56 protein-coding genes and 5 pseudogenes (1 of these 61 running past the window's edge) are annotated in these 57,671 nt (G+C 26.8%); 53 read left to right on the top strand and 8 right to left on the bottom strand.

Features of this window, described 5'->3' with window-relative positions; translation table 11 throughout:
- Positions 1-116: 116 nt before the first annotated feature.
- The 17 genes and pseudogenes from RYM86_RS09285 to spo0A form a co-directional block, all read left to right on the top strand.
- Positions 117-347, top strand: a pseudogene (locus RYM86_RS09285) (stage III sporulation protein AE); the annotation flags it as partial.
- Positions 348-350: 3 nt separating this feature from the next.
- The gene (gene spoIIIAF / locus RYM86_RS09290; RefSeq protein WP_315079873.1) at positions 351-938 is read left to right on the top strand and encodes a stage III sporulation protein AF; all 588 of its coding nucleotides are present in this window, start codon (positions 351-353) and stop codon (positions 936-938) included.
- An 11-nt stretch (positions 939-949) separates the two neighbouring features.
- Entirely contained in the window at positions 950-1,579 is a 630-nt protein-coding gene (spoIIIAG, locus tag RYM86_RS09295; RefSeq protein WP_315079874.1) for a stage III sporulation protein AG, read from the top strand.
- A 40-nt stretch (positions 1,580-1,619) separates the two neighbouring features.
- The gene (locus tag RYM86_RS09300; protein ID WP_315079875.1) at positions 1,620-2,165 is read left to right on the top strand and encodes a SpoIIIAH-like family protein; all 546 of its coding nucleotides are present in this window, start codon (positions 1,620-1,622) and stop codon (positions 2,163-2,165) included.
- 116 nt (positions 2,166-2,281) lie between these two features.
- Positions 2,282-2,662, top strand: coding sequence for an Asp23/Gls24 family envelope stress response protein (locus RYM86_RS09305; protein ID WP_315079877.1), 381 nt, complete (start codon positions 2,282-2,284; stop codon positions 2,660-2,662).
- A gap of 118 nt (positions 2,663-2,780) precedes the next feature.
- On the top strand, positions 2,781-3,182 hold the full coding sequence (gene nusB, locus RYM86_RS09310) for a transcription antitermination factor NusB (RefSeq protein WP_315079879.1): 402 nt from the start codon (positions 2,781-2,783) through the stop codon (positions 3,180-3,182).
- Positions 3,183-3,204: 22 nt separating this feature from the next.
- Positions 3,205-4,053 carry a bifunctional methylenetetrahydrofolate dehydrogenase/methenyltetrahydrofolate cyclohydrolase gene (locus RYM86_RS09315; RefSeq protein ID WP_315079881.1) on the top strand — a complete coding sequence of 283 codons (849 nt, stop codon included), beginning with the start codon at positions 3,205-3,207 and terminating at the stop codon, positions 4,051-4,053.
- Complete coding sequence (gene xseA / locus RYM86_RS09320; protein WP_315079884.1) at positions 4,043-5,242, top strand: exodeoxyribonuclease VII large subunit; 1,200 nt, start codon at positions 4,043-4,045, stop codon at positions 5,240-5,242. The genes RYM86_RS09315 and xseA overlap by 11 nt, the downstream gene beginning before the upstream one ends.
- A 12-nt stretch (positions 5,243-5,254) precedes the next feature.
- Positions 5,255-5,479 (top strand): exodeoxyribonuclease VII small subunit, encoded by a 225-nt coding sequence (xseB, locus tag RYM86_RS09325; RefSeq protein ID WP_315079885.1) that lies wholly within the window; start codon positions 5,255-5,257, stop codon positions 5,477-5,479.
- Positions 5,466-6,335 carry a farnesyl diphosphate synthase gene (locus tag RYM86_RS09330; RefSeq protein WP_315079886.1) on the top strand — a complete coding sequence of 290 codons (870 nt, stop codon included), beginning with the start codon at positions 5,466-5,468 and terminating at the stop codon, positions 6,333-6,335. The genes xseB and RYM86_RS09330 overlap by 14 nt, the downstream gene beginning before the upstream one ends.
- A gap of 17 nt (positions 6,336-6,352) precedes the next feature.
- Positions 6,353-8,212 carry a 1-deoxy-D-xylulose-5-phosphate synthase gene (gene dxs / locus RYM86_RS09335; protein ID WP_315079888.1) on the top strand — a complete coding sequence of 620 codons (1,860 nt, stop codon included), beginning with the start codon at positions 6,353-6,355 and terminating at the stop codon, positions 8,210-8,212.
- 16 nt (positions 8,213-8,228) lie between these two features.
- Entirely contained in the window at positions 8,229-9,038 is an 810-nt protein-coding gene (locus RYM86_RS09340; RefSeq protein WP_315079889.1) for a TlyA family RNA methyltransferase, read from the top strand.
- 17 nt (positions 9,039-9,055) lie between these two features.
- The gene (locus RYM86_RS09345) at positions 9,056-9,910 is read left to right on the top strand and encodes an NAD(+)/NADH kinase (RefSeq protein WP_315079891.1); all 855 of its coding nucleotides are present in this window, start codon (positions 9,056-9,058) and stop codon (positions 9,908-9,910) included.
- Positions 9,907-10,359, top strand: a complete 453-nt coding sequence (locus RYM86_RS09350; RefSeq protein ID WP_315079892.1) for an arginine repressor — start codon at positions 9,907-9,909, stop codon at positions 10,357-10,359. Before RYM86_RS09345 ends, RYM86_RS09350 begins: the two co-directional genes overlap by 4 nt.
- An 18-nt stretch (positions 10,360-10,377) precedes the next feature.
- Entirely contained in the window at positions 10,378-12,066 is a 1,689-nt protein-coding gene (recN, locus tag RYM86_RS09355; RefSeq protein WP_315079894.1) for a DNA repair protein RecN, read from the top strand.
- Between the two features lie 292 nt (positions 12,067-12,358).
- Complete coding sequence (gene spoIVB / locus RYM86_RS09360; RefSeq protein ID WP_315079895.1) at positions 12,359-13,549, top strand: SpoIVB peptidase; 1,191 nt, start codon at positions 12,359-12,361, stop codon at positions 13,547-13,549.
- Between the two features lie 387 nt (positions 13,550-13,936).
- Entirely contained in the window at positions 13,937-14,755 is an 819-nt protein-coding gene (spo0A, locus tag RYM86_RS09365; RefSeq protein WP_315079896.1) for a sporulation transcription factor Spo0A, read from the top strand.
- 278 nt (positions 14,756-15,033) lie between these two features.
- Here spo0A and RYM86_RS09370 read toward each other — a convergent pair whose 3' ends face one another.
- A complete protein-coding gene (locus tag RYM86_RS09370) occupies positions 15,034-15,174 on the bottom strand; it encodes a hypothetical protein (protein ID WP_315079899.1) in 141 nt (46 codons plus the stop codon).
- 364 nt (positions 15,175-15,538) lie between these two features.
- Here RYM86_RS09370 and RYM86_RS09375 point away from each other — a divergent pair, with 364 nt between their 5' ends.
- From RYM86_RS09375 to RYM86_RS09400, 6 genes and pseudogenes are all read left to right on the top strand, one after another.
- On the top strand, positions 15,539-15,715 hold the full coding sequence (locus RYM86_RS09375; protein WP_315079903.1) for a hypothetical protein: 177 nt from the start codon (positions 15,539-15,541) through the stop codon (positions 15,713-15,715).
- Positions 15,716-15,883: 168 nt separating this feature from the next.
- On the top strand, positions 15,884-16,030 hold the full coding sequence (locus RYM86_RS09380) for a hypothetical protein (protein ID WP_315079905.1): 147 nt from the start codon (positions 15,884-15,886) through the stop codon (positions 16,028-16,030).
- Between the two features lie 321 nt (positions 16,031-16,351).
- The gene (locus RYM86_RS09385) at positions 16,352-16,828 is read left to right on the top strand and encodes a hypothetical protein (RefSeq protein WP_315079907.1); all 477 of its coding nucleotides are present in this window, start codon (positions 16,352-16,354) and stop codon (positions 16,826-16,828) included.
- Between the two features lie 134 nt (positions 16,829-16,962).
- Positions 16,963-17,116, top strand: a pseudogene (locus tag RYM86_RS09390) (transposase); the annotation flags it as partial.
- A gap of 512 nt (positions 17,117-17,628) precedes the next feature.
- The gene (locus tag RYM86_RS09395) at positions 17,629-18,285 is read left to right on the top strand and encodes a hypothetical protein (RefSeq protein WP_315079909.1); all 657 of its coding nucleotides are present in this window, start codon (positions 17,629-17,631) and stop codon (positions 18,283-18,285) included.
- Positions 18,286-18,390: 105 nt separating this feature from the next.
- Positions 18,391-18,939 (top strand): hypothetical protein, encoded by a 549-nt coding sequence (locus RYM86_RS09400; RefSeq protein ID WP_315079911.1) that lies wholly within the window; start codon positions 18,391-18,393, stop codon positions 18,937-18,939.
- A gap of 80 nt (positions 18,940-19,019) precedes the next feature.
- Here RYM86_RS09400 and RYM86_RS09405 read toward each other — a convergent pair whose 3' ends face one another.
- Together RYM86_RS09405 and RYM86_RS09410 are read right to left on the bottom strand one after the other, a co-directional pair.
- On the bottom strand, positions 19,020-19,313 hold the full coding sequence (locus tag RYM86_RS09405; protein ID WP_315079914.1) for a hypothetical protein: 294 nt from the start codon (positions 19,311-19,313) through the stop codon (positions 19,020-19,022).
- 274 nt (positions 19,314-19,587) lie between these two features.
- Entirely contained in the window at positions 19,588-20,130 is a 543-nt protein-coding gene (locus RYM86_RS09410) for a hypothetical protein (protein ID WP_315079916.1), read from the bottom strand.
- Positions 20,131-20,412: 282 nt separating this feature from the next.
- Here RYM86_RS09410 and RYM86_RS09415 point away from each other — a divergent pair, with 282 nt between their 5' ends.
- The 4 genes from RYM86_RS09415 to RYM86_RS09430 all read left to right on the top strand — a co-directional run bounded on the left by RYM86_RS09415 (position 20,413) and on the right by RYM86_RS09430 (position 24,350).
- Positions 20,413-20,835 carry a hypothetical protein gene (locus RYM86_RS09415; protein ID WP_315079917.1) on the top strand — a complete coding sequence of 141 codons (423 nt, stop codon included), beginning with the start codon at positions 20,413-20,415 and terminating at the stop codon, positions 20,833-20,835.
- A gap of 109 nt (positions 20,836-20,944) precedes the next feature.
- Positions 20,945-22,519, top strand: coding sequence for an alpha-amylase (locus tag RYM86_RS09420; RefSeq protein WP_315079919.1), 1,575 nt, complete (start codon positions 20,945-20,947; stop codon positions 22,517-22,519).
- Between the two features lie 200 nt (positions 22,520-22,719).
- Positions 22,720-23,352, top strand: a complete 633-nt coding sequence (gene spoIIM, locus RYM86_RS09425) for a stage II sporulation protein M (protein ID WP_315079920.1) — start codon at positions 22,720-22,722, stop codon at positions 23,350-23,352.
- A 119-nt stretch (positions 23,353-23,471) separates the two neighbouring features.
- On the top strand, positions 23,472-24,350 hold the full coding sequence (locus RYM86_RS09430) for a tyrosine-type recombinase/integrase (protein WP_315079921.1): 879 nt from the start codon (positions 23,472-23,474) through the stop codon (positions 24,348-24,350).
- A gap of 118 nt (positions 24,351-24,468) precedes the next feature.
- Here RYM86_RS09430 and RYM86_RS09435 read toward each other — a convergent pair.
- A pseudogene (locus RYM86_RS09435) lies at positions 24,469-25,605 on the bottom strand (tyrosine-type recombinase/integrase).
- Between the two features lie 212 nt (positions 25,606-25,817).
- Between RYM86_RS09435 and RYM86_RS09440 the strand changes: the two are divergent.
- The 6 genes and pseudogenes from RYM86_RS09440 to RYM86_RS09465 all read left to right on the top strand — a co-directional run bounded on the left by RYM86_RS09440 (position 25,818) and on the right by RYM86_RS09465 (position 29,266).
- Positions 25,818-26,153: a hypothetical protein gene (locus RYM86_RS09440; protein ID WP_315079922.1), complete on the top strand. Its 336-nt coding sequence runs from the start codon at positions 25,818-25,820 to the stop codon at positions 26,151-26,153.
- Positions 26,153-26,524: a hypothetical protein gene (locus tag RYM86_RS09445; RefSeq protein ID WP_315079924.1), complete on the top strand. Its 372-nt coding sequence runs from the start codon at positions 26,153-26,155 to the stop codon at positions 26,522-26,524. Before RYM86_RS09440 ends, RYM86_RS09445 begins: the two co-directional genes overlap by 1 nt.
- Positions 26,525-27,101: 577 nt before the next feature.
- Entirely contained in the window at positions 27,102-27,296 is a 195-nt protein-coding gene (locus tag RYM86_RS09450) for an alpha/beta-type small acid-soluble spore protein (RefSeq protein ID WP_315079925.1), read from the top strand.
- Positions 27,297-27,547: 251 nt separating this feature from the next.
- The gene (locus RYM86_RS09455; RefSeq protein WP_315079928.1) at positions 27,548-27,919 is read left to right on the top strand and encodes a phage holin family protein; all 372 of its coding nucleotides are present in this window, start codon (positions 27,548-27,550) and stop codon (positions 27,917-27,919) included.
- A gap of 94 nt (positions 27,920-28,013) precedes the next feature.
- Positions 28,014-28,389: pseudogene (locus RYM86_RS09460) on the top strand (manganese catalase family protein).
- A 493-nt stretch (positions 28,390-28,882) separates the two neighbouring features.
- On the top strand, positions 28,883-29,266 hold the full coding sequence (locus RYM86_RS09465) for a YmaF family protein (RefSeq protein WP_315079931.1): 384 nt from the start codon (positions 28,883-28,885) through the stop codon (positions 29,264-29,266).
- Positions 29,267-29,295: 29 nt separating this feature from the next.
- Here RYM86_RS09465 and RYM86_RS18505 read toward each other — a convergent pair.
- Positions 29,296-29,385, bottom strand: a pseudogene (locus RYM86_RS18505) (IS3 family transposase); the annotation flags it as partial.
- A 323-nt stretch (positions 29,386-29,708) separates the two neighbouring features.
- On the opposite strand from RYM86_RS18505, the gene RYM86_RS09470 reads away from it, so the two are divergent.
- The 3 genes from RYM86_RS09470 to scpB all read left to right on the top strand — a co-directional run bounded on the left by RYM86_RS09470 (position 29,709) and on the right by scpB (position 32,473).
- Complete coding sequence (locus RYM86_RS09470) at positions 29,709-30,899, top strand: D-alanyl-D-alanine carboxypeptidase family protein (RefSeq protein WP_315079932.1); 1,191 nt, start codon at positions 29,709-29,711, stop codon at positions 30,897-30,899.
- 241 nt (positions 30,900-31,140) lie between these two features.
- Positions 31,141-31,896: a segregation/condensation protein A gene (locus tag RYM86_RS09475; RefSeq protein WP_315079933.1), complete on the top strand. Its 756-nt coding sequence runs from the start codon at positions 31,141-31,143 to the stop codon at positions 31,894-31,896.
- Positions 31,883-32,473 (top strand): SMC-Scp complex subunit ScpB, encoded by a 591-nt coding sequence (gene scpB, locus RYM86_RS09480; protein WP_399547555.1) that lies wholly within the window; start codon positions 31,883-31,885, stop codon positions 32,471-32,473. Before RYM86_RS09475 ends, scpB begins: the two co-directional genes overlap by 14 nt.
- A 196-nt stretch (positions 32,474-32,669) precedes the next feature.
- Here the strand turns inward: scpB and ytfJ are convergent, their stop codons facing one another.
- Together ytfJ and RYM86_RS09490 are read right to left on the bottom strand one after the other, a co-directional pair.
- Positions 32,670-33,152 carry a GerW family sporulation protein gene (ytfJ, locus tag RYM86_RS09485; protein ID WP_315079936.1) on the bottom strand — a complete coding sequence of 161 codons (483 nt, stop codon included), beginning with the start codon at positions 33,150-33,152 and terminating at the stop codon, positions 32,670-32,672.
- A complete protein-coding gene (locus RYM86_RS09490; RefSeq protein WP_315079937.1) occupies positions 33,142-33,708 on the bottom strand; it encodes a DUF2953 domain-containing protein in 567 nt (188 codons plus the stop codon). The genes ytfJ and RYM86_RS09490 overlap by 11 nt, the downstream gene beginning before the upstream one ends.
- A 163-nt stretch (positions 33,709-33,871) precedes the next feature.
- On the opposite strand from RYM86_RS09490, the gene RYM86_RS09495 reads away from it, so the two are divergent.
- On the top strand, positions 33,872-34,741 hold the full coding sequence (locus RYM86_RS09495) for a D-alanyl-D-alanine carboxypeptidase family protein (protein WP_315079938.1): 870 nt from the start codon (positions 33,872-33,874) through the stop codon (positions 34,739-34,741).
- Positions 34,742-34,851: 110 nt separating this feature from the next.
- Here the strand turns inward: RYM86_RS09495 and yaaA are convergent, their stop codons facing one another.
- The gene (gene yaaA / locus RYM86_RS09500; protein WP_315079940.1) at positions 34,852-35,625 is read right to left on the bottom strand and encodes a peroxide stress protein YaaA; all 774 of its coding nucleotides are present in this window, start codon (positions 35,623-35,625) and stop codon (positions 34,852-34,854) included.
- Positions 35,626-35,969: 344 nt separating this feature from the next.
- Here yaaA and RYM86_RS09505 point away from each other — a divergent pair, with 344 nt between their 5' ends.
- The 16 genes from RYM86_RS09505 to RYM86_RS09580 all read left to right on the top strand — a co-directional run.
- A complete protein-coding gene (locus RYM86_RS09505; protein WP_315079943.1) occupies positions 35,970-36,959 on the top strand; it encodes a sulfide/dihydroorotate dehydrogenase-like FAD/NAD-binding protein in 990 nt (329 codons plus the stop codon).
- Positions 36,956-38,233: an FAD-dependent oxidoreductase gene (locus tag RYM86_RS09510; protein ID WP_315079945.1), complete on the top strand. Its 1,278-nt coding sequence runs from the start codon at positions 36,956-36,958 to the stop codon at positions 38,231-38,233. Before RYM86_RS09505 ends, RYM86_RS09510 begins: the two co-directional genes overlap by 4 nt.
- Positions 38,234-38,527: 294 nt before the next feature.
- The gene (locus RYM86_RS09515) at positions 38,528-38,683 is read left to right on the top strand and encodes a zinc-ribbon domain-containing protein (protein ID WP_003372027.1); all 156 of its coding nucleotides are present in this window, start codon (positions 38,528-38,530) and stop codon (positions 38,681-38,683) included.
- Between the two features lie 386 nt (positions 38,684-39,069).
- On the top strand, positions 39,070-39,648 hold the full coding sequence (locus RYM86_RS09520; RefSeq protein ID WP_315079949.1) for a DUF4878 domain-containing protein: 579 nt from the start codon (positions 39,070-39,072) through the stop codon (positions 39,646-39,648).
- 360 nt (positions 39,649-40,008) lie between these two features.
- Complete coding sequence (locus RYM86_RS09525) at positions 40,009-41,073, top strand: sugar diacid recognition domain-containing protein (RefSeq protein ID WP_315079950.1); 1,065 nt, start codon at positions 40,009-40,011, stop codon at positions 41,071-41,073.
- A 165-nt stretch (positions 41,074-41,238) separates the two neighbouring features.
- Positions 41,239-42,495 (top strand): SLC13 family permease, encoded by a 1,257-nt coding sequence (locus RYM86_RS09530; protein ID WP_315079953.1) that lies wholly within the window; start codon positions 41,239-41,241, stop codon positions 42,493-42,495.
- A 65-nt stretch (positions 42,496-42,560) separates the two neighbouring features.
- A complete protein-coding gene (locus tag RYM86_RS09535; protein ID WP_315079955.1) occupies positions 42,561-43,691 on the top strand; it encodes a glycerate kinase in 1,131 nt (376 codons plus the stop codon).
- Positions 43,692-44,177: 486 nt separating this feature from the next.
- Complete coding sequence (gene nifJ, locus RYM86_RS09540; protein ID WP_315079957.1) at positions 44,178-47,693, top strand: pyruvate:ferredoxin (flavodoxin) oxidoreductase; 3,516 nt, start codon at positions 44,178-44,180, stop codon at positions 47,691-47,693.
- Between the two features lie 369 nt (positions 47,694-48,062).
- Positions 48,063-49,073: a CAP domain-containing protein gene (locus RYM86_RS09545; RefSeq protein ID WP_315079958.1), complete on the top strand. Its 1,011-nt coding sequence runs from the start codon at positions 48,063-48,065 to the stop codon at positions 49,071-49,073.
- A gap of 411 nt (positions 49,074-49,484) precedes the next feature.
- Entirely contained in the window at positions 49,485-49,652 is a 168-nt protein-coding gene (locus tag RYM86_RS09550; RefSeq protein WP_315079960.1) for a hypothetical protein, read from the top strand.
- 232 nt (positions 49,653-49,884) lie between these two features.
- Complete coding sequence (locus RYM86_RS09555) at positions 49,885-49,992, top strand: phage holin family protein (RefSeq protein ID WP_399547566.1); 108 nt, start codon at positions 49,885-49,887, stop codon at positions 49,990-49,992.
- 59 nt (positions 49,993-50,051) lie between these two features.
- The gene (locus RYM86_RS09560) at positions 50,052-50,318 is read left to right on the top strand and encodes a hypothetical protein (RefSeq protein WP_315079961.1); all 267 of its coding nucleotides are present in this window, start codon (positions 50,052-50,054) and stop codon (positions 50,316-50,318) included.
- Positions 50,319-50,375: 57 nt separating this feature from the next.
- Positions 50,376-51,173 carry a GH25 family lysozyme gene (locus RYM86_RS09565; RefSeq protein ID WP_315079963.1) on the top strand — a complete coding sequence of 266 codons (798 nt, stop codon included), beginning with the start codon at positions 50,376-50,378 and terminating at the stop codon, positions 51,171-51,173.
- 305 nt (positions 51,174-51,478) lie between these two features.
- On the top strand, positions 51,479-53,917 hold the full coding sequence (gene recQ / locus RYM86_RS09570) for a DNA helicase RecQ (RefSeq protein WP_315079966.1): 2,439 nt from the start codon (positions 51,479-51,481) through the stop codon (positions 53,915-53,917).
- Positions 53,918-54,109: 192 nt separating this feature from the next.
- Complete coding sequence (locus RYM86_RS09575; RefSeq protein ID WP_315079969.1) at positions 54,110-54,622, top strand: DnaJ domain-containing protein; 513 nt, start codon at positions 54,110-54,112, stop codon at positions 54,620-54,622.
- Between the two features lie 206 nt (positions 54,623-54,828).
- A protein-coding gene (locus tag RYM86_RS09580; RefSeq protein ID WP_315079970.1) for a DEAD/DEAH box helicase crosses the window boundary here: on the top strand, positions 54,829-57,671 show its 5' portion. The gene runs 310 nt beyond the window's last position; 2,843 of the gene's 3,153 nt are visible here — the first part of the coding sequence; its start codon is at positions 54,829-54,831; its stop codon lies beyond the right edge, outside the window.

A 57,671-nucleotide genomic window follows, 5' to 3' on the forward strand; every position in this document is an offset into this window, starting at 1 on the left:
ACGTCGCCCTATCAGTTTTATAGTCGATTAAATTTGCAATGATACGGCGTTGGGGCGCCCGTTAGGTATAAACGTTACCCCGTGGGGGCGGCCCCCGTTTGATTATTTTTTTTTTTATAATATTAATACTTTTATATCCAATAATAAAATTAGTACTTATGACAGTGATATATAAATTGGCAGCAGCGTTAATAGAACCTATAAGTGATCCTAGAATAACTAATTCAGTGGCAGCAGCAGGAGATTCAATGATATTAATTATATCCTGTGTTTTAAGTGTAAGTTTAATGTTTTTTATTTTAATAGCTCTTGTTGCATCCTCAGGGCTGTTTATAGTAGGAGGATAAGACATGAATTTGTTAAAGGAACTGGTAACAACTTTAGTTACTGCACTTATATTTATAACGGCAATAGAACTTATAAGTCCTAATAATAGTATGAAAAAATATTTAAAGTTTATATTAGGATTAGTTTTAACAACCATAATATTAAATCCAATAGTAAAAATTATTTCAAATGGAGAAAACAATATATATGATTCTATAAGTAATTATGAAGAAGTATTTTCTAATTATAAAAATGAAGTTAAAAGTAGTGAAGAGAGTGAATTAAAGGATGGAGATTTAAGAAAACAAGCTTTTGAGGAAAATTTTAATAAGAATTGTGAAAGCTTGCTTAAATCACAGTATCCAAATAAAAAATTTAAAAGTGATGTTGAATGTATAGTTAATTTTAATAATATGATTTTTGATATAAAAAAAATTAAAATAGGTATAAGTGAAAAGTCAGTAAGTAAAATTAAAAAAGTGATAATTAATAAAAGTGATAAATCTTATGAAGATAATCAAAATAGCCAATATAAAGAAATAGTGACATTTATAAGTGAACAGCTAGATATTCCTAAAGAGAAAATAGAAGTATATAAAATAGAGGAATAGGAGATGAGTTGATGGATAAAAAAAAGTTTTCTAATAATCTAAAGAAAATATTAGGTGAAAAAAAATTAAGCAATCTTATTTCTATTTGCTTAGTATTAGCATTTATATTTGTGACCATGAATGTATTATTACCAAAGAATAAATATATAAATAAGAGTAATGACATTACTTATGAAGAAGATAAAAAAGAAAGTCCAAAAGAAAATGAAGTAAGCACTTCAACGACTATTTCAGGTGATCAAAAAACATATGAAGAAAATCAAAAAGTGGAATTGAAAAATATATTAAAAAAGATGGAGGGGGTAGGAGAAGTTGACGTAATGATTTCATTTGAAAGTGGAGAAGAAAAAATTCCAGCATACGATACTAATGCTCAAGTATCAACTACGGAAGAAACAGATACTGAAGGCGGCAAGAGAACTAATAATCAAAAAAATGATGGTGCAACAGTTGTTATGACTAGCAAGGACGGTGGAAATGAACCATTTATTTTAAGAACATATAAGCCTAAAATAACAGGCGCTGTTGTTGTTGCAGAAGGTGCAGAAAATAGCAAAACAAAATATAACATTGAGCAAGCAATTTCAAAATTATATAACTTAACTTTAGATAAGGTTAATGTATATCCGATGAAGAAGTAGCATATAATTTAAAAGATAAAAAGGATGGGAGGAAAATATTATGAAAAGGAAACAATTAGGTATAATCTTTACTTTGTTAGCACTAATATTATGTGTAGGGGTGTTAGCAGCAAAGCTAAATAAGGGAGGATTAAATGATCCAACTGATTTAAGTGTAGTGCTATCAACAGAAAATGTAGGGGTAACTGAGGAAAATGGAGAAGTAGCTAAAGCAGAGGATGATAAAGCTACATTAAGTCAAAATGAATACTTCTTTCAATCTAGAAGTGAAAGAGAACAACAAGAATCAGCAACAATTCAAACTTTAAAAGCAATAGTAGCAGATGAAAATACATCTAAGGAAAGAAAGGATGAAGCAACAAAGGAGTTGACAGAAAAAACTTTAAGAAAAGATAATGAAGGCAGAATTGAAATAAACATAAAAAATAAAGGTTATGAAGATGCATTATGTATGATAGATGACAATAAAGCAAGTGTAATAGTAAAGTCAGCAAATACTCTTGAAGAGAAAGACAGTGTTGCTATTCAAGAAATAGTACAAAATGTATCAAAGATAAAAGACGTAGTAATACAAGTTCAAAAATAACATAATTATAGCTTTGAAAAATAATATAAGTTTAATTGTAATGTTAAATCATATTTGTTATAATAAACGTAAGATTAACATGTTTTGTTATTACAAAACCTAGGAGGGTGAAAAGCATGGAAAGTTTGAATAAAGAAGATAACGTTGGTATCGTAAAAATATCAGACGAAGTAGTAAGCGTTATTGCAGGCATTGCCGCACAAGAAATTGACGGCGTTAGTGATTACCAAATAGGGGGCTCAAATAACTTATCAAGCATTTTAAAGGGTAAAAAGTCATTAGGGAAGTCAACGAAGGTTACTTTGCTTGATGATAAAGCAACTATAGATATAAATTTAAGCGTCGAGTATGGTGTAAAAATAATGGAGGTAGTTTCACAAGTTCAGGATAATGTAAAGAGAACGGTTGAAGCTATGACAGGATTAGTAGTAGAGGCTGTAAATGTTTATGTTCAAAACATTTATATGCCGAAAAAAGAAGAAAGTGAATCTAAGTAGTATCTAATTTCACCCTCTGAATTTCAGAGGGTGTTTCCATGCTAGATATTATTTAGAGAATAAATTTCAACAAAAATGACAAGAATTAAGAAGAATTTAAAAGTACGTGGAGGATCAGATGAATAGAAAACTATCAAGAGAAAAAGCAATGGAATTATTATTTGGGATGACATTAAACACTGATAATTGTGAGGAAACATTAGAAAACTTTATAGACAATTATGAAAGTGACATAAAAGAATTAGATATAACATACATAAAGAGAATATTAATAGGGGTAGAAAATAATAAAGATAACATAGATGAATCTATATCAAAGAATTTATGTAATTGGAAAATAGATAGAATATCAAAGGTTAATTTATGTATATTAAGGTTAGCTGTATATGAATTATTACATGATAAAGAAATTCCAAGCAAAGTTGCAATAAATGAAGCATTAGAAATAACAAAGAAATATTCAGATGAAAAAAGCGTTTCATTTATAAATGGAGTTTTAGATAACATTTTAAAAAAATAAATTATAAGGGGCGAAAATAAAAATGGGGCAAATTATAAACGGAAAAGAAGTAGCATTAAAGATAAAAGAAGAAATAAAAACCTTTGTTGAAGAAAGAAAAAATAATAAACTTAGGATTCCAAAGATTGCATCTATATTAGTTGGAAATGACGGGGGATCAATTTATTATATGTCAAGTCAAGAAAAGGTGGCTAATTCTTTAGGTGTAGATTTTTTAAAGATTATATTAGAAGAAAATGTTACTGATGAAGATGTTATAAAGGAAATTCATAAGTTAAATGAAGATATTAATGTACAAGGTATAATGCTTCAATTACCATTACCTAAGCATTTAAACGAAAAAAAGATAATAAAAGAGATATCTATTAAAAAGGATATAGATTGTCTTACATTTGAAAGTCAAGGTAAATTGTATATGGGGGAAAAAGGGTTTTTACCATGTACACCTAATTCAGTTGTAACTTTAATTAAGAGTCTTAATATTGATATAACTGGTAAAGAAGTAGTTGTTCTTGGAAGAAGTAATATAGTAGGAAAGCCAGTAGCACAACTTTTATTAAATGAAAATGCAACAGTTACTATATGTCATTCTAAAACAAAAAATTTAAAAGAAGTATGTAGTAAAGCAGACATATTAGTTGTAGCAATTGGTAAACCTAAGTTTATAGATGAAGAATACATAAAAGAAAATGCAATAGTTATTGACGTAGGTACTTCATCTTTTGAAGGTAAAATAACAGGCGATGTTAATTTTGATAAGGTAATAGATAAAGCTTCTTTTGTAACACCAGTACCAGGTGGAGTTGGAGCTTTAACTACTACTCTTTTAATAAAAAATTCATGTGAGGCTTTAAAGGAATATGAAGATTAAAACTTTAACTGTTTCAGATCTAACAAACTATATAAAAAAAGTAATTGATAATGACTTTATTTTAAATAATCTCTCTGTAAAAGGGGAGATTTCTAATTTAAAGTTCCATAGCAGTGGGCATATTTATTTTTCTTTAAAAGATAATAATAGTAAAGTAAATTGCGTTATGTTTAAAAGCAAAGCAAGTCTTTTAAATATTGCCTTAGAAGATGGTATGGAAGTTATGGTAAAGGGAAGAGCATCTATTTATACTGCTACAGGAAGTTTTCAACTTTATTGTGATGAGATAAAGAAAGAAGGGCAGGGAGAATTATTTATAAAATTTGAAGCTCTTAAAGAAAAATTATCAAAGTCAGGATATTTTGATGAAAGATATAAAAAGAATATTCCTATGTACTCTAAAAGAATAGGTGTTGTAACTTCATCAACAGGTGCAGTAATAAGAGATATAATAAATGTAACTAAAAGAAGAAACTCATTAGTAGACATAATTTTATATCCAGCTAAGGTTCAAGGTGATGATGCATATAAAGAAATAATTGAAGGAATCAAATATTTTAATAATAAGAAAGATGTAGACCTAATAATAATTGGAAGAGGCGGAGGTTCTATAGAAGAATTATGGAACTTTAACGAAGAAGAACTTGCAAAAATTATATTTAATTCTAAGCTTCCTATTATTTCAGCCGTAGGTCATGAAGTTGATTTTACAATTTCAGATTTTGTTTCTGATATAAGAGCAGCAACACCATCACAAGCAGCTGAAATAGCAGTTCCGTTATTAAGTGATATAAATGCAAAAATTTATGAAATATCAAAATCATTAGATGATGAAATACAAAAGAAATTAAAAGATTGCAAAAGTAGATTAGAGTCAAATGAGAGAATTTTAAAATTACATTCTCCAATGTCAAAAATAGTAAACTCATATTTGGAAGTTGATAAATTAAAAGATAGATTATATTTTGCAATAGATATAAAAATAAAAAGAGAAAAGCAAAAGATAGAATCATTAAATAATTTATTAAGCGCCAATAATCCTATAAAGGTACTTAATAAAGGATATGCTATAATAGAGGATGAAAATAATAATATCATTAAAGAAATATCACAATTAAATGAAGAAAAAGAAATAAGTATTTCTTTAAGTGATGGAAAGATTAAAGGAAATTTTACACCTATTAAGTAAGGAGAGTATTATATGGCAAAGAAAGAAAGCTATGAAGATATGCTTGGTAAACTTCAAGATATTTTAAGTACTTTAGAAGATGACAATTTAAACCTTGAAGAGGGTATGAAATCTTATGAAGATGGAGTAAAATTAGTAAATAAACTTTATAAAACTTTAAATTCATATGAAGGAAAAATATCTGTAATTAAGGAAGAAAAAGAAGTGGAGTTTGAAAGTCAAAATGGAGATAGATAATTTAAAAAATGTAATAGATGAGTATTTAAAAAATTGTTTTACAAATAGAAATTCTTATAATAAAGCTGTTTATGAATCAGCAGGATATAGTGTAAATATAGGTGGAAAAAGAATACGTCCAACATTACTTATATTAACTTATTCTTTATATAAAGATGATATAGAAAAAATAATGCCAATGGCAGCTGCAATTGAAATGATACATACTTATTCTTTAATACATGACGATCTTCCATGCATGGATGATGATGATTTAAGAAGAGGTAAGCCAACAAATCATAAGGTTTTCGGCGAAAATATTGCAGTTTTAGCAGGTGATGCACTATTAAATGAAGCTATGACTTTACTTATGAAAAGTTCATTAGAATTAGGAGAAAGTGCTTTAAAAGCTTCTTATGAAATTTCAAAAGCAGCAGGTCCAGAAGGAATGATAGGCGGTCAAGTTGTTGATGTATTAAGTGAAGGAAGCGAAATACCAAGAGAAGAATTAGAATATATGCACGAAAAAAAGACTGGAGAACTTATAAGAGTATCAATAGTAGCTGGTGGTATTTTAGCAAGAGTTCCAAGTGGTGATATAGAATCTTTAAATGAGTATGGTAAAAAATTAGGCTTAGCTTTTCAAATAAAAGATGATATATTAGATGTAATAGGAACTGAGGAAACATTAGGCAAAGCAACTCACAGAGATAAAGAACTAAATAAAACTAACTTTATAACTGTTTATGGATTAGAAAAATGTGAAGAACTTTGCAAAATGTTAACTGATGAATGTATAAAAATTTTAGACAATTTAAGTGTAGATGCTAGTCCATTAAAAGAATTAACGCATAATCTTTTAAATAGACTAAATTAAAAAAGGGAATGGTTATTATGAAGTCATTATTAGATAGTTTAAATTTCCCAAAAGATTTAAATAATTTGAGTGATAGTGATACTGAGAGATTAAGTAAGGAAATAAGACAATTTTTAATAGAAAGTGTTTCAAAAACAGGAGGACACTTATCATCTAATTTAGGTGTTGTAGAACTTACTTTGAGTCTTATGAAATCTTTTGATTTTGAAAAAGACAAAATAGTATGGGATGTAGGACATCAAAGTTATGTGTATAAGATTTTAACTGGTAGAAAAGATGGATTTAAAAATCTTAGACAATTTGATGGTTTAAGTGGATTTCCAAAGAGAAATGAAAGCAAGTATGATTATTTTGACACAGGTCATAGTAGTACTTCAATATCAGCTGGACTTGGAATGGCAAGAGCTAGAGATTTAAAGAAAGAAAAGTACACTGTAGTTTCTGTAATTGGAGATGGAGCCTTAACAGGTGGAATGGCATTGGAAGCTTTAAATGATGTTGGTTTTAGAAAAACTAAAATGGTGATAATTTTAAACGATAATCAAATGTCTATTTCACTTAATGTTGGTGGACTTTCTAGATATTTAAATAAATTAAGAATGGGCGAAACATATAATAAATTAAAAACTAATATAAATACATCTCTTGGTTCATCTGATTTAGGAAAAGATATTATTTCTAAAATGTCAAAAGTAAAGGATAGTATAAAGCAACTAGTTGTACCTTCAATGTTTTTTGAAAATATGGGAGTAAAATATATAGGTCCTATTGATGGGCATGATATAAAAGCAATGAATGAAGTATTTAGCAAGGTTAAAGACATAGAAGGCCCTGTTATAATACACACAGTAACTCAAAAAGGTAGAGGATATTCATTAGCAGAAAAAAGTCCATCTAAGTATCATGGGATTCCACCTAGTAATGATAAAAAGGAAGAACCAAGTAAAGCTTGTAAGGACACATATTCTAAAGCTTTTGGTAATGCATTAATGGACATGGCAAAAGAAGAAAAAGAAATAGTTGCTATAACAGCAGCTATGCCAGATGGAACTGGACTAAAAGATTTTGCTACTATTTATCCAGAAAGATTTTTTGATGTTGGAATAGCAGAACAACATGCAGTGACTTTAGCAGCAGGGATGGCAGCTAATGGTTTAAAACCTGTATTTGCAGTATATTCTACTTTTTTACAAAGAGGATTTGATCAGGTAATACATGATGTGTGTATTCAAAACTTACCTGTAATATTTGCTATAGATAGAGCAGGAATAGTAGGAGACGATGGTGAAACTCATCAAGGAATTATGGATGTAGGCTATTTGTCAATGATGCCTAATATGACAATATTAGCTCCTAAATGTACTGAAGAGGTTCCAAGTATGTTAAAATGGGCAGCAAAAAAGAACTCGCCTGTAGCAATAAGATACCCAAGAGGTAAAGATATTGTCTGTAATTTAGATGCTTTACAAGAGATAAGTTATGGAAAATGGGAAATTGTAAGTGAAGGAAAGAAAATATGTATTATTGCTAGCGGAAGGATGCTTCAACATGCACTTTTAGCAAAAGAAATACTAAAAGAAAAAGGAATAGATCCTAAGATAGTAAATGCAACATTTATAAAACCAATAGATAAGTGTTTATTAGAAAATTTAAAAGAAGATGGATATGATATTTTGACTATCGAAGATAATATTATATGCGGAGGCTTAGGAATAGCTATTCTAGAACATTTAAATTGTATAGATTATAAGGGAAACATGAAATTATTAGGATATAATGATGAATTTATCCCACAAGGAAATGTAGAAATACTTTATAAAACATATGGATTAGATCCTGTAAGTATAAGTAATACAATCCTTAAACTTTATAATTAAAAGGAGAATATAATATATGGCAGAAAAAAAGGAAAGACTTGATATACTTTTAGTAGAAAAGGGTATAATTACTTCTAGGGATAGAGCTAAGGCTTGTATTATGGAAGGTAAAGTATTTGTTGATGGTCAAAGAGTTGATAAAGCAGGAGAAAAAGTAAGCGTAATTGCTAACATTGAATATAAAGGCGCAAAACTTAAATATGTAAGTAGAGGCGGACTTAAATTAGAGAAAGCTATGAAGTCATACGATATATCTTTAGAAAATAAAGTATGTATGGATATAGGGGCATCTACTGGGGGATTTACTGACTGTATGCTTCAAAATGGAGCGAAAAAAGTATATTCAGTAGATGTAGGATATGGTCAGTTTGCATGGAAATTAAGAACTGATGAAAGAGTAGTATGCATGGAAAGAACTAATATCAGATACGTTACATTGGAAGATATTGGTGAACCTTTAGATTTTGCATCAATAGATGTATCTTTTATATCTTTAAAAAAGATAATGCCAGCAACGTTAGGACTTTTAAAAGATACTGGTGAAGTAGTGGCATTAATAAAGCCACAATTTGAAGCAGGTCGTGAAAAAGTTGGTAAAAAAGGTGTTGTTAGAGAAATCAGCACACATAAAGAAGTAGTGTATGGAATAATTGAATTCCTTAAAAATGAAAATTTAAATATCCTAGGGGTAGGATATTCTCCAATAAAAGGTCCAGAGGGAAATAGAGAATACTTAGTTTATTTTACAAAAGACACTGAAAAAGAAAGTAATTTTGAACTTGATGATGTAGAAAGGGTTATAGAGGAATCTCATAAAGAACTTTAGAGATTTTCGGAGGGGTTATGAAGAATATAGGTATTGCGATAAATCCGTCAAAAGACCATAAAAATACAATTTTAAATATGGTAAAAGAAAAAATTAAAAATATTTGCCATATTACTGATATTGAAGTATACAATAGTTTTGATATAAAAAATTTAAATTTAAGCTCATTGGATTTGCTTATTGTTTTAGGCGGAGATGGAACTCTTCTTGGAGTAGCAAGGGAATTAGGGGATGATTTTAAGGCACCTATATTAGGAATAAATATAGGCAATTTAGGAGTTTTATCTAGTATAGAAATATCCGATTTAGAATTAGCATTAAAAAAATTAATGACTAAAGATTGTAAAGTACACAAGAGAATGATGTTAAACTGTGAAGTTGACATAAATAAGTCAATAAAGAATATCAAGGCCTTAAATGAAGTTGCAGTAGCAAGAGGAACATTATCAAGAATGGTAAAATTTAAGATATTTGTTGATGAAAAATTATATGCTATATTTAAAGGTGATGGACTTATTGTTTCAACGCCTACGGGGTCAACAGCATATTCTTTTTCAGCAGGAGGACCATTTATATATCCAGACTTAGAAGTTATTAGTATAGTGCCTATATGTGATCATACAAAGAGTATGCATCCAATTGTACTAAAAGGGGATAGCACTATAAAGATAATAGCGCAAAATGGTGGAGATCAAATATACTTGACAATAGATGGACAAAGAGCAATAGAAATGAAAGATAATTCTGTTATAACTGTAAAAAAGAATCCAAAGTCATTAAAATTACTGTTATTTAATGATTATGATTATTTTAAAGTAATAAGAAATAAGGTATTAAATAATTCTAAGGAATGCGATGGTGAAGAAATTTGAAATCAAAAAGACATACTAAGATATTAGAAATTATATCATCTAAAGAAATAGAAACTCAGGAAGACTTAGCAGAAGAATTAAAATTACAAGGTTTTGATGTAACACAAGCAACTGTTTCAAGGGATATCAAAAATTTAAAACTTATTAAAATACAAGGTGCTTCTGGAAATTATAAATATGTTGTATCTTCAGGTGAAGAAAAAAATATAATAGATAGATTAAGTAATATCTTATCTAACACAGTTATAAGTGCAGAAAATGTAGATAAGATGGTAGTAATAAAAACAATAAGTGGTTCAGGATCAGCAGCGGCAGAGGCTATAGACAATTTAGAAGGAACTGATGTAGCAGGAACAGTAGCAGGAGATAATACAATATTTATACTTCTTAGAAGCTTAGAAAAAGCAGAAGAATTAGTAGCTAAAATAAGAAAAAGAATATCACTATAAATATAAGGATGGGTACATATGTTAATTCAATTGAACATTAAAAATTTTGCATTGATACAAGAAATAACTATGAATTTCAATGAAGGATTTAATATTCTTTCAGGTGAAACAGGAGCTGGTAAATCAATTTTAATTGATGCAATAGATTATGTATTAGGTGGAAAATTTTCAAAAAGTTTAATAAGAACTGGAGAAAATAAAACTTATGTTGAAGCTATATTTACTATTGAAAATAGCTTGTTAAAAAATGTATTAATTGAATTGGATATTGAAAGTGACGATGATATGCTAATTGTCTCTAGAGAAACTCATCAAAGTGGAAGAAGTTTAATTAAAGTTAATGGAAAAACTTTTTTAGCATCTCAATTAAAAAAAATAAGAGAGAGATTATTAGATATACATGGTCAACATCAAAATCAAACTCTTCTTCAAAGAAATAGTCATATACTATATTTAGATGAATTTATAGGAAAAGAAATTCTTAATCATTTAGAAGAATTCACTTCTTTAAAGGATAGTTTATTACAAATCGAAAACAAAATTCAACAAATATGTGGGAATGATGATAGAGATAAACTTTTAGACTATCTTAAATTTCAAATTGAGGATATAGAAAAAGGGAAATTAAAAGAAAAAGAAGAAGAAAATTTAAAAGAAGAATTTAATTTATTATCAAATGCTGAAAAAATAAGCACTAGTTTAAATTTATCATATGCTTTATTAAATGGTGTTGATGGAGAAAATAGTGTTATAAATTCAATATCAAAGGTTATTCAAGAATTATCGAATATTGAAAATAATTTTGAAAAAGCTAAAAAAAATAGGCAGCTAATAGAAGAGGCTTTTTATACAATAGAAGAAGTGTCTAGAGATATAAGAAATATAGCAGAAGAAGTTGTATATGATGATGATGCTTTAGAAAAAATAAATGCAAGGATATATGAAATTAATCAATATAAGAAAAAATATGGTGCTACTATAACGGAAGTTTTAGAGTACTATGAGAAAATAAAAGTACAATATAATGATCTTATAAATTCTGAGAAAATTATTGAAGAATTGAATTTAAAAAAGCAAGAAATTATAAAAGAAATGGAAGAAGTATCACTAAAACTTCATGAATTAAGAGTCAATAAAAGCACTGAATTAAAAGAAAAGATTTTAAATGAACTTAGCTTTGTAGGGCTTGAAAAATCAACTATGGAAATAAGTATAGTAAGAGAATCAAAATTTAATTCTAGAGGCTTTGATGATGTATGCTTTATGATTTCTACAAATCCTGGAGAACCACTTATGCCATTAGAAAAAATATTATCTGGTGGAGAACTTTCAAGAATAATGCTTGCATTAAAATGCGTTTTTGCAGATAAAGATGAAATAGCAACTTTAATTTTTGATGAAATAGATACTGGTATTAGTGGTGTTGTGGCAAAAAGAGTTGGTGAAAAAATGTATCAAGTATCTAAAAATCACCAAGTTCTATGTATAACACATCTTCCGCAAATAGCAATTTTATCAGACTATCATTACTTTGTATCAAAAATGGTAAAAGAAAATAAGACATTTACTAATATAAGAGTGTTAACTAAAGAAGAAAAAGAGTATCAAATTGGTAGAATGCTTGGTGGCGATGAAGTTACAGAAGCAACACTAAATAATGTGAAAGAAATGATAAAAATTGCCGAGTTAAAAAAATTAGAAATTTAAAAATTAATACATATAGTAATATATTTTGGTAAAAATAAAATCATGTAATGCGTGGTTTTATTTTTTTTTATATTGTTCCAAATTTCTTTCAAGCGAGTTCTAAAAGTCAAAAAATTAGAAAAATCAATGATTTTAAGAATGTATTTTATATTTTTTCAACTAACAATAAAAATATATTTATAAAAAATTTAGTATGAACTAAAAATTTTTGACTTTTATAACAATGTTAATACAGCATAAGAGGCTTGTCTCATGGGGAAATTAAAATCAGAAGCAAAGGAGGAGGGAAATTATGAAGAAGAAAATATTAAAAACTATTAGTTTAATTACAGCTCCAATCTTGATTCTGGTTTTAATAACTAGTATATATTTAAAAGGTATTCCAAATACAATATATACAAATAAAGATATACCAGTATCTTCGATGATTCCCATAGGAAGTACAATAAATAAGGTTGAAGATTACGGGAATAAATACGAGGTTAAGTTATTAGGATTAATACCAGTAAAGTCGTTAGAGGTTCAAAAAGTAAAAAATCTAGAAATTTATCCGGGTGGCAACAGCGTAGGTGTTAGAGTATCTACACAAGGCGTTTTAGTTGTAGGATATTCTGATATAGTAATTAATAATGTAACAGAAGAAAGCCCAGGTAAATTAGGAGGAGTTCAATTAGGAGATATAATATTAAAGATCAATGGTGAAGATGTTGAAAATTGTAAAGACTTAGTAAGTATAATTAAAGATTGCAAAGAGTGTAAAATAAAAGTTGACTTATTAAGACATAATGAAAAGCTCAGTAGAGAAGTAGAATTAAAAAAAGAAGAAAACTCAGATTATAAATTAGGGTTATGGATTAGAGATTCTACAGCAGGTGTAGGGACAATGACTTTTATGGATAGTGAAACAAAAAAATTTGGTGCATTAGGTCATCCTATTACTGATTGTGATACAAATGAAGCATTTTTAATTAAAAAAGGTGATTTATTAGAATCATCAATAATAAGTTTAAGAAAAGGTGAAAAAGGATCTCCAGGAGAACTTAAAGGTGTATTTATAAATGAAAACAATGTAAGTGGTAAAATAAAAACGAATACTGAAAGTGGTATTTTTGGAACCGTTGAAAATATGAATATTCTAAAAAGCAATGTAAAACCTATGAAGGTTGGATTTAGAAATGAGATATGTGAAGGAAAAGCCAGTATAATAACTACTATTGACGAATCTGGACCTAAAGAATATGAAATAGAAATAGTAAAACTTTTGGAACAAAATATTCCAGGACCTAAAAGTATGGTGATAAAAGTTACAGATCCTAAATTATTAGAAAAAACAGGAGGTATAGTTCAAGGTATGAGCGGAAGTCCAATTATTCAAAATAATAAAATCATAGGAGCAGTAACTCATGTGCTAATAAACAAGCCAGATACAGGATATGGAATATATATAGAGTGGATGTTAAAAGATGCGGAAATAATAAAATAGTATACAATATAAAAGCACTAATTTTTATAATTAGTGCTTTTATAATAAAAAAATAATGAGTTTTACAAACTATTTTCTACAAAACTATTTACTTATATTAAAAATAAGGTTATAATTTACAAATAGTGGAATATAAATTAAATATAACAATTATTGTTATATTTGATTAATTAGTGTTATAATTTAGTTGTTAATTGTTATTTTTTAATATAAAGTAATAAATATACATATCGCTATAACGTAATAAAGGTAAAAAGAGGATTTTTGTTAAAGAATATAGAATTATTTCAATGTAATAAGTTTAGCTATTAAGAGTAGTTTATGATGTTATAGAGATTGTGATTCAAATAGTAACATAATTAGGTTTATGAAGGAGAGGAAAAAAGCATGGAAGATAAAAAGATATCTGTACTTATTGCTGATGATAATAAGGAATTTTGCAGTATTTTAAACGATTATTTATTAAATCAAAGAAATATAGTAGTAACTGGAATAGCAAAAGACGGTAGAGAAGCTTTAGACTTAATAGTTGAAAAGAAACCAGATTTATTAATTCTAGATATAATAATGCCACATTTAGATGGTTTAGGTGTTTTAGAAAGATTAAATACTATGAATTTAGAAAAAATGCCTAAAATTATAATATTATCTGCAGTAGGTCAAGATAAAATTACACAACAAGCCATAACATTAGGAGCAGATTATTATACTGTTAAGCCATTTGATATGGAAGTATTCACAAAGAGAATAAGAGAAATGTTTAATAATGAAACGGACAATCAAAGTATAAGAAGAACATCATCACAACCTATGATTTCTTATACTAGTGAATGTCAAGAAAATAAAGGGACTTTAGATTTAGAAACAGAAATAACAAATATTATACACGAAATTGGTGTACCAGCTCATATAAAAGGATATATGTATTTAAGAGAAGCAATAACTATGGTTGTTAATGATATAGAATTATTATCAGCTGTAACAAAAGAATTATATCCATCAATAGCTAAGAAGTACAACACAACAGCTTCAAGAGTAGAAAGAGCTATAAGACATGCTATAGAAGTAGCGTGGGGCAGAGGCCAAATAGAAGCTATAAACAAGCTATTTGGATACACAATCCATAATGATAAAGGCAAGCCAACAAATAGTGAATTTATCGCAATTATTGCTGATAAATTAAGACTTAAAAATAAGGTTAGCTAAAAGGATTATAAATTAGATAAATTGCTAGATAAAAGATCGTGGAAAATGATTTCCATCTATATAATAATAACGATTAATAGTTTTTCATAGCAATTAATACTCTGAAATTATGCAATACTAAGACCTCTTATTAGCTGGATGTAACAATCTAACTAATAGGAGGTTATTTTTATCAGATTCTTTTATTCTCTTATAAGTAATGAAATCTGTTCTAATTTTGTATGAGAAAATTAAAGTAGATTTGCATTTTTTTATTAAATGAATAGTTATTTATAATTTTAAAGTTTATTAAATGTAATATCCTTACCTCTAGATACAACATTGTTTGTATTATCTAGTCTCTCTTCATATGACTTGACTTTAACTTGTGACATATCATCTGACTTTTGAATCAAATTTTCTTTTTTATTTTTTGACAACTCTAGATCATCTCCTTTTTTATATTATTAGTATCTAAATAATAGTTATACTTATAATTTTCTATATTTAGCGAATAATCTAAGAAGCATCTAAATAGGTATAATAACCTTCTTTTTTATACTTTTTATAAATCTAAATCTATTTTCTCTATTATTAAGATGAACTAGGTAATTTTACTATAGTTAATAATGATGCAATGGAATTATATGGAATACATTCCTGAGAAACTAATAATAAGACTTATGTGGAATTGTTAAAAAATATTGTTTTAAAGGATACAAAGCAATGAAATGTCGAAATTTATCGACATATACCATGGAAATATGTTATAATATTTATATATATAAACGAAGGAGGAAAATAATGATAAAACAATGCAAAAAAGGCCACGATGTAAATATAAGAAAATTTGGCGTTCAAATAAATGTAATTCTACCATTTGCATTTGTTAATAGTGATGGTACAAGTTCTATAAGATGTAAAACGGATAAATGTGAATTCATTAATGTATGCGAATATAAAGATTATATAAAAGACTAAGATAAGACCTCTTCTTTTTATTTGAAATAAAAATGTTTTTAAGTGTCTTTTAGTGTATATAGAATGTTATATAGTATCTTTAAATGTGATAAAAACTAAAGTAAAGTTAAAGTATTAAGATATTAAAGTGAAGTGAAGTTAATAAATAGTATGTAGTAATTTGAGAAGATGAACCTAAGAGAAGGGAACATCTTCTTTTTCGTTGCTATAAAATCAATATTTGGAATTAAAAATAACATTTTTCCATATACTTTATGGTATCCCAAAGAGTATAACTTAGTTGATAGCTGTGGTGAAAGTACTGAAATAATGTAGATAAATTTAATAATTGCTAAATGTGTTAGTATAGATGTTAAAAATAGACTACATATGATGAACTTATTCAAATGTTAGATAATATACAGCAAAGTAAATTTGATGTTGATATAGATAAACAAATAAAATTATAAGTGGTAGCAGTCAAAGAGGAACATCAAGTTTAAAAGAATAGTTTTTCTATTGTCTAACTTACAAAAAGGCTGATTTTAATACCCCAAAATGAACTTTAGATTCTATATATCATTTGCTTTAGCATACCATTAATAGTAAAATTATTTACGGATATAATATACTAATTATTGAATGGGAGGAATTATAATGAAAAAAATTAAAAAATTACTTTCAGCTTTACTTATACTTTTCTCAATAGTAATCTTAAATCCAGTACAAGCTAATGCTGCATGGAAACAGGATTCAACAGGTTGGTGGTATACAGAAGGTAATTCTTATCCTCAAAATGAGTGGAGATATATAAATTACAAGTGGTATTTTTTTGAATATAGCGGATATTTAGATCAAAATGCTTGGATGTATGATGGATACTATCTAAATATGAATGGGGAATGGACTGAAACAGCTAAATATTTAAGAAGAGATATATTAAAAAATGGAATGGCTTACTGCAAGTCAGGAGATATATGTTATGAGGCAGGAAATCCTGCTAATTTAAGAGTAATTAATAATGAACCATGTTTATATACTTGGAATGGTAATGAGGTTGTAAAGTATATTGGAATGAATACATTAAATGTTTATAGCTATGATGGTTATATAGTAGATAGGATAGTTTTATAATAAAATGCTTAATTATAGAATAAATTTTTAATATTTTGCAGAAAATAGAATGATCCCAAGATGGTTTTGCATAGCTTACACATTTGTTATTAAATATTACTGGAAATTTTATTTTCCAGTAATATTTTTTTTGAAAGATAAAAGTAGCAGATATTGAAATAATACTTAGAAAGTTATGTGAACACAAAAGAGTTAAAATCATAAAAGTAAATGCATGTAAATATTACATATATGTTTGTAAGTATACCACTCAAATTAAGTGTTTCACAATTCATGGGATATTTGAAAGAACATATCCACCCTTTTACGGGTGAGCCAGTAAACAAGAACAAAAAATAAGCACATTTTAGGTATAGCTGGTAAAAGTCTACGGTTGTCAAACCATTCAATGTGTGAGTAGCACGATCAGTAACAAAGCTTTAAGGTACAAGAACAAACCACCAATTTTATGGGCAGTTCTGATTAGTTTTTACTTATTCGCATATTGCCATTCTGTTAAAATATAGATTATTTAATTCCTTTCAATCGCTCTATTCCATTCTTTTCTACTCTCGGCATAATTTTTATAACTAGGTGTAATAATTTCAATCATTTAATCACCATCTTAAAATATAAATAACTTGATATAAATATTATATGTAAATTTACTAGATAAAGTTATTACTTTGGAATTAAATAGTACAAAGTTTTTGTTAACTATATATGAAATAAGACTTTATGGGTAGTATAAAACATACCATGTATCAGATATTTAAATTTTGTATAATATAATATTAAAACCAATAATTATAAGGTAAAATATGGACTTGAATAATTTTAGTGGAATAGAAGAACTTTTAAAGTATTTAGGGTATGAAAAAATCACTGAAGAAGATGAAGATGATGAATCAATTTACTCCAATGAATCAAGTAATGAAAGCGATACAAGCAATTGTAAGTCTAAAATAGATCCAACTGCAGGGGCAAGTACAAATTGGTATGCTAAGTTGAATTTAGATATACCAGGAGGGTTTCAAGATATAAATCCAATATTATTTATAACTTTAGGAGAAGTTATAGGAAATGTTATTTCTGGACAGTTACCTTATAATGTTGCTAATACTATATCTAATCTTATTATTCTTGTTGGTCAAATAATAGAAACTTGTGGTACACAGCAACATTATTATGAGATAGGACCAGGAAGGTATTTTAATTGTGCATATAAAAATATTGAAAATCCTTTTTGCGATTTTGATACGAAGAAAGAAGAGAATGTAAATAACATTAGTGATTTAACTAAAGATGAAAATTTAAAAAAAGATAATTTAAATCAAGATAAAGGTTCAATGAAAAAATGCAATAATGTAAATGATATATGTTTTAAATTAGAAAATTTAGAATGTGAATTTAGTAGAATGCTAACTAAAATGTATGAATTAGAAAAAAGAATAGAAAAGATAGAAAATAGTAAATAGACTAACAGTGAAAATTACTTCTAGATTAATATAATATTAGATCCCTATATGGATAGATAAAATATAGATTGTAATAGTTTTTTATAATTTAGATATAGGTGAGATATGGATAATAATAGTTTTTATGATTTAGATGAGATATTAAAGCATCTTGGCTATAAAAGATGTAAAAAGGATAATTCTGATGATAAATGTAAAGAAAAAGATGAAGAAGTAGAGTGCAAAATTGATCCGACTGCTGGAGCAAGTACAAATGATTGTCAAAATTTAAACTTAGATATGCCGTATGGATTTCAAGATTTAGATCCGATGTTAATGTTAGTTATTGGAGAATTGATAGCAAATGCAATATCTAGTAAATTACCTTCTAGTTTATTAAATGCTTATGGAAACTGGTTACAATTAGTAGGACAAGTAATTCAAACATTTAATTCACAACAACAGTATCAAGAATGTGGTCCAGGAAGATATTATAATCCAGTGTATAAAAATGTGGCTAATCCATTTTGCTCAAATGATGATGTGAAATTTGAAAAAGAGGGGAGAAGCCATAAAAGAAGCAAAAAAGATAATTGTGATAAGATAAAAAAATTAACTTTAAGGGTAAATCAATTGGAAAAAGAGATAGAAGAATTAAAGAAGAAGTCTAAATAAATACCTCTAAAGAGTATTCTACATTAGAGGTATTTTAAAGTTGAATTATTCAGTAGAAATTTTATTTATATCTATAGCTTCTAATTGAATAAAAGATTGAAGCCTATTAAAATTAATTGCTGTCCAAATAAAAAAATGCTAATAGGAACTACATCAGAATTATTTATTCCTAAGGCTTCTGAAATATCTAAATCTGCTCCACATAAGAATGTAGAATAGCCTAAAGTTACAAAAATAGCGCCTACTTTTTCAAGGTTAGCTAAACTAATATCTAAATTTCTAAGAAACAGCTCTATGTTATCTGTAAAGTTTTCTTCATTATTATTTTTATAGTCGGCATCAGTGTTGATCTCATCATAATCTTTATAGTTCATTTATATCTTCACAAAAAGAGATTCACAATAATATATGATAACAAAAAAATATACGTACATGTGAATTTTAGTATAATAAGAAACTAGAGATGTTTACTTCTTTAATTACATATGTATCTAAAGAAAACCTAGCTTATAAATAAAAGAGATATAAATATCTATAAGCATATATTTATATCTCTTTTCATTTTAAATAATACTAATTAAGTACAGACTAATGTGCAAATGAGTACCATAGTGTATTATATTTAGATATTAGTAAGAAAATTTAATTTTATTCAATATCATCGAAATAATTCATATAAGGTTGATCATTACAAAATTTTGAAGCTTTATCTTTTCCAAGCTCAATTTTTTCTCTTATATATAATGCTTCATCTGAAAATAAATAATCAAGTTCCATATCCTCGCACCAAAGATACCTAGCATAAATAATTAATTCATCTATAGATATAGAGGAACATCTTATTATATTTTCATCTAGATTTTCTAATTTAATTTCTGCATTAAGATAACCATGAGGTATTCTTCCATCAAAGCTAGAGTTACCTTGGAGAATTAATTCATCAGATAGTTCAATACCTCTAGTAGAAAATCTTAGTATAGGATTTTCACACCAAGAATAAGGATATGAAAGTAAATTAAATTCTTCAGGTTTTATTGCTACAAATTCAATATCATTTGTTTCTTCATTAGAATATGTATATATTGAAGCAGAAGTTCTATTCTGAAGTTCTAAAAGATTCTCTTTTTCATCTCCTTTATTAAAGCAAAACCAAGTTTCGTAAAAATGTTCATTTGTAATGTAAATATTCAATATTCTCACCTCATTAAGTATATTTATATAAATTAAAATGTATTAATGTAAAAATTAAGATTTACTTTAATGCAAAAATTTTTCATACAATAAAATTAATCCTAGTTTAGTTTACCTAAAATAATATTGACATGCAATATAGAAACCTTTACCATATGAGTATAAGACTTCTAAATTATACTTTTATAAAGTATAATTATTTAAATTTAACTTGTCAATTATTAAAATGAAATTGTTTACACTTTATGGGCAAGAGTAATGTAAAAGAGAGGGGATTAAATTATGAATTCAAAAAAATATGGTCAAGATGTGCTTATTGAAAAAATAAATGAATTAAAAAATAAAGAAAATTTCACTTTAGATGATGGAATTAAATTTATAAAAACTTTATATGATATGAAAGATGAATGTGAATTACTTTCTATAAGAGATACAATAGATATTGTTATTCTTAAAATAGCAGAAAAAATATCTTTTAGTAAAATTGCAGTAAATATATTTAAATATAAAAAATTTAGAAATAAATTGTCTGTAGATCAAAACAAAATAATTTGGTATGAAGGTGTTGAACGTGTAGGTTCAGCAGATGGAATAAAGCAAGTTATTTATAGAGAAGTAGATAATATGGAAGAGATTCTAATAGAAAAATTTAATGGACGATTAATAAGAATTAATGAGAAAGCTTTTATTTTAGGGTGGGAATAAATTAAAACTTATATGACTTAAGATAGGAATTAATCCTATCTTAATATTTAAAAATTAACTGGTAACGTTACCGGAAGCATAATTTCAGTGGATTAAGGAGAGGTTAATAATGACAATAAAAATTATTTTAATAATAATCGTATTTGCAATAATAGGAGGAGCAATGTATTTAAATTTAGAACAAGACAAAGCTAAAGATGTAGAAAAAAATGAAGATAAAGCTTACATAGAAGATACAAAAGTGACAAATAAAACCATGATGCAATATTTTGAATGGTATTATCCTAATGATGGCTCTCTTTGGAATAAAGTAAAAGAAAATTCTAAAGAATTAAGTGAAAAAGGGATTACCGCATTATGGCTTCCACCTGCTTATAAAGGGGTAGGTGGTATTAATGATGTTGGATATGGAGCGTATGATTTATATGATTTAGGGGAATTTGATCAAAAAGGAACCATAAAAACTAAATATGGTACTAAAGAGCAATATTTGGATGCAATAAATGAAGCACATAATAATAGAATAAAAGTTTATGCAGATGTTGTATTGAATCATAAAGCAGGTGCAGATGAAAGTGAATGTGTAAAAGCTCAACTAGTAGATAGCAATAACAGAAATAATATTATAGGAGAAGAAAAAGAAATAAGGTCATTTACTGTATTTAATTTTTCAGGAAGAAATGACAAGTACTCTTCTTATAAATGGAGTGCAAAAGATTTTGATGGGGTAGACTTTGATGATTTAACGAAACAAAATGGAATATTTAAATTTGTGGGTAAAGAATGGGAACAAGATGTAGATAATGAAAATGGAAATTTTGATTTTTTAATGTGTGCGGATTTAGATATAGATAGTAGAGATGTTGTAGAAGAGCTTAAAACATGGGGAAATTGGTATATAAATGAATGTAAGATAGATGGTTTTAGATTAGATGCAATAAAACATATAAAATTCGATTTTTTTACAGAATGGCTAAATGATATTAGAAGTAAAAAATGTGATAATGTATTTGCAGTTGGTGAATATTGGTCTGGAGATATAAATAAATTAAAATATTATATTGGTAAATCACAAAATGTTATGTCGTTGTTTGATGTGCCACTTCATTATAAATTTTATGAAGCGAGTAATTTAGAAGAAAACTTTGATATGAGAACATTAACTCAAAATACTTTATTAGAACATGATGAAAAAATCTCAGTGACTTTTATTGACAATCATGATACTGAACCAGGTCAGGATCTTGAATCTTGGGTAAAACCATGGTTTAAATTAATAGCATACACATTTATATTAACAAGGCAAGAAGGATATCCATGTGTATTTTATGGTGATTATTATGGAATTCCTGAAAAGGGATTTGATGGTTTTAAGAATGAGTTGGATGTGATTTTAAATGTAAGAAAAGAATATGCTTATGGTGATCAATGTAATTATTTTGATGATAAAAATATAATTGGGTGGACTAGACAAGGTGATTTAGTGCATGAGAATTCAGGTGTTGCAGTATTAATAAGTAATGGTAATGAAGGTAGTAAAAATATGTTTATGGGTACTAAAAATATAAATACTGCTTTTATAGATATAACAGGAAATATAAAAGAAGAAATACTAATAGACAATGAAGGTAATGGGAATTTTAAAGTAAATAATAAATCATATTCAATATGGATTAGAAAATAATAAAAATTTTTTAGATGACTTAATACGAGTCATCTATTTTTTATGTAATTAAAAAGTTTATAAAGTAAGTGTCCATCACATTTTCAAAGGTTTTATAAAAGAAATTCTAGTATTTTAATTAACATATATTTTGTTAAGTACTATGAATAATATGGAAATGTTAAACATAGTATAAAATAGAGTAACTCAAGGAGGAATAAGTGGTGAATTATATGGTGAATAAGCTTGGTCAAACCTTTAAAGATAAAAAAGTATATTTTTTCATGGTATTAATAATGTTTTGCATCGGAATATCTTTTGGACTTTATGTAGTAAAGTACATGAGCGAATCTAACAGAAATGATTTGTTAAGCTATTTTTCAAGTTTTACATCTTCGATAGGGGACACGCCTATTAATTATGAAAATTTGTTAATTAATGTTATAAAAAAGAATATGTTGCTAATTATACCTATAGTCATGTTTGGTTTTACTTTTTTTGGAATGCCGTTCATATTAGTTTTAGATATGTTTAAAGGGTTTACGTTAGGATATACGTTTTCGTTTATACTAACAACTTTTCAGGGCAAAGGTATTGGACTAGCATTAGTATCTGTAATTCCTCAAAATTTAATTTATATTCCTTGTTTTATAGCATTAAGTGTTATAGCATTAGCTATGTCAACTCAAAAATTTAAAAGTAAGTTTTTTAAAAGAGCAAATTTTAATGATCCATTTTTTAATTCATTAGGAAATAAATTGATTGTAATCTTAGGATTCTTTGTATTTGCAGCTATTATAGAAACTTATGTGTCACCTAATTTTATAAAATTTGTGGTTACTAAATTTTATTAGTTTTATAATTAAAAAACATATATAGAAAATTATAAACTTAAGATATAAATCTTAATTAAAGAGGAAAAATGATAATTTTGTCGAATATTAATTCATAATCAATGGTATAGGAGAGAGTAATGGTAGATAGTATAAATAACTATAAAGAATATTTATTTGATAGTGGAAAAAGTGAAAATACTATATATGCTTATGTAACAGATGTGACATTATATCTTAAGTTTTTGGATAAGAAAGGTATAGATGTATATAAGAGTGATAAATTAACAGTGATGGCATATATTCAATATTTATTAGAGTCAGGAAAATCGGAAAGATCTATAAATAGAATAGTTATAAGTCTTAGGAGTTTTTACTCTTATTTAAAAAGTCAGTCATTAATAAATGAGGTACCAAAGATAGAGTATAAAAGCTCTAAAAATAATAGAAAGTTACCACAAATCTTAACAGTAGATGAAGTAGATAAAATAATTAGAACAGTAGAAAAAGATTGTCCAAAAGGAATTAGAGACAACGCATTGCTAGAGCTTATGTATGCTACTGGAATGAAGGTATCTGAACTAATATCTTTGAATGTAGATGATATTAACTTGGAATTACATTTTGTAAGATGCACTGATAGTAGAAATTTTGAAAGATTAATACCTATAGGTAGAAGTGCGTGTAAAGCGTTAAATGAATACCTTAGCATAAGATATAAAATAGCTGAATGTGGAGTGCCTAACTTATTTGTTAATTTAAATGGAAATAAATTAACAAGACAAGGGATTTGGAGAATAGTAAAAGAATATTCTAAAAAAGCACACATAGATAAAGATGTAAATTTAAATACATTTAGACATTCATTTGCAGTACATTTACTTCAAAATGGTGCAAATGTAAGAGCTGTACAAAAGTTACTTGGAAATCAAGTATTAACATATATGGATACTTATTATGAAATCATTAATAATGATAAAATTAATTTTATATATATGAATACACATCCAAGAGCTTGATTTCACGCGGGATTAGGCATTATATAAAAAATAGAAAAATGGGGGATTTAGGCTATTTGCCACCCATTTGCCACCGGAAGAATCAACTCGGTGGCAAAATTAACAATAAAAAATCACCTTATTTAGGTGATTTTTTATTGTTAATTATATTCTCTAAAATATTTACAGTATCATTTTTCATTTTGTTTGTAACATGAAAATATATATTCATAGTTGTAGGTAAACTTGAATGACCTAATCTATCTTGAATATCTTTAATATTAGCTCCACCTTCTAGAAGCATTGTTGCATGAGTGTGTCTTAAGGAATGAAAATTAAATTCTATTTGTAATTCCATGTTAACAATTCTAGAAAGGTATCTTAAAGACGTCATGGTTACAAAAGAGCCATTTTCTTTTGTGCATACGAAATTATTATCATCATAATAATTTCCATATTCTTTTTTATTTTGTTCTTGCCATTTTTTATGTGCTTTAAGAATATTAATTAATGTATCTCCAATACTTATTGCCCTAATAGATTTTTTAGTTTTAGGAGTACTAAATTCATAGCCTTGTTTAGTTTTAAATACTAATATCTTTTCAACTTTTATAGTTTTCTTTTCAAAATCTACACAATCCTAAGTTAGTCCACATATTTCACCAGCACGCATACCAGTATTGAAAGCTATTTGTGAAGGAATATAAAAGCTAGTCTCACAAGGAAATTGTTCAATTATTTTATTAAAATTTTCTACAGATATAACAATATTCTTTTTAGAAATATTATCAAATCTAGGAATAATTAAATGTTAAGCAGGGTTAACTTTTATTAAAGCATAAGGAAAAACTGCCATTTTTAATGAATGTGAGATAATACTTTTTAATCTAGATAAAGTATTTTTAGAATAACCTTTTGCATATTGTTTATTTAAAAATTCCTATAATCCAGCATAATTCAATTGCTTTAATTTATATATGCCTAAATTAGGTTTTAAATTTATATTTACAAAAGTTTTATAAGTTTGTTGAGTATTATATTTACAATTTTTCATAACATATTCATCAAACCAATAATCTAAAAAATCAGAAAAAGACATATTTATTTCATTAACATAAGAACCAGTATTATTAAATTCATTTAAAACCATTCTTAATGCTTGTTGAGCTTCTTTTTTTGTAGCTCCACCTTTACGTTCAATTCTTTTTCCATTTACTCTTCTAGATTCAAAGTAATAATACCACGAACTACCACGCTTTCGCATTCCACCTTCCATTAATTTCATCTCCTTTGTATTCTATATTGATTGTAGTGTTATTAAATAAGTAAGTTAATTGAGTTATACTCAATATATTTAATAAAATAATTTTAAAGTACTAAATAACACAAGAACTATAGAGGATTTCTCTTTGTTTGAAATTAAAAACGTACTTTCTGAAAGCACTAATATTATTATTGTGCATAATATAAGCGAAAGGTGTGTGAGTAATGAAGAGATTCACTGTTTTATTCTTAATTTTTTTATGTGTAACCTTTAATGTAATCGGATTAAAACCTGCATTTGCAATTGGTAATACCTTTACCCAAGGTATTTATCAATTATCCGATTTTAATCCTTCAAAAAATAATACTTATTTTTTTTCAAACATTTCCTCAACGAATACAATTTATTTTATTGTTTTAGATGAAAATCAAGTTATACTTCATGCTATACGACTAACACCTGATTCAGAAGAACACATTACGGTACCTATACTTCCTAATTACAGAGTTGTAATACTTGGTAAAGGAGAAGTATATATTACCCCGGAGGAATCTAAATAGTGACTTTAGTTAACATTTTAACTGAAAGGAGATGTATGATGAAAAAATTTATTGCTTTATTCTCAATTTTTTTATGTTTATCCTTTAATATAATTGAATTAAAACCTACATTTGCAGTTGCTACTACTTTTAAGGAAGGTATTTATACTCTCGCTGATTTTAATGGTTCACCAGATAATGCCTATACTATTAAAAATGTTTCAAAAACCAATGGTGTCAGCGTGTTCATTTATAATAAAGATTATGCGAATATGCAAATTATAAAATTAGAACCTGATTCAAAAAAAATTGATACAATACCTATGCAGACCGACTACATGCTTATAGTAGTTGGTTACGGTGAAATAACTATCACTCCAAAATCACCTTAAATAGTTACTTTGTTTAATTTATAATCAAAACGTATCACAACATTTAAAAGAAAGAAAAGGTCAGTAGTATTAACTTCGGATTTTTCTTTAAATGTGCATTAGTAAAAATAAATAGCAAATTAAAATATCGCATTATTAAGAAGAAATGGATTTGCGATATTTTTTTGTTCGCAATTCTACAAATATGATAAGAAAATGATAAGAAATTTAGAAAAATAATTAAAATAAACCTTTATAATAATAAGTAAGAGGTATCCAGTAAAATGTGCCCCATTATGTTTTATAAGATACCTTAGGTTATTAACCATATAACCTCTCATAAATTCTCAAATACCCTTTTATACAATAAAGATACTCTGTATAACTGAAATCTTAAGTTTATATTTGAGACATTAGTAGGTTATAGGGGGTATTTTTATTATCATTACAATTATAATTTGAAAAATACCTAAAATTATGTAATGAAAGTTTTAAATGCTGATTTTGTTAATATTTTTATAGATTATTATTTACTAGCTTGGTTAATATATTAATGCCGGCAAATTATTAATATAAAACTTTAAGGAGGTAATTTAACATGGCTTCAAATAACAGAACTTTAGTACCAGAAGCAAAAGCAGGTTTAAACAGATTAAAAACTGAGGTTGCATCAGGATTTGGATTACAAGATTATGAAAATGGATATAAAGGTGACCTTTCTTCAAAACAAAATGGAAGTGTTGGTGGAGAAATGGTTAAAAGAATGGTAGAAAGCTACGAAAAAGGACTTTAGAAATAATTAAATGTAAATGCACTAAGTTAATTCTTAGTGCATTTATATTAAACTAAATAACGCATAATAATATAAAATATATATTATTTAAGATGAATTTGCCATAATTTTATTTTATACAGTATTTATATATTATGCAAAATATCCTATAGTATTTATTGAAGTTTTTATAAATTGTTATATTTTTAAACTAGATGGAAATATATAAATATATATTAAATAAAGCTATTTCTATTAAGGGAGGAATATTAATGGAATATAAAGAACATGAAGAAAAGTCTTTAAATGGTAGTGGCTTTTTGGGTTGGATAGGAAGATTAATAGCGGTTGCAATTATTCTAGGGATAACATCATTTTTTACACCAGGGTTTACTATTAATGGATTATGGTCATTTTTGATAGCTGCGGTTGTAATAACTGTACTAGATTATTTAGTGGAATTATTTATGGGGGTTGATGCATCACCTATTGGAAAAGGCGCAAAAGGTTTTTTTATTGCAGCTGTAATAATATATTTAGCACAATTTTTTGTTCCTAATATGAATGTATCTATAATAGGAGCATTGTTAGCAGCTATAGTCATCGGAATTCTAGATGCAGTATTACCTGGAAGAATAATGTAAAAATAGAGTTACGTTTTAATTGAAAATTAAATGAATATTATTAATTAAAAGATAAATAATAAAATTAAAATTAATAATATTAGAAGGTAACAAAATGTTCGAACACAAAAAACAATTGCTGCATGAAGTTAAAGTTCAAAGACCTAATCCACAATATGCAGTATTAATGCAAGAACAATTAGGTGGAGGTAATGATGAACTTAAAACACAATGCAGTATATCTCTCAAAGTTTTAGAATAAAAAGATTCTGAAATAAAAGATTTACTTTTAGATATTGGGGCTGAAGAACTTAGCCATATGAAAATGGTAGTTCGCACAATGCATTATTTAGAGAAGCTTTAAATAAAGTACAAAAAACAGAATCTAATAAAGATTTTGGAGTGACATAGGATTCTAAACTTTACTTTAATTTATCAAATCCTGGACCATCTAATCTACACCACCTTCATTCGAAAACCCTAGACAATAAAGTTTAATATAAATATGTATATAATTAGAACTCTAGAAATAGGGTTCTTTTTTATTCAATTAAACACAAAGAGGTGAGAAAGATGAAAGTAAAATGCTACACAAGATGGAAAGGTATAATTTAATATGTTTATGTAAAGTAAGAAATGAAGCATGTGATAGATATAAAAGCTGTGAAGAAGAAAGAGTAACATAGATATAGTATTTAGTGATATAAAAGATTTAAGCAGATTATTAAACAAATATATGATAAAAACAAAGGCAGATATAGCTTACTAAAGATTCATTATTTAATGAAATATAGGACATATATCAGTATATCATGAAAATTCTAATTGGATTAAAATTAATATCATTACACTAATTGGTATTTTTGCTTAAATTAGTATAATATTAGCATAAAAAGCGAATAATACAACATTTTTATTTAATGCACATAAATATATAAAAGAACATAGTATATAGTATCTTAAATAACAAAGGAGAAATGCTAAATGGGATATTATGATAATTGTAATAATTCTCAAGAAAATAATAGGTACGAAGTAAAAAATCATGATCATGAATTTGAATCAAGTACAGATTATGCAAGAGATGATGAAGGTGTAGTACACAATCATCGTATTGCTGGTATAACTGGACCTGCAATTAAGCGCGGTAAATCTCACGTTCACAAAATAGAAGTATTTACAGATACATTCGGTGATCATTTTCACAGAATTTGTAATACTACTGGTCCAGCTATTTATCTTCCAAATGGAAAACACATTCATTTAGTAAAAGGTGAAACAACCATCAGTGATGGACATGATCATGAATTTAATTTTGTGACTCTAATTGAAGATCCAACTGAAGTACCTGAAAAGGAAATGTGTTAAATTTTAAATAAAATGTAATCTTAACTGCCTCATGTCAAGTAGACAGATAAAAAAATATATAGTAAGGTCTGATTTCGATATTCTATCGGAGTTAGACCTTTTAAATTTTTCTGTAATCTTTTTTATTATAAAATTCTATGTAATCATCAACTGCTTTTGTCAATTTATAGAAATGTATTTATATTCTTGGTGTATTCTAGTATTTATCGCTTCCTTCCTACTTCATTCTAATTCAATAAAGTGATTGCTATAATATTTACGATATATAACTTTAAAACTCATGCTAAATTATAAAAGTAGTATGAATTTTTTATTGAGTTTGTTTATAGTAAAGATAAATAAAAATAAACTGAAAATCTTGTCATATAATAAGGAATTTTATAGTTTCATAATAATATTATTTATAATTTTGGTAACACTAATTTTGAAGGGAGGAAGATTGATGAAAAATAATATAAAAAGAATAATATCTTTTACATTGATTTTTGTTTTAACTATTATATTAATACCAATAGGAGCTGTAAATGCATCTATGTTAGAGGATGAAGTTAAAGCTGAGGGGATGAATGTAGAAGCAAAATCAGCATTGTTAATTGAACCAACAACAGGAAAAGTTGTGTATGAAAAAAATCCAGATGAAAAGTTTGCACCGGCATCTGTAACTAAAATTATGACAATGCTTCTTACAATGGAAGCAATAGATAATGGTAAAATTAAATTAGATGATAAAGTAACTTGTAGTGAAAATGCAAAAAAAATGGGTGGAAGTACAATGTTACTAGATACAGGTGAAATAAGAAGTGTTGAGGAATTATTAAAAGGTGTAGCTATAGCCTCTGGAAACGATGCAGCAGTTGCTTTGGCTGAATATTTAGGTGGAACAGAATCAGACTTCGTTGTATTAATGAATAAAAGAGCTCAGGAACTGGGAATGAAAAATACAGTATTCAAAAACTGTAATGGACTTCCAGCAGATGGACATTTATCAACAGCACGTGATATTTCTTTAATGTCTATTGAGTTATTAAAACATCCAACTATATTAAAATACACAGGAACTTATATGGATTCTATTTCAGAAGGAAGAAAGTCACCAATTGAACTAGTAAATCATAATAAATTAGTTAGATTTTTTGAAGGTTGTGATGGATTAAAAACAGGCTTTACAAACGAAGCAAAATATTGTATTTCTGCAACAGCAACTAGAAATGAGGTAAGAATGCTTACTGTAATTATGGGAGCACCAACTTATAAAATAAGAAATAGAGATGCAGGAATATTGTTAAATCATGGATTTTCAAAATATGAAGGCAAAAAAATAGTATCTAAAGATGAAGATGTAGAAAAAGTACTTATGGATAAGCAAACAGATAGATTCTTTATGGCAAAAGCAAAAGATGATTTAACAGCAATATTACCTAAAGGAAGCAATGGCGAAATTTCTAAGAAAATAGTTATTGAAGAATTAAAACCCGAATATAAAATGGGTGATATAGTAGGAAAATGTGAAATTTATTTAGGCGAAGAAAAAGTAGGTGAAGTAGATATATACTCTGATAGAGATATAAAGAAAGGTAATTTATTTGATAATATAAAATATAATATAAAAAACTTATTTGAAAAAGGTGTATAGAAGGAAATTTTAAGAGATAGATTTAGCTTAGTGTTTATAATATATTGAATTTTAAGGGAAGTTATTTTTAACTTCCCTTAATTTATATTTTTTTATTACTCATATGGTTTAATTTACTATTTATTTATAGAATCAATATATTTTTATAAAGGCAATAAGCTTGTTTAAAATATATTTAATTGATATTATTTAAAGAAGATAGTAAAATACTAATATCCATGCTAAAAAGGTGAGTGAATATATGGATTTTCCAAGTATTAAGGTAAAAGATTTTGAAGGCCCATTTGATTTATTGCTTCATTTAATTAAGAAGAACCAAATGGATATCTATAATGTAGAAATATCAAAAATAACAAATCAATATTTAAAGTATATTGACGATATGAAGTTTATGGATTTAGAAATAACATCTGAATTTATAGTGGTTGCAGCTACATTAATAGAAATAAAATCTAAACATTTATTGCCTAAAATTAAGAAAGATGAAGATGAGGATGAAGAAGATCAAGAAAAAGATCTTATTGAAAAACTTATTTTGTATAAGAAAATAAAGAAGGCAGCTGAATTCTTTAAAGATAGATACGTTAATTCAGGTGAATTATATACTAAAAAGCCAGAAATAATAGAAGAAAGCGATTTGCCAAATAATAATGAAGATATATTTAAAAACTTGACGCTTTTAGAATTATATAATATGTATAACAATCTTTTGGAAATATACAACAATAAACAAAATAAAGCTAATGTAATTCAAAAAAGAATATATGTTGATAAATATAAAATTGAGGACAAGCTTGAATATATTTTAGGACTTATAGAAAATAATAAAGTTAGTAAATTTTCAGAAATTATTAATAAATGTGAATGTAAATTAGAATGTATTGTTAGCTTTTTAGCTTTACTTGAAATGGTAAAGTTAAGAAAGGTACGAGTATACCAAAGTGATAGTTTTGATAATATATTAATTGAAAGGAGACAAGATGATGGAGAAGAGTGATAAACTACAAATTCAGTTCTTAGAAGAATTTCAAAAAAAATCTTTAAAATCAGGAATTGAAGCGTTACTGTTTGCAAGTGGAGAGCCATTAACAGCAAAAGACTTGTCAATTTATCTTGAAGAAGAACTTAAAATTATTGAAAATACTATACAAGAAATGATGGAAGCGTATGACATTCAAGAACGAGGAATAAAACTTATTTCTATTAAGGGGTCATATCAATTAGTTACAAAATCAGAAAATAGCACGTATATACAAAAATTATTAAAAAAAAGCAAGAGACAATCATTATCACAAGCTTCATTAGAAAGTTTATCAATAATAGCATATCAGCAACCTATAACTAGAATAGACATTGATGAAATAAGAGGTGTAAAATCTGAAAGTGCTCTTCAAAGATTGTTAGAAAGAGACCTTATTAAAGAAGTAGGAAGATTAGAAGTACCAGGAAGACCAATACTATATGGAACAACTGAAGAATTTTTAAGACAGTTTGGAATTAAAGATTTAAATCAACTCCCATCATTAGATTTCTTTGAAGAAGATAAATCTTATGATTTAGAAACAGAATTTTAGTAGTACATAATTTATTTAAACTTAAATTAATATTATAATTAAAGATTTAAAACAAAAATTTAAAATTGAAGAAACAATAATTGATTAAATTTTTTGTATAAAATAAAATTTATCATTAAAAATGGGTGTATTAAAGTTTTATTAATACACCCATTTAAATTAATGTGTATGAAATTAAAAAAATTAGGAGTTATTTTTAATCGTCTGTAGTATCACTAGAAGATGTATTTAAGTTTTCAGTGATATCAAGATCGATATTAGTATTATTACCATGTTTAACATTTTTATTCTTAGTTTTCATTTCTTTTATTAAATCTTTTGCCATGTCTATTACCTGAGGTACTGAATCAACAATTCTATCATAGGTAGAATCTTGATCCACAGGAATCATCCTTATACCATCTTCTTTAACTATTAAAAATGCAACTGGTTTAACAGAAACACCAGCACCTGATCCACCACCGAAAGGAAAATCCGATTCATTATTAGAACTTCTATCTAATGTAGAGTATTCAGCTCCTCCGGAGGCAAAACCAAAACTTAATTTTGAAACAGGAATGATATAAGTACCATCACGTGTTTCAACGGCATCACCTATTACTGTATTTACATCAATCATATCTCTAAGATTTTCCATTGTACTTTTCATCAATTTTTCAACGGGTTGTTCATTTGTCATAATTATTCCCTATATAGGGGTCCACCTCCTCAGAATAAAGTATTGATTTAAATATAAGAATCAATATATATATAACTTTTACAATAGAAATGAATATTATACTTGAAATTTCAAATTTTACTAAAAATTTATCCTTAAATATAGGATTTATATTAAATTTAAACTTATTTATTTTATATAGTATACTTAAAGCAAAGTAAAATATAGGATTAATCTGAGATAATATTCCATAAAATATTGCGGTATGTGCAGCATCGTTAAGACTATAATCCAAATCACCTTTTAAATTAATTTTGGGTTTAAATTTTGAGTTATATAATTTTTCTATTAAATATTTTTTATGTATCATATCAAAAATATTTAAAAAGTCTTTCTTTTTTTCGTGTGATTTAGATTTTATATTTGAGTTTTGCTTTTTATTTTTAATCTTTTCTTTTGATATTATAGTAAATTTATATAACTTTATATAATAATTATCAAATGAATAGTAAATACTAATTTTTAATGGAATAGGTGCAAGGATAATTATCGTTAATATAAGTAAAAACAATTTCATAAATATATCTCCAATTTCTAAATGTATTATAATTATTGACATATTATCCAAAAATAAAACTGATTTTTTTTGAAGTATAGGTTTAAAATTAAAATTTCAAGGAAAAATAGAAGTAAGTAGTAATCAAGTAATTAAGTAAGTAGTAATTAAGAAGGTGAGTATTATGAGAAAAACTATTAAAAATAATATAGTAATAACAATGTTACTGAGCATTATGTTTTTTCAAATTTTCTCAAAAGCTGCTTTAGCAGATAGCAAATTAAAAGATAATTTTAGAGTAAATGCAAGATGTGCTATAGCACTAGACAGAGAATCTAAAGAAGTACTTTTTGAACAAAACGCATATGAAATAGTACCTATGGCAAGTACAACAAAGATACTTACAGCAATAGTTGCCATTGAGCAAGGTGATTTAGATAAAAAAGTAGTTATAAGTAAAAAGGCTGCTTCGATAAGGGGATCAAAAGTTGGGTATAAAGCAGGAGAAGAAATAAGATTGAAAGAACTTGCTTTTGGTCTAATGTTTAAATCAGGAAATGATGCAGCAATAGCTATAGCTGAATCATTAGGAGGCTCTGTTGAAGGATTTGCACAAATAATGAATCATTATGCAACTGGTATTGGAATAATAGATTCGCATTTTGAATCTCCTCATGGATTAGATAGTAATTCACATTATTCTTCAGCATATGATTTAGCTATTTTAACTGCCAAAGGTATGGAATATGATTTATTTAGAGAAATAGTTGGTTCAAAACAAATTAGTAAAGAAAAATATAATTTTACAAGAGACTATAACAATATAAACAAGATACTTTGGCTTATTCCAGAAGCAAATGGTGTGAAAACAGGTTATACTGGTGGAGCAGGAAAATGTTTAGTTTCATCTGTAAATCATCAAGGTAAAGATATAATTATAGTTGTGTTGAATTGTCCTGATAGATGGGCGCAAACACAAAAAATATATAATCATATATTAGAGACAGTTGCGTTTGAAAATCATAATATTAAGGAGCTAGTTTATAAAAAGTAAATATTAAATACGCAAATAGTCTGTTTAATTTAAGAGAAGTTTTTCTTAATTAAACAGACTATTATTATTTATTAAAGAAATATAAAATAAATAGTTAACAACAGAAATAGCTAATTTTCTAAAGTGAACACTAAATCATTATTATTTGAAAGCTCTTCATTATAGAAGTATCCTTCTAAATCAAATTTCTTTAAATCCTCTATATTATTAATTTTATTTTTCATTATAAATGAAGTCATAAGACCGCGAGCTTTTTTAGCTTTCATAGTTACTATTTTATATTCACCATGTCTATATTCCTTAAATATAGGAGTTACAATATTTATTGATGTATCTAGTCTATCTATTCCTTCTATAGATTTAAAATATTCATAAGACGCTAAATTTACTAATATATTATCACCAGTAGATTTTATACCTTCTATTATTTTATACTTTAATTTGTCTCCCCAATAATCATATAAATTTTTATAATTATCAAAAGAAAGTTTTGTTCCCATTTCTAATCTATAAGGATTTACCCCATCAAATGGGTTTAAGACACCATATAATCCGGACAAGATTCTTAAATGATCGTTTGTATAAAATAAATCTTCTATGTTAAAGCTTCCAACATCGATACCCTTAAATACCTCTCCTTTAAAAGCTATTAAGCATTGTCTTGAATTATCAAAAGATTCATTCCAAATATCAAATCTATTTTTATTTAATAATGATAATTTATCACTTGTTTTCATTAGCTTACCTAATGAATAAGAATCATATTTTTTTAATTCTTCTACTAGGAGTCTAGCTTCTTTTAAAAATTTTGGACTTGTCATTGGTAAAGTTTCATTTATCTTATTAAAATCCAGCGTTTTAGCTGGAGAAATAACTACTAGCATAATTTTTATCTCTCCTTATATTATCTAGTGTACAAGGTATTATAAGCCACATTTTTTAGGGTGTTTTATTTAAAGTACAAATAAATAGTGACTTTTAAATAAAATATATTTTTAATTATAAATGTTTTAATATTAACTATCAACTAACAACAATTTTCTTCATTGTACAATTAATCTTTTAATAACTTTAAACAAAGCAATATACCTATTCTTTATATTTTAAAAACTAAAAAATAAAATTTATCATAAATGTACTATAAAAATTTTGTCACAATTTATTTGTGTCAAATTAAAGTTAAAATTATAAATTATTAAGAGGAGTAATTTTAGCTAAAGGAGAGACGATGATAAAAGAACCAAGAGATTGCATAGATGCTGGTACTGAATATTGCCCTTGCAAGTTAGCAGAAACTGGTGAATGTTTAATATGTTCTCAGCTACAAGGGGAATGTTTTTGTGATTGTTTAAATTGGAAGGGAGTTTGTATATATCAAGAATTATTTAATAATGGTAATAAGGCAAAAGAGGGACGAAAAAGTTACAGCTGTCTAATTAAAGATATAACCAATTTTAATGATGAAGTTGTAATGATTAAATTTGAAGCGCCACATAAATTAGCATTAGATTTAGTTAAACCAGGAAGTTATATATTTGTAAGTCAAAATGAAAATAAATATTTTGATGTACCTATTTCCATTATGGAATCTGATATAGAAACAAACATTATAACAATATTAATAGAAGTTAGAGGAATAAAAACTAAAAGCATTTTAAATTTGAAAGCAGAAGAAAACATAATTATTAGAGGGCCTTATTGGAATGGAGTCTTTGGTATTAAAAATATAAATTCTCAAAAAGGAGGTAAATCATTAGTACTAGCAAGAGGTATAGGTGTAGCTCCAATGATGCCAGTTATAAGAAAATTACTTTCTCAAGATAATGAGGTGAAAGTTGTTATAGATAAAACACCATTTACAGATGATTTTTCTAATGAATTATTATTAAAATATTCTGTAGAGGCAAGTGAGAATGAATTACTTGATAAAGGAAAACTTTCTGATCATTGTAAGGTTATCATAAAAGAAGCCTTAAAAGAGGGCGTTAAATATATTCATATTGCTGGAGCTGATATTTTCACCTACGAGGTTATTGAATATTTAGATAAATTAGATAGAAAAGATGTTTTATTATCTTGTTGTAATAATTTCAAAATGTGTTGTGGTGAAGGAATTTGTGGAGCATGTACAGCGAGATTCTCTGGTCATAGAGTAAGAAGATTTTGTAAGGAACAAGCTGATCCAAGAAATATATTTGAAGGGAGAAGATTTATATGAAGGTTGTTATTATTGGAGGAGGTTGGGCTGGATGCGCAGCAGCAATTAGTAGTAAAAAAGCAGGAGCTGATGTTGTTGTAATAGAGAAAACAGATCTTCTACTCGGCTTAGGTAATGTTGGTGGAATAATGAGAAATAATGGAAGATATACTGCATCTGAAGAACTTATTGCTTTAGGTGGCGGAGATTTAATAAAAATTACAGATAGGGTATCAACTCATAGAAATATAGATTTTCCAGGCCATAAGCACGCTACTTTATATAATGTAAATCTTATAGAAGGAGAAGTAAGAAAATATTTAACTTCATTAGGAATAGAAATATTAATAGAAAGTAGAGTTAACGATGTTAACTTTGATAGAAATAGAATTCATGGTGTTTATTTAAGTGATGGAACTTATATTGAAGGTGATGTATTTATAGAGACAACTGGAACCACAGGACCTATGGGAAATTGTTTGCGTTATGGAAATGGTTGCTCAATGTGCATTTTAAGATGTCCAGCATTTGGACCTAGAATTAGCATTAGTGAAAGATGCGGAGTTTCTGATATTCAAGGAGAAAGAGATGATGATGTGCTTGGTGCATTTTCAGGCTCTTGTAAATTAGCAAAAGAAAGTTTATCTGAAGATATTAAAAATAAATTAGACAAAGATGGTGTTGTAGTATTACAAATTCCTAAAGAAGACGTTAATTATGGAAAGCTTAGCACTAAAGTTTGTCAACAATATGCGTTAAAAGAATTTGCAGAGAATGTAGTTCTTCTTGATACTGGCCATGCAAAACTTATGACAACCTACTATCCACTAGAAAAATTAAGAAAAATTAAAGGATTAGAATATGCTAAATATGTTGATCCATATGCAGGTAGTAAGGGAAATTCAATTAGATATTTATCAGTAGCACCTAGAACTAATGACTTAAAAGTTGTTGGAGTAGATAATTTATTCTGTGCTGGAGAAAAGAGCGGTCTTTTTGTAGGACATACAGAAGCTATATGTACTGGTACTTTAGCAGGACATAATGCTGTAAGACTTATTATGGGTATGCCACTTCTAATATTACCTTCTTCTATTGCAGTTGGTGATATTATAAGCTTTGCAAATGAAAAAGCTAATACAAGAGAAGGTAGAAAGAATAGATATACTTTTGCAGGAGCAGGATATTTTAAGAGAATGCAAGAGTTAGGTTTATATACAACTAATATTGATGAAATAAATGATCGTGTTAAAAAAATTAATTTAGATAATATATTTGAACAAAGATTATGCTAAAGTATAAAATATGTACCAATAAAGGGATTTAATAAAAAATTTTTAAAAGTATATTTACAATAAAGTACTAAAATAATTTATTGCTCAAAAGAAGTTGTCTTATAGTGGTTAAAAAAATTAATAAAGACTGAACTGATGTGTAGAAAAATAAATTTAAAATAAAGCTTGCAATTCAATTAGAAATCTGTTAAGATAAATGTATTATTAAAAAGATTTATTATAGATATGTAGATTTCTCCTTTTAGAGAATTATATAAATCAATATTAGTCTTTAAAATTAAGGAGGAATTTAGCATGGAAGATAAGATATTAGTATGTAAAGATTGTGGAGAAGAATTTGTATTCTCAGTAGGAGAACAAGAATTCTACAAAGAAAAAGGATTCGATAACGAACCTGTAAGATGTGCAGCTTGTAGAAGAGCTAAGAAAGCACAAAATAATAGAAGATAATTTATGATTTAAAAGGTTATAAGATTTTCTTATAACCTTTTTTTTATGCAGTAATTCAAGAAAAGGTGAATAAAGTGATAAAATAATTAGAGCTATTTTATAAATTATTATAAAATAGAGGGTTCTTAGTAGTTGATCCCTAAAAGCTACTTGCCAATAATTATATAAGTTAAAAGAAAAAAATAATTAAGAAGCTATAAAAATTAAAATATTTTTATAGCTTCTTAATTTTATAAAAATATAGGATTATAGTGGATTATATTGTATATTTTTGTTATATATCAATATTTTGCGTGATATAATAAATTGGTAATAAAGTAAAGAATATCATATTATATTATGATTTTAATATAATATTGATAAAGTTATTTAAGGGGGAAATAATAATGAAAAAATTTAAAAAAGTACTTTCTATGACCCTAGTATTTATACTATTATCTGGGGTATGTGGTTGTGCTGAAAAGCAAACACCATCTAATATGGTAAAAAATTATTTGGAAGAAGTTAAAAAAGGTGAAAATGTAAACTTCTCTAAGTTATTAAATGAAAATTTAGAAAAAGAAGATGGAAAAGCGGCAGAGGATAAAGCTAATCTTGATGAGTCAGAGAAGAAAATGATTAATTCTATGAAGAAGTTAACCTATAAAATAAACTCTGAAAACATAGATGGAGATTCTGCTGTTGTAAATGTAACAGCAACTGCTCCAGATTTAGCAGCAGTTATAGGCGAGTTTTTCCAAAAAGCTATTTCAGTAGCATTTTCAGGAAATAATGCTTCAGATGAAGAAAATAAAAAAATGTTTGATAATATCTTAAGTGAATGTTTAGATAATGTGGCTTTAACAGAAAGAACACAAGATATACATTTAGAAAAAGTAGATGAGGAATGGAAAATAACTGATGGCAATGAAATGGTAAAATTATTAGCTAATATAGATCCATCAATGTTTGATTTACAAAAGTAATTGATTTTTTAAGATACAGGTATTTGTATATTACCTGTATTTTTTATTACTTTAAAATATTTTTAATGATAAAGATAAGTACATATAATAAAGTACAATTTAATGGTTTATAAAATAGAGTGTGTAATATATTAGATAATTGTTTATTGTATGTTATTAATATAATTAGATAAACTATGAATTAATATTTCAAATTAAAAACACAAATACTTTTTCATGTAATAATTAATTGCTATTATTAGAGTAATTATATATAATGAGATAATTAATTTATTGTTTGATGGAAGTTAAATTTATATATATAATAAGCTGTAAATTATAAAAGCGTATATTTCAAGGACCTTAGTTTGGAGGATGTTTATGTTAAGTAAAGAATTAGCACAGAGTATAGTGAATAAGGTTATGGAAGTTATTCCTTATAATGTTAATATAATGGATGAAGATGGAGTAATTATTGGAAGTGGAGACTCATCTAGAATAGGAAGTTTGCATGAAGGTGCCTTAGAAGCTTTAAAAAATAAAAAAACAGTTGAGATTTTTAAAGATTATGAATACGCAAAAGCAGGTGTTAATATACCTATACTTTTTAGAAATAAAGTTATGGGCGTGATAGGTATAACCGGAGCACCTAAAATAGTCAGTCCATTTGGAAAAATAGTTAGCATAACAGCTGAATTATTAATAGCTCAGGAATATACTTTAAATCAACATATAATAAAGCAAAAGTTAACTGAAGAATTTATTTATGAATGGCTAAATATTAATGAAGAATATACTGAGGAATTTATTCAAAGAGGAATGTCGTTAGAAATAGATATTAGAATAAAAAGATTTGTTATAGTAGTTGAATATGATAAATCTGAATTAAAGGAAGTTAATAAATTTATAGATAAGAATTTAAAAGAAAATGAATACAATATAAATATATCTTCAAATAAAATAGCTTTGTTATTAAAAAGTGAAAGACTAATTAATAATAAAATAATAAAATTCTATGATAAAATACATGAATTATCAATAAAAATTGGAATCGGAAGAATTCATAATGCCATAATAAACTCATTAATTGATGGAGTAAATGCTCTTAATATTGGAAATAAATTATATAAAGATAAGAATATTTATGTTTATGATGAAATTAAATTCCTTCATAAAATGAGTTTACTTATAAATGGAAAATATGAAAAAGAAATTATAGATAATATATTGAAAGAAGCAATGGGAAAAGAACTATTAGAAACATTCTTGATTTATATGAAAAACAATGGTGAAAGAGCTAAAACAGCTAAAGAAATACATATACATAGAAATACACTTAACTATAGGTTGGAAAAAATAGAAGAAGTTACTGGATTGAAGTTTAATAATTATTTAGATTTATTTCAGCTAATAACAGCATATGTAGGATATAAATTAAACTCTTAAAGTTTAATTTATATCCTATTTTAGTTTGTGAAGTATTATTTTTGTGCATTTGCATAATAATAGTGAATATAAATTCGTTTACAATACAATGGATAAAAAAATTACATGTTATAAAATATTAAATAGAGATTATAAACATTTACATTAGAGAAAGAGGGAATAAAGGTGGAAGTTACAGTTACGGCTTTGGGAGCAGTAATAGCATTAATTATTGCAATTATATTAATTATAAAAAAAGTACATCCTGCATATGGACTAATAATTGGAGCATTAGTAGGTGGACTTGTAGGAGGGGCTGGTTTAACAGGCACTGTAAATTTAATGATGGCAGGTGCTAAAAATATGATGCCAGCTATATTAAGAATACTTACTGCAGGGGTATTAGCAGGAGTATTAATAAAATCAGGCGCAGCGGCTAAAATTGCAGAATCTATTGTAGAAAAAATGGGAGAATCAAAAGCACTTATTTCTTTAACAATAGCAACTATGGTATTAACTATGGTTGGTGTATTCATAGACGTAGCAGTTATAACAGTAGCACCAATAGCTTTAGCTATTGCAAAAAGAGCGAACTTAAGTAAAACATCAATTTTATTAGCTATGATAGGTGGAGGTAAGGCGGGTAATATAATGTCTCCTAATCCTAATACAATAGCTGTATCAGATAATTTAGGAGTATCATTAACTAGTGTTATGATGGCAGGAGTAATACCAGCTATATTTGGAATTATTATTACATGCATAATAGCTAAAAAATTAAAGAATAAAGGAAGTTTCATAAAAGAAGACGAATTAATACAAGAATCAGAAGAAAAACCTAATTTTTTACCAGCAATAGTTGGACCTTTAGTAACTATATTATTACTTATGTTAAGACCGATAGCTGGAATAAATATAGACCCACTAATAGCACTTCCAGTTGGAGGAATATGTGGAGCTTTAGCAATGGGAAAAACTAAGAACATAAATGAATATGCTATATTTGGAATTGAAAAAATGAGTGGGGTTGCTATACTTTTAATAGGAACAGGAACTTTAGCTGGAATAATTTCTAATTCAGGTTTAAAAGATGTAATAATTCAAGGAATAAACACTTTAGGTTTACCAAGTTTTGCATTAGCGCCAGTATCAGGAATACTTATGGCAGCAGCAACAGCATCTACAACTTCAGGATCAGCAGTAGCTAGTTCTGTATTTGGGACAACAGCTTTAGAGTTAGGAATATCAGCTTTAGCAACAGCAGCTATGATGCATACTGGCGCAACTGTTTTAGATAGTTTACCTCACGGAAGTTTTTTTCATTCAACAGGTGGAAGCATAAATATGGATATGAATGAAAGATTAAAGCTTATTCCATATGAAGCTATAATTGGATTTACAATGACAGTGGTGTCAACTATAATATTTGGAATAATACTTTAAGTATATATACTTTAAGTATATATTATTAAGTACAGAATCTAACATAATTTATGGAGGAATTAAAAATGAAATTTGTATTAGCACCTGATTCATTTAAAGAAAGTATGACTTCTAAAGAAGCATGCGAGGCTATGGAAAGATCTATAAAAAAAATTATACCAAATGCAGAATGTATAAAGGTTCCTATGGCAGATGGAGGAGAAGGAACAGTTGAAGCATTAGTTGAGTCAACAAATGGAGAAATATATGAAGTAGAAGTATTGGGTCCATTAGGTGAAAAAGTTAATGCTTGCTTTGGAGTACTTGGAAACAAAACTACAGCAGTAATAGAAATGGCAACTGCTAGTGGTATCCAATTAATAAAAAGAGAAGAACGTAATCCTCTTATGACAACTACTTATGGTACAGGTGAGCTTATAAAAGCAGCTTTAGATAAAGGAATTAAGCATATCATTATAGGAATTGGCGGAAGTGCTACTAATGATGGTGGAGCTGGAATGATTCAAGCATTAGGTGGAAAACTTCTAGATGGTAATGGAAATGAAATTGCTTTTGGTGGTGGTGCTTTAAATAATCTTGAAAATATAGATTTATCAAATTTAGATTGTAGATTAAAAGATATTACAATTGAAGTTGCTTGCGATGTTACTAATCCATTAATAGGAGAAAAGGGAGCTTCAGCTATTTTTGGACCACAAAAAGGTGCAACAGTAGAAATGGTTAAAGAGTTAGATGATAATTTATCACATTATGCAGAAGTGATAAAAAGATGTCTAGGAAAAGATATTGCATATACTGAAGGTGCAGGAGCAGCAGGTGGACTTGGTGCAGCATTATTAGCATTCTTAGATGGAAAACTAAAAAGAGGAATTGATTTAGTTATAAAACATACAAATTTGAGTGAAAAAGTAAAAGGTGCACACTTCTTATTTACAGGAGAAGGAAGTATTGATTCTCAAACAATATTTGGTAAGACACCTATTGGAGTAGCTAAAGTAGCTAAAAAAGAAAATGTTAAAACAATAGCTTTTGCAGGAAGAATAGGAAAAGGTGTAGAAAATTTATATCCTGAAGGAATAGATGCTATATTTGGCATATTAACAAGTGTTACTGATATAGATGAAGCTTTAGCTTTAGGAAAAGAAAATTTAGAAAGATGCACTGAAAATGTAGTGAGAGTTTTAGCTATATCTTAGTAATATGTTTATATATGCATAATCAAATTAGACAGAGTAATTAAACTTATTGCATATATAAAAACTGTAAAAAATAGTATAAAGGTATTTCAAATAGTTATTTGCTATTTGAAATGCCTTATTTTTTTAGAAAAATATATTCTTAAAGAACTTTTGAATAACTCAAATTATAATCGTATTTAAAGATTAAGAAATGAATCCTAAAGAATAAAAGATAATCAGATATCTTTATATATTGAAAACTTTAATATCAATATATAGATAGTTTATCTTAAGATTTTTTTATAAGTTGAAAAATGTACATAATACTTAAATTTTTTCAAATACTATTAAGGAATATAGAGGTTAAAGTTAAAGTTTTAAGAAAATGTATTTTTATATTTAGGCCTGTTTTAAATATGTGTTGATAATGCATAAGTTTTACTTATACATATATTAATATTCAGCTAAAACATAGCTAAAAATTAAGCAAAAGAGGTAGATACGATGAGAAGAACTAAAACGATGGATGGAAATACTGCTGCAGCACATATATCTTATGGATTTACAGAAGTAGCAGCTATTTACCCAATAACACCTTCATCACCAATGGCAGAACATGTTGATGAATGGGCATCTCAAGGAAGAAAAAACATATTTGGTCAGCCAGTGAAAATAGTTGAAATGCAATCAGAAGCAGGTGCTGCAGGTGCTATGCATGGTTCACTTCAATCAGGTGCACTAACAACAACCTATACAGCATCACAAGGATTACTACTTATGATACCTAACATGTATAAAATAGCTGGAGAAAAATTACCTTGTGTTATGCACGTTTCTGCTAGAGCACTTGCTACATCTTCATTAAGTATCTTTGGAGATCATCAAGATGTTATGGCAGCGAGACAAACAGGTTTTGCTATGCTTGCAGAAACCTCTGTACAAGAAGTTATGGATTTATCAGGAGTTGCACATTTAGCCGCTATAAAAGGAAAAATACCATTTATGAATTTTTTTGATGGCTTTAGAACATCTCATGAAATTCAAAAAATTGAAGTTATTGAACAAGATGAATTAGCTAAATTAGTAGATTATAATGCAATTGATGAATTTAGAAAGAATGCATTAAATCCTAATCATCCAGTAACTAGAGGTACAGCTCAAAATCCAGATATATATTTCCAAACAAGAGAAGCAGTAAATAAAGCTTATGCTGATATTCCATCTATAGTAGAAGAATATATGAGTGAAATAACTAAGCTCACAGGTAGAGAATATCACTGCTTTGATTATTATGGAGCAAAAGATGCTGATAGAATAATAATATCAATGGGAGCCGTTAATGACGTAATAGAAGAAACCGTTGATTACTTAAATAATAATAAGCAAAAAGTAGGTTTAATAAAAATAAGATTATATAGACCATTTTCAGTAGATAGATTCTTAAAGGCAATACCGAAAAGTGTTAAGAAAATTGCTGTTTTAGATAAAACAAAAGAACCAGGATCACCAGGAGAACCATTATATTTAGATGTTGTCAGAAGTTTATATGGTAAAAAAGATGCTCCTATTATTGTTGGAGGAAGATTTGGATTAGGATCAAAAGATCCTACACCTGCACATATTGCAGCTGTTTTTGATAATTTACTTAGTGATGAACCTAAAAATGAATTTACAATAGGAATAACTGATGATTTAACAAATACATCATTAAAACCACATGAAGGCATAGATGCAATACCAGAAGGAACTACTTCTTGCAAGTTCTGGGGATTAGGATCGGATGGTACTGTAGGTGCAAATAAAAGTGCTATAAAGATCATAGGAGATCATACTGATATGTATGCTCAAGGATACTTTGATTATGATTCTAAAAAATCTGGTGGTATTACGGTCTCTCACTTAAGGTTTGGAAAAGAATTTATTAAATCAAGATATTTAATAGATAAGGCAGATTTTATTGCATGTCATAATCAATCATATGTTTATAAATATAATGTATTAAAAGGATTAAAGAAAAATGCTGGATTTTTATTAAATACAATATGGGATAAGGAAGAATTAGAAGAAAAGTTACCAGCAAGTATGAAAAGATTTATAGCAGAAAATGATATAGAATTTTATACAATAAATGCAATTAAAATAGCTCAAGAGATTGGTCTTGGTGGAAGAATAAATATGATAATGCAAGCAGCATTTTTCAAGATAACTAATATTATACCTGTTGAAGATGCCGTTAAATATTTAAAGGAAGCTGTTGTAACTGCATATGGTAAAAAAGGTGAAAAAGTAGTTAGAATGAACCATGATGCTATTGAAGCTGGAGTTGAAGGTGTGGTAAGAATAGAAATACCATTTGGATGGAAAAATGCAGTTGATGATAAAAAAGAATGTAATAAAGACTTACCTGCATTTATAAGAGAAATAGTAAATCCTATGAACAGATTAGAAGGAGATTCTTTACCTGTATCTACTTTTGTTAAACATAATCTTGAGGACGGTACATTTATGGCTGGAACTACTGCTTATGAAAAAAGAGGGATTGCAGTGAATGTTCCGGAATGGCTACCAGAAAGATGTATACAATGTAATCAATGCTCATATGTGTGTCCACATGCTACAATAAGACCTTTTTTATTAAATGAGGAAGAAAAATCAAAAGCACCAGAATCCGTAAAACTTATTGCTCCAAAAGCTTTAAAAAGTGATGAAACATTATATTATTCAATAGGAATAACACCACTTGATTGTACAGGATGTGGGAATTGTGCTGAAGTCTGTCCAGCACCAGGAAAAGCATTAGTTATGAAACCTCAAGATTCTCAACATGAACAAATAGAAGCTTGGAATTATACAGTTGAAAAAGTAATAAATAAAAATCCTATGAATAAAAATACTGTAAAAGGAAGCCAATTTGAAATACCACTTCTTGAATATAATGGTGCTTGTGCAGGCTGCGGAGAAACCGCATATGCTAAACTTGTAACTCAACTATTTGGAGACAGAATGATGATAGCAAATGCTACAGGCTGTTCATCAATTTGGGCTGCAGGAGCACCTGCTACAGCTTATACAAAAAATCAACAAGGACATGGTCCAGCATGGGCAAATTCATTATTTGAAGATAATGCTGAGTTTGGATATGGTATGTATTTAGGCGTTAAAGCTATAAGAGAAAGAATAGCTAATAATATTGAACTTGCTTTGAAATCTGATATGCCACAGAATACAAAAGACGTATTAAAAGATTGGTTAGAACATAAAGATTGTGGTGAAGGAAGTAGAGATAGGTCTAATAAAGTTATAGAAGTACTTGAAAAAGAAAATAATGAGTATGCAAAAGTTATATTAAAGGATAAGGAATTCTTAGTTAAGAGATCTCAATGGATATTTGGTGGCGATGGTTGGGCTTATGATATAGGATTTGGAGGACTTGATCATGTTATTGCATCAGGAGAAAATATAAATATATTAGTATTTGATACAGAAATATACTCAAATACAGGAGGTCAATCTTCTAAATCTACACCAGCAGCTGCAATAGCTAAATTTGCAGCATCAGGAAAGAGAGCTAAGAAAAAAGATTTAGGCATGATTGCTATGACTTATGGTTATGTGTATGTTGCACAAATATCTATGGGTGCAGATAAAAATCAAACACTTAAAGCAATAGCAGAAGCAGAGGCATATGATGGACCGTCATTAGTAATTGCTTATGCACCTTGTATAAGTCATGGAATAAAAATCGGAATGTCAAATTCTCAAGAGGAAGAAAAGAAAGCAGTTGAATGTGGATATTGGAGTCTTTATAGATATAATCCTACATTAAAAGGAGTTAAGAATCCATTTTCATTAGATTCAAAAGAACCAAAAGAAAACTTTAGAGAATTCTTAATGGGAGAAGTTAGATATTCTTCACTTGCAAAAGTATTTCCAGAATTATCAGAAGAATTATTTAAAAAGACAGAAGAGGATGCTATTGAAAGATATAATAATTATAAAAAGTTAGCATCTCAAGAATAAAAAATTAGCATATAAAAAATAAAATATATAAAAATACGATGGCTATATTACTATAATGATATAAGTAATATAGCCATTTTATTGTATATAAAAATACAAATATTTCAAATATTTTTTCATAAAATTTAGTATAATATATACTTAGGGGTAAAAAGAAGGAGCATTCTCCAGTTTTTTTGGAGTATTTTATAATAAAAAGGAGGTAAATCATTCAGAAGCGTATCTCGGTTAGTTGAAAAATGTCATGGGTATGTTAGTATTGAACACAAGGATGTTGCAATAAATTTGAATATATGAAAAAGAGTTAATTAAAAAGGATTATATTAAAATTTACACACATGTCCAAAAAATAGCGAGGGAGAGAAACTAATGAAGAAAGCTTTTTTAAGAAGAATACTAGGAGGGGTTGTAGCGATAGCAACAATTACTAGCCTAAGTCCATTAGGGGTATCCGCAGCAGGAAAAAATAATACTAATAATAACTGCGCTACAACACAATGTTGGAGCAAAGTTTACGGTACTTGGTTCTGTTTAGGTTCAGATGGACAAATACAAATAGGAAATAAAACAACAAACAATAATCCAGGATGTAATTTACAATTTGGATGGGTCACATGTCCAACACAACCTAATAAACCAGGAGATAACAATGAATCAAATGATACTGTAGTTCCAGAAGTCCCAGGAGATAATAATGGATCAGATGATACTGTAGTTCCAGAAGTCCCAGGAGACAACAATGGATCAGATGATACTGTAGTTCCAGAAGCCCCAGGAGACAACAATGGATCAGATGATACAACAGTTCCAGAAGCCCCAGGAGACAACAATGGATCAGATAATACAATAATTCCAGAAGTTCCAGAAGATAATAATAATACATCTAAGCCAGGGCAACCAGAAGATACAGAAGAAAATTTACCACCTACAAGTGGAGATTCTGTAGATGTTAATGGATTAAGTAAATTACCAGAAAAGTATTCTATAAGCGTACAAAGTAGTGCTGAAAATAAAATTCTTCAATTAATGAATGAAAAAAGAGTACAAGCTGGTTTAAAACCATTAACTATGGATAATACTTTATTACAAGTTGCTAGATATAAAAGTAACCATATGATTCAATATAATTACTTTGATCATACAAACCCAGATGGAACTAAATGGGTAAATTGGTTACAAACTATAGGATATAAATATAATACAACTGGTGAAAATATAGCATATAATACATATGATCCAGTAGAATTATTTAATCAATGGTGGAATTCACAAGGTCATAGAGAAAACATGATGAATCCTTCTTACAATAAAGTTGGTATAGGTGTTATTTATGATAAAGATAACAATAAATATATGGGAACTCAAACATTCTCAAATTAATTAACAATATATTTTTATATAAAATAAAGTAATTTGGAAAGAGAGTTTTTAAATTCTTAAATCTAAAACTTTTGTTTAAGTTAGAATATAGATATATACATTACATTTAGAAAATTCTTAATTACAAAGTGTTTAAGATGATTCTACAATAAAGTCATTAATTTATTTTTCTTCAATTGAAAGATTGAGAGATTTAAATTAATGGCTTTTATCTTAGCAATATTTTATCAGAGTGTTGATATATAAAATTACTTTAGTAAACTTTACTTATGCATAGATTGGCACATATTTAAAACATAGACTTATTTTTATATTATACGTATATAATAGGGCATAATTGTTTAAAATATAATGAACAATTAAACATATAATTATTATGTTTAAATTAATGTTATAAGTGGAAGTGATAATATGGAAAAGCAGTGTTTTTATTGTAAAAAAGGATTAAATAATGAACTCTTAGAAAATAAGGTAGGTTATTTTTGTAATGAAGTTCATTATGATAAATATTTAAAAAATCTAAGTTGGGATGAGTATATAGAATTACAACATAGTTTCTGTGTATGTAGTGACGACTAAATTATTCTTTATAAGCACTATATATTATTGGCTGAATCAAAATTAATTATAATTTTTTGATTCAGCTTTTTAGTGTGTACAAATATAATATCAATTCATATTATATTAGAGAACTAAATTTTAGATTACAAAAATAATTAAATGAAAAATTAATAGAATCTAATAAAACGAGGTTTACGAAAGCCAGATAAATTTATTCCATTTATTTTATTGATTGTTGATGATTGGAGCAATGTTTTTATTAGGATTCAATATAAACGGAGCTATACAGGGAATTTTAGTTACAGGGGTTACAGTATATACTAATCAGCTATTTAAACAATACAATAAAAAGGAATAATTGTGTGTAAAAATAGAATATTTATTTTAATAAAAGATAACATTTACGGAGGTGTGAAGATGGAGAATTGTTTAAATGAATGGAATGTTCATAGGTATGTAAGAAAGCAGGATAGAGAAGTGCTTAAAACTGCGCTTAAAGAAAATGTAGATAGAACATTTACACCAATAACAGTTTGTAGCCAAGTTGCAGATGGAACTAATTATATGTTTATATGTGCTTCTATAGATAATATTTTAAAATTAAAAGTTGAACTTGTAAAAATATATGTCTATGTTTCTAAAGAAGGAATAGCGCAATTAAGCAATATAGAAAAATGTAATTAATATAAATGGATTTTAAACGAATGAGCAGAAAGTAGTATAATAAGGAGAAATTAAGTTGTGAAAGGGATAGATATTAGTAATTATAACGGAATAATAAATTTCACTTCAGTAAAGTCAAGTGGAATTAATTTAGTTTATATAAAGGCAACAGAAGGAACAACTTATAAGGACCCAATGTTAAATCAATATTATAATAGTGCAAATTCTGAAGGACTAAAAACTGGATTTTATCATTTTTTAGTTGGAACAAGTGCTCCAGAATCCCAAGCTCAAAATTTTTATGATAATATAAAAGAAAAAACAAATGACTTGAAACCATGTTTGGATATAGAAAAAAATGGATTTGATGTTATGGGTTTTGCATTAAGATTTATAAAAAAATTTGAATCTTTAAGTAATTTACCACTATGTATTTATTCATCTCCATATTTCATAAATGATAATTTAGACAGTAGATTAGCAAAATATCCACTTTGGGTAGCTGACTATGGAGTTCAAGCTCCTATTTCTAATAATGTATGGGGAGACTCATATGTAGGTCATCAATATTCAGAAACAGGAAATGTTAATGGGATAAATGGAAATGTAGATTTAGATACTTTTTATGATGGAATACTAGTAAATAGCGTGGATAAAGCATATGTAGTAACGCAATATTTGCCTAATGGATATAATGGAGATGGAAGTTTTAAAGGTGTAGATTTAAATTATGTATTAAGCTATATGCTAGGCGTTAGATGTTATGCATTAGGAGATTCTAAGGGTGTATGGATAGAAACTCAAATGTTAACAATGGAAAAATGCCTAGAACTTAAACAAACCTTAGGGTCTTGGTTTTATGATATAAGGCAATAATAAAAATAAGTAGAGGAATCAACCAAAAAGCATTTTTAGTTGATTCCTTATAGGGTTTTACTAAATTATTAGTATTTATATGTTAATAGATTTTATAATCTGATAATGCATATTAATATATAATATAAAAGGTTATAATTAATATTGGTAAGTTAAATTTAATATAAGGGTTAAGATTAATAAAATGATTAAATATAATGAACTTAGGATAATAATCAAAATAATAGGTTGTGTTTTAAATATATCAATACTCTAATAAAACATGGCAAAATAAGAAAGTAGTATTTTTAAGGAGATTTATTTAAATGAAAAGCAAAGAATTAGAACTTTTAGAAAAGTATTATGGATATAAATCCTTTAGAAAAGGGCAAGAAAATATAATTTCAAATATTATAGATGGAAATGATGTATTAGCCATAATGCCAACTGGTGGTGGTAAATCAATTTGTTATCAAGTTCCAGCACTTATATTTGAAGGACTTACAATAGTTATTTCACCTCTTATTTCTTTAATGAAGGATCAAGTAGATGCATTAAAAGATATGGGCATAAATGGAGAATTTATTAATAGTTCAATAAGTAGTGCTGAAGAAAATAGAGTTATAGATAATATTAGAAATGGACAATGCAAAATATTATATGTGGCTCCAGAAAGATTAGAGTCACTTAATTTTTTAGATGTTATTTCAGAATGTAGTGTATCTCAAATTGCTATAGATGAAGCACATTGTATTTCTCAATGGGGACATGATTTTAGAACAAGCTATACAAAGGTGTCAGGTTTTATTAAGTTACTTAAGAAGAGGCCTATAATTACAGCATTTACAGCGACAGCATCAGAAGAGGTAAGAGAAGATATTATAAGACTTCTTAACTTAAATAAACCTAAAATTTTTATTACAGGATTTGATAGAGAAAATTTACTTATAAATGTAATAAAATCTGGAGATAAAAAATCATATTTGCATAATTATATAAATAATAATAAGGAATCTTCAGGAGTAATTTATGCAGCAACTAGAAAAGAAGTTGACAAAATACATGAAGAATTAAGCCATAATGGGTTCTCAATTACTAAATATCATGCAGGATTATCAGAAAATGATAGAAAGCAAAATCAAGAAGATTTTATATATGACAGAAGTAATGTTATGGTAGCAACTAATGCTTTTGGAATGGGGATAGATAAGCCAAATATAAGATTTGTAGTACATTATAATATGCCTAAAAATATAGAAGGCTATTATCAGGAAATAGGAAGAGCAGGAAGAGATGGAGAAAAAAGTGAATGTATCTTATTATTTTCACCTCAAGATGTTCAGATACAAAAGTATTTAATAGAACAATCTATTGAAAATATTGAGAGAAAAAATAATCAATATAAAAAACTTAATGAAATGACTGATTTTGTATACAGCAATGAATGTTATAGGAAATATATACTAGACTATTTTGGAGAAGTTTATGATCATAATTGTAACAACTGTAGTAATTGTTTAAATGAAGGAGAATTAGTAGACAAAACTATAGATGCTCAAAAGGTTCTTTCATGTATATATAGAATGAAAAATAAATTTGGTTCTGGTATGTTAGTTGATGTTCTTAGGGGATCTAAGAATAAAAAAGTTATACAATTTAACTTTAATGAATTATCAACTTATGGAATAATGAAAGATTATTCAAATGATGAACTTAAAAATTTTATTAATACGTTAATATCACATAGATATATATCAGTTGTTAATGGAACATATCCTGTTTTAGGATTGAATCAAAGATCAATGAGTGTATTAAAGTCAGAAGAAAAAGTTGTATTTAAAGAATTTAAAATTGAAAAGAAAGTTAGAGAGGATAATGAATTATATTCAATACTTAAGGAAATAAGAAAAGAAATTTCTATAGAAAATGGGGTACCACCATATGTTATATTTGGAGATGCTACATTAAAAGAAATGACAGTAAAATATCCAATTAGTAAAGAACAAATGTTAAATATATCAGGTGTTGGAGAAATAAAGTATAAAAAATATGGTGAAATATTTGAAAATGAAATAAAGAAATTCGTAAAAGAAAATAACATTGAAATATCAAATAAAATAAAGGAAAAAGAAGAAGTTAAAATGGAAAGTATTCATTTAGATATTAATACAAATGAAGAACTATTTAATAAATTAGATGAAATTAGACATGAATTTGCTAAGAAGGAAAACACAATTCCTAAAATGATAATTTCTAAAAATTCACTTAAAGAGATAAGTGGAAGATATCCTATTAATATAGACGAATTAAAAGATATAAGTGGAATTGGTCCAAAGAAAATTTCATTATATGGAGAAAAGTTGATTTCAGCAGTTAATGATTATATTGCACAGAATAGTATAGAAATAAAATGGGTAGATAGGAAAAAAAGAAAAGTAATTATTGATGGCGAAAATAGAGAAGATAATGAAATTGCAATTGATATGTTAAAGGATGGAAAAAAATTAAACGAAATATGTGATGAAATAGAAGTTTCAATATCAACTATTTTAGGGTATGTGACAGATTATATAAAGGAATTTGGAGAAAGTAATTTTGATTTGAATTTAGAAGAATTTTATAATGAAGAAGAAAAAAATTTAATTGATGATGTTTGCAAAAAAATTGGATATGAAAAAATAAGTGCAATAAAAAAACAACTGCCACCATATGTAAAATATGAAGCTATACGAGCAGTTATATTAAAAAAATACTTTTTAATATAAGATTATGTTTTAAATATAATTAGCACTCTACTAAGTGTATATCCTAATATAAAAGCTATGTATATGTATTAATGAAGTTATTATATTATTAATAACTAAATCATAAATAAAAATAAGGGATGTAATAATATTAAATATCAACAATATATTTAATAGTAAGGAATAAAGAAATTTTAGAGGAGTGTTATTAATTTGGATCCGTACAAAGTATTAGGTTTGAATGAAGGTGCCAGTAAAGATGATATTAAAGAACGATACCAACAAGTAGTAGAAAGTTACAATGAAAATGATAAAAATGAATATAATCAATCTATATTAAAAGATGTGAACATAGCTTATGATGTACTTGTTAATGGGAACTTATACAAGGAAGTTAGGTCTTTAATAGAAAAAAATAATTTTTTAGAAGCAGAGGCTAAACTTAATGTTGCAGATGATAAAACTTCAGCAGAATGGAACTATTTGCAAGGCTTTGTAGCTGTGCAAAAAGGATGGTTTGATACAGCCCTAGCATATTTAAAAAAATCAACAGAAATAGAACCTAACAACATAGAATACTTAGATAGCTTAAATAAACTTCAAGCTAAAGTAATGGAATTCGCATCTAATTATGCAAGAAAAAATGCCAATAATAAAAATACAAATAACAATAATATGAATGCCTGTGGGGGCGGTGGAGGAGGTGGAAATGGCGGGATGTGTTAATTTAAAACACAGTTTAAATAAAAAATATCTTGCTATTAAATAATAATTATGTTATTCTGAATGAGCAGTTGGTACGAAAGTGCTAATTATGGAGCTTAGAGTGTCCTTCGCCGGTCTCTAAGCTCCTTTTAATATTTATAATTTGCTTAAGTAAACCAATATTGGATTATTTGGGCTTATTTAGGATAGTTTAAGGTGGTGATAATTTGAAGTTGTTAGATTTGGAATCACAGTTATTAAAAAATATATCTAAAATAAGTTTAACAAGAGGAAAGAATATTATAATTGATAAGAAATTGGTTAGACTTAATGGAAAAAAGATTGAAAGTTTATATAACATATATGGAAAAATAAAAGATGATAAATTTAAGGAATATAATCCACATTTAAGATTGGATTTAAAAAATGGAAAAGTTACTTTAGCTAAATGTGAATGTCATAAAGAAAAATATGATGAAGATTTAGATGGTATAGTAATTTGTGAACATTTAGTGGCTATAATATTAATGTTTTTTGATCAGGTTAAAAAACAAACTAATAAGAATAATATAGAAAATGTTAAAAAAGAAAATATTAAATATATATTAGACGAAAAAAGTAATAAAGAACTTTTAGAGATAGATGTAGTATTAAATGAAGTAAAAGATAAAAACGGAGATTATTTTGAAGCAAATTTTTTCATAGGAAGTAAAACAAAGTATTTAGTTAATATAAAAGAATTTATTTCTAACTATATAAAAAAAGAAAATTTTTATATAGCAAAAGGATTTATATATAGTAGTAAGAAATATTACTTTAATGAAGACGATGAAGAATTAATAGAATTTCTAGAAGAATATTTAAGTATTTGCAAATTAGAGCTTAATACTGAGAATATAAAAATATTTCCTCAAAATATAAGAAGATTCTTAAGCTTTATACATAAAAAGAAAATAAAGTTTAAATACAATTATCAAAACTACTTGTGTGATATAAAAACCACTGATTTACCAATTAGCTTTACTTTTAAAAAATTAAAAGAAGATTATGTATTGAAAACAAAAAAAGTATTTCCTATACCATTAAATAAAAAAATGAATGCTTTTTTATATAATAGAAATATATACATATCTCCTATAAAGCACTTGCAGAGTTATATTAAATTTTATGAAGATTTAAAGGAATATGGGAACATTATTTTCTCTAAAGATACTTCTACAAAAGATATAAATAAAATAATAGAAGTGTTAAATGATATTTCTGATGATATAAATATTGAACAAGATATTATTGATGATTTGGATAAATTAATAAGTTTTAAATTAAAATTAATAAATAGAAATAATAATAGAATTATTAAAGTTAAAATAATTAGAGAAAATTTAGAATTAGATTATACACATGATAAGATAACTTCTAACTCTATAATTAGAAGATCTAGAAAAGTTAGAAGTATTGAAAGTGAAATGAATAAATTAAGATTTTTTTATAGTGATGGTGATTTTATATTTCAAGGAAATGATGATGAATATTATGAGTTTTTAAAAAGTGGAATAAACAAAATTGAAAAAATTGGAGAAGTAAGTGATTTAAAAGAAGAAAAAACATTTACTTTGTTTGATGGTTCATTTCTTCATTATAATTTAAAAAACAATAATGAAGAGCATACTAATTTCATGTTTTCATTAAGTGATTTTAGTAATAGTGATTTGAATGAACTATATGTAGGATGGAAAGAGAAGAAAAGTTATATTAAGTTAAATGATGAGAGTTTTGTTAATTTAGAAGATGAGGATATGATAAACTTTTTTAGAATTGTAGAAGGCTTAAACTTAGATATAATGAGTGAAAACAATTCTTATATAGTTGATAATAATAAATTATATTATTTAAATGAAAAGTTAAATAATAAAAAATATAATGTTAACGGAGTAGAGATATTTAAAGAAGCTTTAAATAAGTTAGAGAATTTGGATGATGAGAAAATATTTATTCCAAGTAATCTTAATGCTACTTTAAGAGAATATCAAGTTAAAGGATATAGATGGCTTAAAAATTTAAGCAAACTAGGTTTTGGAGGAATACTTGCTGATGAAATGGGACTCGGTAAGACTATTCAAATAATTTCATTTTTACTTTCAGAACCAAATAAGAAAGCATTTGTTATAACTCCAACATCATTAATATATAATTGGGATGAAGAGTTTAAAAAGTTTGCACCTAGTTTAAAAGTAGGAATTATACATGGAGATTTAAAAGCTAGAAACAAAGTATTAGATAATATTGAAAAATATGATTTAATAATTACAACTTATGGAACTTTAAGAAATGATTATTTAAAATATGAAAATATAGAGTTTGATTACTTAATAATAGATGAAGCACAAAATATAAATAATCCAAAAGCAAAAGTAACAGAAATAGTTAAGGGTATAAAGGCTAATATTAGATTTGCATTAACAGGAACACCAGTTGAAAATAATTTAATTGATTTATGGTCTTTATTTGATTTTATAATGCCAGGATATCTTTTTAGTAAAGATGAATTTTCGAAGAAATTTACAAATAATGATGAAAAATCAAAACAAGAATTAAGAATAATGATAAATCCATATATATTAAGAAGATTGAAAAAAGATGTTATAAAAGAATTGCCTAATAAGATAGAAGATAGATTTTTTGTAGAGATGACAAAGAATCAAAAGAAAATATATAAAACTTATGTTAAAGATATACAGGATAAGTTAAAACAAATTGATAGTAAAAATAATAAAATCGCCATATTTGCTTATTTAACAAGACTTAGACAGCTTTGTCTAGATCCATCCATAATTGTGGAGGATTATGATGGCGGAAGTGGAAAAATCAATGTGGCAAAAGAATTAATAAAAAAATCCATAAAGAATAATCACAAAATACTTCTTTTTTCTCAATTTACATCTGTACTACATAAAGTTTGTGATGAACTTAAAGGTGAACAAATTTCTTATTTATATTTAGATGGAAGTACGCCTTCAAAAGAAAGAATTAGACTTACTCATGAATTTAATAATAATGAAGATATAAAAAT

The organism is uncultured Clostridium sp. (genome assembly GCF_963527835.1).
Classification (GTDB): domain Bacteria; phylum Bacillota; class Clostridia; order Clostridiales; family Clostridiaceae; genus Clostridium.

Bases quoted from the DNA above. Each gene is read 5' to 3' on its own strand.
- spoIIIAF (WP_315079873.1), top strand. From the start codon at position 351: ATGAATTTGTTAAAGGAACTGGTAACAACTTTAGTTACTGCACTTATA.
- spoIIIAG (WP_315079874.1), top strand. From the start codon at position 950: ATGGATAAAAAAAAGTTTTCTAATAATCTAAAGAAAATATTAGGTGAA.
- RYM86_RS09300 (WP_315079875.1), top strand. From the start codon at position 1,620: ATGAAAAGGAAACAATTAGGTATAATCTTTACTTTGTTAGCACTAATA.
- RYM86_RS09305 (WP_315079877.1), top strand. From the start codon at position 2,282: ATGGAAAGTTTGAATAAAGAAGATAACGTTGGTATCGTAAAAATATCA.
- nusB (WP_315079879.1), top strand. From the start codon at position 2,781: ATGAATAGAAAACTATCAAGAGAAAAAGCAATGGAATTATTATTTGGG.
- RYM86_RS09315 (WP_315079881.1), top strand. From the start codon at position 3,205: ATGGGGCAAATTATAAACGGAAAAGAAGTAGCATTAAAGATAAAAGAA.
- xseA (WP_315079884.1), top strand. From the start codon at position 4,043: ATGAAGATTAAAACTTTAACTGTTTCAGATCTAACAAACTATATAAAA.
- xseB (WP_315079885.1), top strand. From the start codon at position 5,255: ATGGCAAAGAAAGAAAGCTATGAAGATATGCTTGGTAAACTTCAAGAT.
- RYM86_RS09330 (WP_315079886.1), top strand. From the start codon at position 5,466: ATGGAGATAGATAATTTAAAAAATGTAATAGATGAGTATTTAAAAAAT.
- dxs (WP_315079888.1), top strand. From the start codon at position 6,353: ATGAAGTCATTATTAGATAGTTTAAATTTCCCAAAAGATTTAAATAAT.
- RYM86_RS09340 (WP_315079889.1), top strand. From the start codon at position 8,229: ATGGCAGAAAAAAAGGAAAGACTTGATATACTTTTAGTAGAAAAGGGT.
- RYM86_RS09345 (WP_315079891.1), top strand. From the start codon at position 9,056: ATGAAGAATATAGGTATTGCGATAAATCCGTCAAAAGACCATAAAAAT.
- recN (WP_315079894.1), top strand. From the start codon at position 10,378: ATGTTAATTCAATTGAACATTAAAAATTTTGCATTGATACAAGAAATA.
- spoIVB (WP_315079895.1), top strand. From the start codon at position 12,359: ATGAAGAAGAAAATATTAAAAACTATTAGTTTAATTACAGCTCCAATC.
- spo0A (WP_315079896.1), top strand. From the start codon at position 13,937: ATGGAAGATAAAAAGATATCTGTACTTATTGCTGATGATAATAAGGAA.
- RYM86_RS09375 (WP_315079903.1), top strand. From the start codon at position 15,539: ATGATAAAACAATGCAAAAAAGGCCACGATGTAAATATAAGAAAATTT.
- RYM86_RS09380 (WP_315079905.1), top strand. From the start codon at position 15,884: ATGAACCTAAGAGAAGGGAACATCTTCTTTTTCGTTGCTATAAAATCA.
- RYM86_RS09385 (WP_315079907.1), top strand. From the start codon at position 16,352: ATGAAAAAAATTAAAAAATTACTTTCAGCTTTACTTATACTTTTCTCA.
- RYM86_RS09395 (WP_315079909.1), top strand. From the start codon at position 17,629: ATGGACTTGAATAATTTTAGTGGAATAGAAGAACTTTTAAAGTATTTA.
- RYM86_RS09400 (WP_315079911.1), top strand. From the start codon at position 18,391: ATGGATAATAATAGTTTTTATGATTTAGATGAGATATTAAAGCATCTT.
- RYM86_RS09405 (WP_315079914.1), bottom strand. From the start codon at position 19,313: ATGAACTATAAAGATTATGATGAGATCAACACTGATGCCGACTATAAA.
- RYM86_RS09415 (WP_315079917.1), top strand. From the start codon at position 20,413: ATGAATTCAAAAAAATATGGTCAAGATGTGCTTATTGAAAAAATAAAT.
- RYM86_RS09420 (WP_315079919.1), top strand. From the start codon at position 20,945: ATGACAATAAAAATTATTTTAATAATAATCGTATTTGCAATAATAGGA.
- RYM86_RS09430 (WP_315079921.1), top strand. From the start codon at position 23,472: ATGGTAGATAGTATAAATAACTATAAAGAATATTTATTTGATAGTGGA.
- RYM86_RS09440 (WP_315079922.1), top strand. From the start codon at position 25,818: ATGAAGAGATTCACTGTTTTATTCTTAATTTTTTTATGTGTAACCTTT.
- RYM86_RS09450 (WP_315079925.1), top strand. From the start codon at position 27,102: ATGGCTTCAAATAACAGAACTTTAGTACCAGAAGCAAAAGCAGGTTTA.
- RYM86_RS09455 (WP_315079928.1), top strand. From the start codon at position 27,548: ATGGAATATAAAGAACATGAAGAAAAGTCTTTAAATGGTAGTGGCTTT.
- RYM86_RS09465 (WP_315079931.1), top strand. From the start codon at position 28,883: ATGGGATATTATGATAATTGTAATAATTCTCAAGAAAATAATAGGTAC.
- RYM86_RS09470 (WP_315079932.1), top strand. From the start codon at position 29,709: ATGAAAAATAATATAAAAAGAATAATATCTTTTACATTGATTTTTGTT.
- RYM86_RS09475 (WP_315079933.1), top strand. From the start codon at position 31,141: ATGGATTTTCCAAGTATTAAGGTAAAAGATTTTGAAGGCCCATTTGAT.
- scpB (WP_399547555.1), top strand. From the start codon at position 31,883: ATGGAGAAGAGTGATAAACTACAAATTCAGTTCTTAGAAGAATTTCAA.
- ytfJ (WP_315079936.1), bottom strand. From the start codon at position 33,152: ATGACAAATGAACAACCCGTTGAAAAATTGATGAAAAGTACAATGGAA.
- RYM86_RS09490 (WP_315079937.1), bottom strand. From the start codon at position 33,708: ATGAAATTGTTTTTACTTATATTAACGATAATTATCCTTGCACCTATT.
- RYM86_RS09495 (WP_315079938.1), top strand. From the start codon at position 33,872: ATGAGAAAAACTATTAAAAATAATATAGTAATAACAATGTTACTGAGC.
- yaaA (WP_315079940.1), bottom strand. From the start codon at position 35,625: ATGCTAGTAGTTATTTCTCCAGCTAAAACGCTGGATTTTAATAAGATA.
- RYM86_RS09505 (WP_315079943.1), top strand. From the start codon at position 35,970: ATGATAAAAGAACCAAGAGATTGCATAGATGCTGGTACTGAATATTGC.
- RYM86_RS09510 (WP_315079945.1), top strand. From the start codon at position 36,956: ATGAAGGTTGTTATTATTGGAGGAGGTTGGGCTGGATGCGCAGCAGCA.
- RYM86_RS09515 (WP_003372027.1), top strand. From the start codon at position 38,528: ATGGAAGATAAGATATTAGTATGTAAAGATTGTGGAGAAGAATTTGTA.
- RYM86_RS09520 (WP_315079949.1), top strand. From the start codon at position 39,070: ATGAAAAAATTTAAAAAAGTACTTTCTATGACCCTAGTATTTATACTA.
- RYM86_RS09525 (WP_315079950.1), top strand. From the start codon at position 40,009: ATGTTAAGTAAAGAATTAGCACAGAGTATAGTGAATAAGGTTATGGAA.
- RYM86_RS09535 (WP_315079955.1), top strand. From the start codon at position 42,561: ATGAAATTTGTATTAGCACCTGATTCATTTAAAGAAAGTATGACTTCT.
- nifJ (WP_315079957.1), top strand. From the start codon at position 44,178: ATGAGAAGAACTAAAACGATGGATGGAAATACTGCTGCAGCACATATA.
- RYM86_RS09545 (WP_315079958.1), top strand. From the start codon at position 48,063: ATGAAGAAAGCTTTTTTAAGAAGAATACTAGGAGGGGTTGTAGCGATA.
- RYM86_RS09550 (WP_315079960.1), top strand. From the start codon at position 49,485: ATGGAAAAGCAGTGTTTTTATTGTAAAAAAGGATTAAATAATGAACTC.
- RYM86_RS09555 (WP_399547566.1), top strand. From the start codon at position 49,885: ATGTTTTTATTAGGATTCAATATAAACGGAGCTATACAGGGAATTTTA.
- RYM86_RS09560 (WP_315079961.1), top strand. From the start codon at position 50,052: ATGGAGAATTGTTTAAATGAATGGAATGTTCATAGGTATGTAAGAAAG.
- recQ (WP_315079966.1), top strand. From the start codon at position 51,479: ATGAAAAGCAAAGAATTAGAACTTTTAGAAAAGTATTATGGATATAAA.